Below are 54,018 nucleotides of genomic sequence, written 5' to 3' on the forward strand. Positions count from 1 at the left end.
ACTAAACGGCGTCAAACGGGCATTTTTATGGTGGTTCATCCGGGCTCTTTGGGGACTGGATAGGTGTGGTAACCACCATTTTCCAAAGATGCCCCGGATGAACAACCTACCGAGAGATCACAACTAACAGTCGACTCTACCCCGCCGCTCCGCCGCTCCGCCGGTTGGTCCGGTGGCTATGCCGGCACCAGCTCGATGCAGTCCACCGGGCACGGCGGGATGCACAGCTCGCAGCCGGTGCACAGATCGGCGATCACCGTGTGCATGTACTTGGCGCCGCCGACGATGGCGTCCACCGGGCAGGCCTGGATGCACTTGGTGCAGCCGATGCAGTCGGCTTCCACGATCAACGCCACCTGCGGCGCCTTGTGCTCGCCGCGCGAACGATCAAAAGGAATCGCCGGTACGCGCAGAACCTGGGCCAGCGCGCGTGCACCGGCATCGCCACCGGGTGGGCAGCGGTCGATGCCTGCCTCGCCGCGCGCCATCGCCTGCGCGTACGGTCGGCAACCGTCGTAGCCGCATTGCCCGCATTGGGTCTGCGGCAGCAGGCGGTCGAGGCGTTCGGTCAGGGGCGGGATCAGGCTCATGCGTGGCGAAGGCTGCGCGTCGGGTTACTTCAGGGGTTTGCCGCGGAACCAGCGCTCGTGGGCCAGCGCCAGCATCGGCTTGTCTTCGGAACTGTCACCGTAGGCATGGATGCGCACGTAACGCGACAGATCGAACTGGCGACGGATGTGCTCGACCTTGCGCGGGCCACAGTCGCCACCGGCGTAACGGCCGGTCAGGCGTCCGTCCTGACATTCCAGCCGGTTGCAGATCAACTGCAGGCCCAGCTGCTCGCACCACGGCCGCAGGTACAGGTCCAGCGAGCCGGACACGATCACCACGGTGTGCTGCTGTTCCTTGTGCCAGCGGATCTGCTCCAGCATTTCCGGGCGCACCACGTCGGGCAGGAACTCACGCGAGAAGCCGGCGGCCAGGGTGGCGATGTCGTCACTGTGGCGGTCGCTGAAGGTCAGGCGGGTGACGCGCGCGCGGATGCGTTCGGCCGAGATCAGCTTCAGCTTGTACGCGAGCAGCCACGGGCCGACCTTCCACCACGCCTGCGCCAGCTGTTCGGCGGTGGCCACGCGGCGCAGGAAACGGCCATAGGTATCGCAGGTGGTCACGGTGTGGTCGAAGTCGAACAGCGCCAGTTCCATTCCGTTGCCTCCCATCGCGTTGCCTCCGCTGGCCAATGCTGCCGGCGGGCGCGGCCGAGGCCACGCCCGCTACGGGCATCAGCGGACCGGCATGCCCGGCTGCGCGCCGCTGTCGGCGTCCAGCAACGCCAGCGCACCGCCGTCGAAACCGGCCGACAGGATCATGCCTTCGCTCAGGCCGAAGCGCATCTTGCGCGGGGCCAGGTTGGCGATGAACACCACGCTGCGGCCGACCAGCTTCTCCGGCTCGCCGTAGCTGCCACGGATACCGGAGAAGATCTGGCGCTTGCCCAGTTCACCTGCATCCAGCTCGAAGCGCAGCAGCTTGTCCGATCCTTCCACGAACTCGCAGACCAGCACCTTGCCGATGCGCAGGTCGAGCTTGGCGAAATCGTCGATGCCGATGTAGGCCGGCGCGTCGGCGCTCTTTGCTTCGTCCTTGGCCGGGGCCGGGGCCGGGGCGGCCGGCTTGGCGGCGGGGGCAGCGGCAGCCGCCGGCTGCAGGGTGTCCTTGGAGGCGTCGATCATGGCGTCAATCTTCTTCGGGTCGATACGGGTGAACAGCGGGGTGTAGTCGGTGATGCGGTGGCCCAGCAGCGGCTGTGCCAGTTCGGTCCAGTCGTTCACCGGCGCGGCCAGGAAGGCTTCGGCCTGCGCGGCGGTGGCCGGCAGCACCGGCTTTAGGGCGGTGACCAGTACGCGGAACAGGTTCAGGCCCTGGCTGCACACGGCCTGCAGCTGCGCGTCGGCGCCTTCCTGCTTGGCGATGACCCACGGCTTGACGTCGTCGATGTAGCGGTTGGCTTCGTCGGCCAGGGCCATGGTCAGGCGGATCGCCGCGGCCGGGTCGTTGCGCTCGTAGGCTTCACGGATCGGCGCCAGGCCGTCGACGAAGCGCTGGTACTGCGCCGCATCGGGCAGCTGCGCGGCCAGCTGGCCGTCGAAACGCTTGCTGATGAAGCCGGCGCAGCGGCTGGCCAGGTTGACGAACTTGCCGACCAGGTCGGCGTTGACGCGGGCGATGAAGTCACCCAGGTTCAGGTCGAGATCGTCGACGCCACCGCCGGACTTGGCGGCGTAGTAGTAGCGCAGCGCTTCCGGTTCCAGGCCGGCATCGAGGAAGGTACGCGCCATCACGAAGGTGCCGCGCGACTTGCTCATCTTGGCGCCGTCCACGGTCAGGTAGCCGTTGACGTGCAGGCGGGTCGGCGCGCGGTGACCAGTGCCGTGCAGCACCGCCGGCCAGAACAGGCCGTGGAAGTTGACGATGTCCTTGCCGATGAAGTGGTGCAGCTCGGTGCTGGTACCGGCGCGCAGGTGCGCTTCGAAGTCCTCGCCGATCCTGCCGCACAGGGTCTGGAAGCTGGACAGGTAGCCGATCGGCGCGTCCAGCCAGACATAGAAGTACTTGCCCGGCTGGCCGGGAATCTGGAAGCCGAAGTACGGCGCATCGCGCGAGATGTCCCACGCGCGCAGGCCACCTTCGGCATTGAGCCACTCACCCAGCTTGGCCTTCACGCCCGGCAGGGCGACGTCGCCGGCCAGCCATTCGCGCAGGAACGCGTCGAAGTGACCCACCTCGAAGAAGAAGTGCTCCGAATCGCGCATTTCCGGCGTGGCACCGGAGATGACCGAACGCGGTTCCTTCAGGTCGGTCGGCGCATAGGTAGCGCCGCACACTTCGCAGTTGTCGCCGTACTGGTCGGGGCTGCCGCAGTTCGGGCAGATGCCCTTGACGTAGCGGTCGGGCAGGAACATGCCCTTGGCCGGGTCGTAGAACTGCGCCACCGAACGGCGGCTGATGTGGCCGGCCGCTTCCAGCTTCAGGTAGAACTGCTCGGTCAGCGCCTTGTTGGCTGCCGAATTGGTCGAGTCGTAGTGGTCGAAGGCCACGCCGAAGGCGGCGAAGTCACGTTCGTGGCTGGCCTGGATGTTGGCGATGAAGGTTTCCGGGGTGACCCCGGCCTTTTCCGCGGCCAGCATGATCGGCGTGCCATGGGTATCGTCGGCGCAGACAAACCAGGCCTTGCCGCCACTCATTCGCCGCGCACGCACCCAGATGTCGGCCTGGATGTAGCCGACCAGGTGGCCCAGGTGCAGCGGGCCGTTGGCGTAGGGCAGGGCGGTGGTGACGAGCGCGGTACGGGTCATGGTCGCGGGGTGAAGCCGAGGGGAACCGCAGAGTATCGCATGCCCGCAACGAGGTGACCCGGCCGGGGCCGGGTCACGGGGATGAAGCGGGGCCGTGGCGCTTATTCGCGCTGCCAGGTCTGCGCGCGGCAGATGAAGGCGATGCAGCCGGACACGTCCAGCCTGGTGCCGCCGGGCTGCAGTTCCATCTTCGACTTGTAGGTCTTGCCATTGGCCGGATCGAGGATGGTGCCACCGGACCACTTGTTGGCGCCGTCGGCCTTCAGGTTCCAGAGGATGGTCATGCCCTTCACCGGCTTGTTCCTGTTGGCGCCTTCACAGCCGTCACAGACCGGGTTGGGGCCCTTGTCCGAGTGCAGGATGTCGACCACCTTGCCGGTCAGGGTGCCGTTGGCGGCCTGGGTGATCTCGACGATCGACTTCACCTTGCCGGTCTTGTCGTCGATGGTCTTCCAGCGGCCGGCGGCGCCGTCGGCGGCCTGCGCCGAGAGCGCGGCCAGGCACAGCGGCAGTGCCAGCAGCAGGGTCTTGAAGGTCTTGCGCATGGTCCCCTCCCAGGGTTCATTCCGGCACGATGCCGGTACGGGTCGACTGTATACCCATTCGGCGGGGTATGGGGAAGGGGGGGGCTTTGCAGGGCTGCGCCCTGCACCTGCGGTAGTGCCGGCCGCTGGCCGGCAACCTCAAAAGCAAAGACGGCTATCCGTGGGATGGCGGGGTGGGTCCGGTTGCGGGGGGCGCTGCAAGTCCCCCTCCGGGGCCCGGCCCAGCCGCTGGCGGCTGTGCGTTCGGGCGCTTGCGAAGCAGTGCTTCGCAAGCAAAGCGCCCTCACCCATGTAAGCTCGGTCGCCGCTTGCTCGTGGGCGCAGTCCTGCGCACACGGCAAGACCGGGGTTGGGCGTCCTGCCCAACCCGCCCGAGGCATGCCTCGGGCCCATGCGGCTCACGCCCCCGCCACCGGACCCACCCCGCCTTCGACAGGTCTCCGCGATCTGTTGGAATGCCACGGCCTGCTCTTGGTGGGTGTCGACCTTGGTCGACACGTAGATCCATGCCATGCATGGATGAATCACGATTGAAAAACGCTCAACCGACTTCGTACAGCTCCAGCGGCAGGTCGTCGGGGTCGGCGAAGAAGGTGAAGCGTCGGCCGGTGTATTCGTCCACGCGGATCGGTTCGCAGGCGACACCATGCGCGGCCAGGCGCTGGATGAAGGGTTCCAGTGCAGCGACCCGGAACGCGAGGTGGCGCAGACCCTGGGCCTCCGGGCGGCTGGGACGGGGCGGCGGCGAGGGGAAGGAGAACAGTTCCAGCTGGCCGCCGTCGGGCAGGGCCAGATCGAGCTTCCAGGAATCGCGTGCGGCGCGGTGGTTCTCGGCCAGCACGCGCAGGCCGAGGATGCGCACGTAGAAGTCCTTCGAGCGGGCGTAGTCGCTGCAGATCAGTGCGGCGTGGTGGATGCCCAGCAGGGCGTCGGAACCGGGGGTCATTGCAGGGTGTCCAGCCAGCGCTGGGCGATCTTCTGCGCCAGCGGATAGGGTTCGGGGTCGTTGCGGTTGGTCAGCACGATCACGGTCAGGTGCTTCTCCGGGTGGCGCACGATCACGTTGCGGAAGCCGATGCTCTCGCCGCTGTGCCATTGCACCGGGCCGTTCAGGCGCCAGCCGAAGCCGTAGTGCGGCACATCCGGTTCGGGCGTCGGTGTGGCGGGGCTGAACATCGCCCGGCGCGAAGCCTTCGACAGCAGGCGGTCGTCGTACAGCGCCGCATCCCAGCGGGCCAGGTCGTCCAGCGAGGAGTAGATCCCGCCGTCTCCCAGTACAGCGCTGGTAGTGCTCTGGTCGGTGCGCTGCCAGCGGCCATCGATCCTGCTGTAGCCATAGGCGCGTGTGGCGACCGTGTCCACGCCGTCCTGGTGGGCCACGGTATGCGCCATGCCCAGCGGGCGGAAGATGCGTTGTTGCAGGAAGGCGGCGAAATCCTGGCCGGATGCGCGGCCCACGATCAGTGCCAGCAGTGCATAGCCGCTGTTGCTGTAGCGGTACTGCGTGCCCGGCGCGAAGTTCAGCCGGTCCTGGCGCGACAGCAGGGCCAGCACATCGGCATCGTGTACCTGCCGCGTGTCTGCCGGGTCCATCAGGTCTTCGTAGTCGAGCAGGCCGCTGGTATGCGAGAGCAGGTGGCGGAGGGTGATGCCCGCTGCAGCCGGTGGCAGCTCGGGCAGCCACTGCCGGGCCGGCTGGTCCAGCCCGAGCCGGCCGTCTTCCACCAGCAGCAGCACCGCCGCGGCGGTGAACTGCTTGCTGACCGAGGCCAGCCGGAAGTTGCTGGCGGCTGTGACCGGGGTGCCGTCTTCGACCACCGCAAGGCCGTAGCCACGGCGGAACACCGGCTGCCCGTCATGCAGCACCAGCACTGCGGCGCCGGGCACCTGGCCATCGTAGGCCTGCATCAGGCCGTCGATACCGGCATCCAGTGGGGTCAGCACCGGTGCGGCGGCGCCCGCCAGAGGCAGCAGGCCCAGCACGGCGGCGAACAGGGCGACGGCAGGGCGCATGGTGGCTCCGGAAGCGTCAGGGCGAAAGTGTGGGCGCAGCGCTGGCCGGCTGTGCCATCCAGCGCTCCATCTTGCGGTCCAGCACGTCCAGAGGCATCGAGCCGTCTTTCAGCAGTTCTGCATGGAAGCGGCGCAGATCGAAGGCTGCGCCCTGGCGTGCCTTGGCCTTGTCGCGCAGGGCAACGATGGTCGTCATGCCGGCGACGTTCGACAGTGCCTGGCCGGGCTGGGCCATGATCCGCTCGACTTCGGCGTTGGCGTCATCGCTGCTCATGTCCACCGTCTTCTGCAGGTAGGCCACGGCCTGCTGCTTGCTCCAGCCCTGTGCATTGACGCCGGTGTCGGCGACCACGCGCGCGGCGCGCAGCAGGCGCGAGTACAGGTAGCCGATGCGGTCGTAGGGATCGGTGTAGGCGCCGAGATCTTCGCCCAGCGTTTCGGCGTACAGGCCCCAGCCTTCGACGAAGGCGAGATCGCCACCGAGGCGGCGGAAGCGTGGCAGCTTGGCCAGCTCCTGCTGCAGGCCCAGTTGCACGTGATGGCCGGGAATCGCTTCATGCAGGTACTGCACCGGCACGCTCCAGCGCTTGCGGCTGGGCAGGTCGCGGGTGTTGATGTACAGCACGCCGGGCTGCCCGGGCGGCGACGGCTGGTAGGCGGCAGCGGCGGCGGTCAGCGCCCGTTCCGGTTCCACTGCGCGTACCTCCAGCGCGGACTTCGGCAGCGTATCGAGCACCTGCGGCAGGCGCGCGTTGACCTGCTGCTGCACCTGGCGGTAGCGGCTGATCAGTGCATTGGCATCGCTGTACTGGAACTGGCGATCGTTGCGCATGCTGCGCAGCAGCTTTGCCGGCGTGCCACGCAGCTTGGCGTCCTTCATCACCGTGGCGATCTGTGCCTGCAGTTCCTGCACGCGTTGCTCGCCCAGCGCGTGCAGCTGCGCGGCGGTCTGGTCGCTGGCGGTGGTCTGCACGATCAGGTTGGCGTACCAGGCCTGGCCGTCGGGCAGCGCGCCCATGCCGCTGCTGGCGCGCGTGGCCGGCAGGTACTCGGTGGCGATGAAGCCGCGCAGGGCGCGGTAGGCGGGCATGATGCGCAGTTCGATCATGCGCTTGTACTCGGCACTGATGCGCGCCTTGTCTTCGGCCGCAATCGTGTTCGGCATGGTGCGGATCGGCGACCAGAAGATGCTCTCTTCAGCGGTCGGCTTGATCACTGCATCCAGCTGCGGCAGCACCTTCTCCATCAGGTCGCGCGGCTGCACCACGCCGGCCTTCATGCCCTGGCGCATGTTGTCGATGGCCTGGTCGAACAGTTCGGGAATGCCGAGCGAGCGGCGCGACCAGGTGTCATAGTCCTGCACGGTGTTGAACGGCTGCGCGCCCGCGCCGGAGCCGAGGATCGCCATGATGCTGCCGATGTTGTAGTACTGGCTGATCGGCATCATCCAGCTCGGGTAGCGCTCGGCAGCCAGCGAGGCGCGCGCGTCACGTACGAAGATCTCGTAACTGAGCAGGTCCTGGCCCTGCAGGCCATCGCTGCCGAGTTTTTCGACCTTGCCCAGCCACTGCGTGGTGAAGTCGTGCGACTGCTGGCGCCAGGCGGCGGACAGGATGTTGGGTAGCTGGTCGTTGTAGCGCGGTTCGCCCTGGAACGTGGCCTGCAGCGGGTTCAACCGCATCGAGGCATCCCAGTACTCGTCGTACAGCCGTTCCAGCTGCACCTGCTTGGGCACGGCACGGGCCGGTGCGACCGGACGCGGCGCAGCGCGGCGCGCCGAACTGCCACGGGCCGGTGCGGTGGCACGGGCGGGCCTGGCCTTGGGCTTGGCGGCCTGGCGGGTCTGCGCAGCGGCAGGGCGGCTGGCCTTCTTCTTCGCTGCTTCGGCCGACGGCACGGCACTGAACAGGAACAACGCGGCAATGGCAGCGGCCAGGACGCGGGGGGAATACGGCATCAAGAAGCTTCCGTGGAACACAGATCGTGGAGCTTGCACGATCCGCGCGCGTACGGCCAGCGTGAAGACGCAGTCAGCTTGGCGGCGCTGGGGCTTCAGTCAGCCGCAGCGGCGGCGCGCAGTGCCGCCGCGCGATCGGCGCCCAGATAGCGGGTGATGGCACGCCGCATCAGGTACAGCAACGGAATCAGGGCGACCGCAAAGCCCATCTTGTACACGTAGTTGACGCTGGCGACCGCAAGGAACAGCGAGGTCGGCCAGTGTTGCGGGCCCAGCACGAAGGCGATCCAGATCACCACGAAGCTGTCCACCACCTGCGAGATCGCGGTCGATCCGGTCGCACGCAGCCACACGTGGCGTTCGCCGGTGGCCTGGCGGATGCGGTGGAACACCGCCACGTCGATCAGCTGGCCGAGCAGGAAGGCCACCAGCGAACCGGCAATGGTCCACATGCCCTGGCCGAACACGGCTGCGAACGCGGCCTGGTAGTCGGGCACACCGTGGCCATCCATCGACGTGACCCACCAGCTGGCCGGCGCCAGCGAAATGGCCGCGAAGGCGAACAGGAAGCCGTAGCCGATCAGCACCACCGCCAGCCACGAGATGAAGCGCACGCCGCGCTTGCCGAAAAACTCGTTGATGGTGTCGGTCATGATGAACACCACCGGCCACAGCAGGGTACCGGCGGTGAAGCTGAGCGAGCCGGTCTGGCCGAACAGGTTCCAGTTCAGCGGGGCGATGCCCAGGGTGTCTTCCAGCGCGAAGATCTTCACCCCGATCAGCTCGGCCAGCACCGCATTGCCGCAGAAGAACGCGGCCAGCACGATGAACAGCAGGACCGCGCGGTCCTGCAGCGGGCGCTCGATCGGCGCCGGGGTCATTCGGTGCGTTCGCCGGTGCGTTCGCCGGCGCGGGTGAACGGCACGCTGGACGGTGCGACGGCGCCGCCGGAAATGATGAAGCTCATGGCCTGGTCGACGGTCCAGTCAGTCGGGGTCAGCAGTTCCACCGGCACGATTTCCAGGTAGCCCGAGGTCGGGTTCGGCGTGGTCGGTACATACACCGCGGCCAGCTCACGGTCGGTGCCGTGTTCCTTGATCACGCGGGTGACCAGTCCGACCGATTTCATGTCGCGGTGCGGGAAGTCGATCAGCACCACGCGCTGGGTGCTGCCCGGTTCGGTCTGCAGCATGTCCAGCAGCTTCTTTGCGCTGTCGTAGATGATGCTGGCCAGCGGAATGCGCTTGATGACCGCGCCCACCCAGCGCAGCAGGCGCTGGCCGAGCACGCGGCGGCTGGCCACGCCCACCGCCAGGATCACCAGCAGGGTGGCCAGCAGGGCGATGGTGTCCTGGATCCATTCGGCGCGGACCCAGCCGAGGTAGTGCGGGAAGCTTGTCGCGATCTGCTCGGACAGCGGTACCACCAGCGGGCTGGAAATGCCCGACAGCAATACGAACACGAACTTGACCACGACCCAGGTCAGCCAGATCGGCAGCAGGGTCAGCAGGCCGGTCAGGAACAGGCGCTGCAGGGAGGGGCGGGGGACCAAGGCGGGGGCTTCGAGCGACATGTGCGCATTGTAGCGGTCACTGCCGGTCGATTACGCTGGTGGATCGACTGCGGCAACGAGCCATGGAAGGGAAGCTGTGTTGAAGATTCTGCGCGGACTGGGCTGGACCCTGGCGGGCCTGCTGCTGTTGACCATCGTGGTGTGGTGCGCCTCACGCATGTGGCCGGTGCCGGAATCGCGGTTGCAGGCGCAGAAACGGCTGGAAGCGCGGCTGCCGGCGAGCGGGCGCAACGGTTATGCCCTGTTGTGGACGCTGCCGTTCGACGATCTGGATGCCCGCCAGCGCGAGCAGGCGTTGGCCGAGGACGTGCGCCGTTGGGAGGCCGACCTGCGGGGCAGCAGCGGCGGCCAGACACACCTGGTGGCCAACCATGCCGAGCTGCGCTCGCGGCCCGGTGCCAGTTGCGGGCCGGCCGCCCGCGGCTGCCTCGCCCAGGTCCGCGCGGACCCGCAACGCTTCGTGGAGGCCCATGCCGGGCACCAGCAGTTGCACGCGCGGCTGGATCAGCTCGCCGAAGCAGACTACTTCGTATCGCCGTTCCAGCCGAAGGGCGAGGGCATCCTGGTGCCGATGCCGACCTACGGGCTGGTGGTCGATGCCACCAGCGCACGCGCGCTGGCGTTCGTACAGGGTGACATCGACGGTGCCCTGCGCGGCAGCTGCCGGGGAGTGCAGCTGGGCCGGCGGCTGGTGCCCGGTGGCAGCTATCTGGTCGAAAGCATCATCGGCGCCAGCCTGGTGCAGGCCAACGCGCAGCTGCTGGCCGACATGCTGGTCGAACTGCCTGCCGATCGCCCGCTGCCGGCCGAATGCGAACAGGCCATGCAGCCGATGCGGGCCGACGAGCAGAGCCTGTGCCGTGCGATGCAGGGCGAGTATGCGATGAACCGGGTGGCGATCGAGACCTCGGCGCGGGAATTCGGCGGCGCGCTGGTACTGGACCGCAGCAGCACCCTGGCCCGTGCGGCCGGCAATCTCGGTTGGGCCTGTGGCGCGACGGCGACCGCTGCGCTGGAGGCGGACCGTCCGTTGCCGGTGCCGGCGCCGCCGCAGCGTGACTTTGGTTGCCTGTCGAACGTCATGGGTTGCCTGTTGACCGACATTGCGGGTCCGGTCTATCCGGCCTATTCGTCGCGCACCCAGGACGCTGCGGCGATGCTGCGCCTACTGGGTGCACAGCGCTGGCTGCGGCAGCAGCCGGGGGATCCGGTGGATGCCCTGCAGCGGTTGCCGGCGCAGTTCGCCTCGCCGGTGCGGGTGCCGCGCTTGTCGGCGGATGGCCGCCATCTACAGGTGCCGCGGCGCTCTCCAGCGCGCAGCGCTGATGAGAACCCGTGGCTGTCGGTACCGCTGCAGGCGGAGCCAGCTTCGACTGCATTGGCGCGCGATTGAGGCGCGCTCAGCGTGCGTGTGGCTTCAACCGCAGGTACACCTGCTTGCGGACCTGTGCGACCACCTCGCCGCTTTCATCGATCACGTCGTTGCTGAACCAGCGCAGCACCTTCTCGCCACTGGCCGCTTCGGCGCGCAGTTCATCCAGCAGCGCGTCGTCGATGCGGAACGACGTCCGCACGATGCCACGGCCCGGCTTGAGGAAGTCGATGGTGCCGGCGCGGTCCCACACGTAGTAGTCGCGGCCGAGGGTGTGCAGCAGGCCGAGCATCCAGAATGGATCGGTCATCGCGAACAGGCTGCCGCCGAAGTGGGTGCCGACGTAGTTGCGGTTCCATGGCCGCAGGCGCAGCTCGACATCGATCTGCCGGTAGTCGGGGGTGATGCGGGTGACGTGGATGCCGGTGAACAGGAAGGGCGGCCAGAGGTTGATGCCGAAGCGGAACAGACAGGCGTTCATGCGGATCCGGGGGCGCTGGGCGAGGTGTCCAGTCTAACCATTCGCATGCGTATGTTGCACCCTGGTGGTGCCGGTCACGCGCCGCCGTCGATCACATACCCGTCGCGCCCGTTGGCTTTGGCCTGGTACAGCGCGGTGTCGGCCCCTTCGACGAAATGATGCGGATGCAGCCCGCCTTCCGGTACCCGGGTGAACACGCCGATGGTAAGCGTCACCCGGTCGTCGCTGCCGTCACCGTGTACCGGCAATGCACGTACGCAGTCGATCAGGTCCTGGATGACAAGCCGCGCGCCTTCGGCCGGGGTATCGGGCAGTACCAGTGCGAATTCATCGCCACCGTAACGCGCGGCCATGTCGCGCGGCCGCCGCGCATGCGCGCCGATCAACCGGGCGACGTCCCGCAGCACGCGGTCGCCGACCTGGTGGCCATGGCGGTCGTTGTGGCGCTTGAAGTGGTCGACGTCGATCAGCGCCAGGCTCAGTGGCTTGCCGTTGCGTCGTGCGGCGTCGCATTCCTGCTGCAACGCCTGTTCGAAACGCAGGCGATTGCCAAGGCCGGTCAGTGCGTCGCGGTTGGCCTGCCGGTGCCAGGCCGAAATCCGCCAGATCGCCCAGGCCAGCAGGACCAGCAGGACGCCCAGCAGGGCGGTGGCTGGCGCCCACCAGAGGTTGATGGTGCGCAACAGCAACCAGCTCAGCAGAGGGGCAAGCGGCAGCGAACTCAGCGCCGCCAGCCACGGCAGGCGCAGGCCGAGCAGGATCACGCACAGCGCCACCAGCACCGCGCTGATGGTGTGCTGCCAGAAGCGGGGCAGCACCTCGATCTGCTTGTGCTGCAGCAGCATCGAGGCGATGTTGGCCTGGTACTCGCTGCCGCTCATCCAGAACTCGCGGGTGGTCGGGGTCAGCAGGCGCGGTGCGATGCCGCTGGCGGTCATGCCGACGATGATGCGGCGGCCATGCAGCATCGCCATGTCCACGTGGCCATCGAGTACGTCTGCGTAGGAAACCTGCGGCAACTGCTCGGGAGGTCCGGCATAGCGCACCCGCACGTAGTCGTTGCGCCGCCATTGATAAGGCGAGCCCACCTCGGGATCAGGGTCGGGCAGTCCGCGCACCGCGCCCGCGGGCAGGCCGGTCAGGGCCAGCCCGAGCGCCGGCCAATGCGCCTTGCCGATGCCCGCATGCAGGTAGATGCCGCGGGCGACGCCGTCGCTGTCCACCTCAACGTCGGTGTGGCCGATGGCGGCGGCACTGGCCGCGATCTGCGGAACCGGCAGCATTTCCTCGGCCATGCGATCACCGGCTGCCGGTGCGGCCAGCACCGGCAGCACCACCCGGCCATTGCGACGGATGGCCGCGGCCAGCGCCTCGTCCTGGCGGCTGTCGCGGCGGTCCGGCTCGGACAGCATCAGATCCAGCGCGACCCGTTCGGCACCGGCATCGGTCAGGCGATCCAGCAACCGGGCGTGGACCGAGCGCGGCCACGGCCATTGGCCGATGCGTTGCAGGCTGCCTTCGTCGATGGCCACGATCAGCACGCTAGGGTCGGGTCGATAGTCCCAGTTGCCGACCATCGCGTCGTAGGTGGCCTCGTCCTGCCGCCACAGCCATTGGCCCTGGCTGGCGACGAGGGTCAGTATCCCGGCCAGCATGGCCAGCAGGATCCGCTTCGACCACGGCAGCGGCGAGCGCCTCACAACAGCAGCCACAGCAGCAGGGCACCGCCGCCGGTGCCATAGCAGAGGCGACACGGCAGGGCGATCTTCTGGGCAGGCGAGAACTCGCCGGCATGGCCGTCATCGTCGATGTACTGCACGCGCACATGCAGGGTGCCGCGCCACGGACGCTTGAAGCTGACCTGCGGTTCGGCCACGGTTTCGTCGACCAGGGGTGCCTTGAAGTCGCCGCGGCGGTCGACCTGCACGCGATAGCGCTGGCCTTCGCTGCCGGCCTGCCAACGCAGGGTCAGTTCACCGTGCGCGGCCTCGGGCGGTTGCAGGGCAGGATCCACCGGCTCGTTGCTCAGCTGCAGTGGCAGGGCCTGGCCATAGCGCCCCTGGTGCCCATCGGCACTGCGGGAGGCGATCCGCCAGAAGTAGTGACCCGGCGGCAATGGCTGCGTCAGGCGCAGGTCGGTGCCGGTGCTGGTCTGTTCCTGCAGTGGCTGTACGAAGGTGGAATCAGCCGCGATCTGCAGCACGCTGCTGCGCGCACCGGGGGCCTGGCTCCAGCGGAACCGCGGGCGGTCGCTGTTGATTGTCTGTCCATGCAGCGGGGCCAGGGTCAGCGGCGGTGGGGGCTGGTCGCTGAGTTCGAAGTCGGCACTGGCGTCGATGCCTTCCACACCCTGCGCATCGACCGCGCGCAGCAGGATGCGCAGCTGGCCCGGCGGCAGATCGCCGATGGCCAGGCGGGTATCGGGGGTGGTGGCAGCGAACAGCAGGATCTCCGGCGTGGCTGCCTCTACCACTTCAACGCGGTAATGCGCGGCGCCGGTGACCGGAGTCCATGCGAGCAGCGTCGGCAACGGGGCCAGGCGCAGTTCATCGTTGCGCAGCTGCGGTGCCGGCAGCAGTTCGGAGACTGCGTCCGGTGCCGCGTCTGCGCTGGCGCTGCGGGTGGCCTGTCCGGGCTGGACCATGCGCTGGCCATGGGCGTTGCCGACCTGCACCTTGCCCTGCAGGACCTCGGTGGCCGCGGCATCACGACCGTCGCCGGCACTGACCCGGAAGACGGTGCCGCGCACGCTGCTGGTGGCGGTGGGCGCATCGATGATGTAACGCGATGCCGGGCCGCGCGCGGGCGTCACCCGATTGCTGGCGCGGCCTTGCTGCAGGCGCAGGCGGGTGTCGACCATGCCGGTGTGGCCGTAGCGGCTGAGCTGGTCCAGGCGCAGGCGCGAGTACTCACGCAGCTGCAGGCGCGACGCATCGGCAAATTCCAGCGTGACGCTGGATTCGCCCTCGGTCTGTACGGTGTCTCCGATATGCAGCTGCTCGCCGGCCTGGATGGCGCGGCTGGCGCTGCCGTCTCCACTGGACAGTTCGACCTTGCCGCGGACCGAGAGCACCCGCGCCGGTGCCGGTTCGATGCGCAGCCAGCTGATGGGGAAACGCAGCAGCTGGCCGGGCGGCAGCCGGTAGGGGTTGTCGATTCGGTTGTGCTGCTGGAGCTGTTGCCAGCGCACCGAGGGTTTCAGATACACGCCACCCAGATCCCACAGGGTGTCGCCGGGGCGGACCCGGTAGTTCCAGTCCTGCGCGGCGGCGATGGCCGGCAGCAGAAGCAGGGCACAGAGCAGGGCACAGAGCAGGGCGCCCTGGAAGCGCATGGCAAATAACAGCGAGCGGACGAAGGTCACAGTTTTGCAATCCCGGCAATGCGGGGGTGCAGCTGCAAGACCCCATGGCCCCGACCTCATCCCCCCGAACGGATCGTGGCGGCCCTACGGCCGCCATCGTGCGCATTATTGCCCGCGTCCAGTGCAGGGATTCTGAACGAACCCGGCTTCCGTTCAGAACAGCAGGGAGGCCATCCTGCGGCGGTACTGGCCGACCAGGTCCTCGTCGGAGATCACATTGAAGGCATCGATCAGCGCCTTGCGCGGCAGGCCTTCCTCGAAACTCCGGTCGATCCGCAGCATTTCCAGGAACTGCGCCAGCGCGGCTTCGTCATGGCCGCCGAGCAGCAGCTGCACGCCGCGCAGGTGGCGGGCCTTGAGGTCATTGCCGTTGGCGGCGATTCGCGCGTCCAGCACCTCGGCGGCCGGGGCGTCCTTCAGGGCAGCGGCAAAGGACAACCGGGCGCGGGCGCGCACGGCGCGGTCGTCGGTGGCCAGGTTGGCGGGCAGGCCGTCGATCAGCGTACCGGCTTCGTCCACGCCGCCGATCTGCAGCAGGGCCAGGGCCAGGTCGAGCTTCAGCTCGTCCTTGTCCGGCTCGGCGGCGATCTGCGCACGCAGTACGTCCACCTGTGCCTGCGGATCCAACGGCGCTTCGTCCTCGGCGGCAGTGTCGCCGACGTCGGCCGGCACGATGCCGTGCTGGGCGAGGAACTCACGCAGCTGGCCTTCCGGGATGGCGCCGGGGAAGCCGTCCACCAGCTGGCCGCCCTTGACCAGGAACACGGTCGGCACCGAGCGGATCTGGAAGGCGGCGGCGATCTGCTGTTCCTTGTCGACATCGACCTTGGCCAGCTCGAAGGCACCGTTGTATTCGGCGGCCAGTTTTTCCAGCATCGGGCCCAGGGTCTTGCAGGGGCCGCACCACGTGGCCCAGAAGTCGACCAGCACCGGCGTCTGCAGCGACTTCTGCAGGACTTCGGCCTCGAAGGTCGCAGTGGTGGCGTCGAATACGTAGGTCGTCTCGGTCATGGGGGAGGCATCGATTGGCATCTGGAGACCGATTCTATGGTGACGATCGATGCCAGTCTCAACCCGGACTGCGGCAAATGCCCGACAATGCGTCGTTCCCGCCGCCGTTGCTCCTGGAGCCCGCATGACCTCCCCGTCTTCCCTGTTGCGTCTGTCCGGCCCCGCCGCCGCACTGCTGTTCGTGCTGGCGGTGCTGGGCTTCGGCGCCGGCCTGGACGGCTATGCACAGGCCATTCACCCGGTGGCCCTGCTGGGCGCACACGGCGTGCCGCACGCGTTGGCCTTCAATCTGCTGGGCTTCGTACTGCCGGGCCTGTTGGCGGTGGTCGTGGCCGAGTGCCTGCGCCGACAGCTGCCGGCCAGTGCTGGCTGGGCGCCGCGGGTGGGCAGCCAGATGCTGTTGCTGGGCGGACTGGCCTTCACCGCGATGGGCTTGATGCCGCTGGATGTGGACGATCTGCACGGGCCGGCCAGCCAGCTGCACGCCAGTGCCTGGATGATCTGGGTGCTGGGCTTCGTCGCCGGCACCCTGTTGCTGGGCATCTCGCAGCTGCGCCAGACGCACGGCCGCGCCCTGGGCGGGGTGGCGCTCGCCTGTGGCGTGCTGGCGGCGCTGGCTGCCTTTGCGCTGCAGGGCGTGCTGCCGGCGCCGCTGGCACAACGGCTTGCATTCGCCTGCTGGGCGGTCTGGCTGGCGCTGGCCCTGCCTCTGTCGCGACCGCGCTGAGATCGGCTCCGGGCGCTGGCGACGCCGGCGGTCGGCGGGCAGGATTGGAGACGTTTGCCGCACTGCGGTACGCTGTACCGCTTTGCCGCCGCATCCGCGTGTTCCATGACCAGCGCTGAAACCAACGCCTACGACCCGCAGCAGGTTGAATCCGCCGCCCAGAAGTACTGGGACGCCACCCGTGCCTTCGAAGTCGACGAGACTTCGGACAAGCCGAAGTACTACTGCCTGTCGATGCTTCCGTACCCGTCCGGTGCGCTGCACATGGGCCACGTGCGCAATTACACCATCGGCGACGTGATCAGCCGCTACAAGCGCATGACCGGCCACAACGTGCTGCAGCCGATGGGCTGGGACGCGTTCGGTCTGCCTGCGGAGAACGCGGCAATCAAGAACAAGACCGCACCGGCGGCCTGGACCTACAAGAACATCGAGCACATGCGTGGCCAGTTCAAGGCCATGGGCTATGCGGTGGACTGGTCGCGCGAATTCGCCACCTGCCGCCCGGACTACTATGTCCACGAACAGCGCATGTTCACGCGCCTGATGCGCAAGGGCCTGGCCTACCGCCGCAATGCGGTGGTGAACTGGGATCCGGTCGACCAGACCGTGCTGGCCAACGAGCAGGTCATCGATGGCCGTGGTTGGCGTTCCGGTGCGCTGGTCGAGAAGCGCGAGATCCCGCAGTGGTTCCTGCGCATCACCGATTACGCCCAGGAACTGCTGGACGGCCTGGATGAACTGGACGGCTGGCCGGATTCGGTCAAGACCATGCAGCGCAACTGGATCGGCCGCTCCGAAGGCCTGGAAATCCAGTTCGACGTGCGTGATGTCGACGGCAGTGCGCTGGATCCGCTGCGCGTGTTCACCACCCGTCCGGATACCGTGATGGGCGTGACCTTCGTGTCGATCGCCGCCGAACATCCGCTGGCCCTGCATGCGGCGAAGAACAACCCGGAATTGGCTGCGCTGCTGTCGGAAATGAAGCAGGGTGGCGTGTCCGAGGCCGAGCTGGAAACCCAGGAAAAGCGCGGCATGGACACCGGCCTGCGTGCCATCCATCCGGTCACCGGCGAAAAGGTGCCGGTGTGGGTCGCCAACTTCGTGCTGATGGGCTACGGCACCGGTGCGGTGATGGCTGTTCCGGGCCACGACCAGCGCGACAATGAAGTGGCAAACAAGTACGGCCTGCCGATCAAGCAGGTGATCGCGCTGAAGGATCCGCGCAACGACGACGAGCGCACCTGGGATGGTGCCCGCTGGCAGGACTGGTACAGCGACAAGAACCGTGCCTTCGAACTGGTCAACTCGGCCGAATTCGATGGGCTGGATTTCCAGGGCGCCTTCGAAGCCCTGGCCGAACGCTTCGAGCGCAAGGCCCAGGGCCAGCGCCGCGTCAACTATCGCCTGCGCGACTGGGGCGTGAGCCGCCAGCGCTACTGGGGTTGCCCGATTCCGGTGATCTACTGCGACAAGTGCGGTGCGGTGCCGGTGCCGGAAGAGCAGCTGCCGGTGGTGCTGCCGGAGGACGTGGCGTTCTCGGGGACTGGTTCGCCGATCAAGACCGATCCGGAATGGCGCAAGACCACCTGCCCGGAATGCGGCGGCGCGGCCGAGCGCGAGACCGACACCTTCGACACCTTCATGGAGTCGAGCTGGTACTACGCCCGCTACACCTCGCCGGGTGCCCGTGATGCGGTCGACAAGCGCGGCAATTACTGGTTGCCGGTCGACCAGTACATCGGCGGCATCGAGCACGCGATCCTGCACCTGATGTATTTCCGCTTCTACCACAAGCTGCTGCGCGACGCGCGGATGGTGGACAGCAACGAACCGGCACGCAACCTGCTGTGCCAGGGCATGGTGATCGCCGAGACCTACTACCGCCCGAACCCGGACGGCTCGAAGGACTGGATCAATCCGGCCGATGTGGAAGTGCAGCGCGACGAGCGCGGCCGCATCACTGGCGCCACGCTGATCGCCGACGGCCAGCCGGTGGTGGTCGGTGGCACTGAAAAGATGTCCAAGTCGAAGAACAACGGCGTGGACCCGCAGGCGATGGTCGACAAGTACGGTGCCGACACCGTGCGCCTGTTCTCGATGTTCGCCGCCCCGCCGGAACAGTCGCTGGAGTGGAACGAAGCCGGCGTGGACGGCATGGCGCGCTTCCTGCGCCGCCTGTGGGCCCAGGTGCAGAAGCACGCCGCCGACGGTGCCGCCCCGGCGCTGGACGTGGCCGCGCTGGACGCCAACCAGAAGGCACTGCGCCGCAAGACCCACGAGACCATCGGCAAGGTCGGTGACGACTATGGCCGTCGCCACAGCTTCAATACCGCCATCGCGGCGGTGATGGAACTGATGAACGCGCTGGCCAAGTTCGAGGACGGCAGCGAGCAGGGCCGTGCGGTGCGCCAGGAAGCGCTGCAGGCCATCGTACTGCTGCTGAACCCGATCACCCCGCATGCCAGCCACGCCCTGTGGCAGGTGCTGGGCCATGGCGAGACGCTGCTGGAAGACCAGCCGTTCCCGCAGGCCGACGCCGGTGCGCTGGTGCGCGACGCGCTGACCCTGGCCGTGCAGGTCAACGGCAAGCTGCGTGGCACCATCGAGGTGGCCGCCGATGCTGCACGCGAGCAGGTCGAAGCACTGGCTCTGGCCGAGCCGAATGCGGCCAAGTTCATGGAAGGCCTGACCGTGCGCAAGATCATCATCGTGCCGGGCAAGATCGTGAACATCGTCGCTGCCTGATGCATCCTGGGCCGGTCACCCACGCGGTGGCCGGTACCTTCCCGGTGCGGGGCCATGCACTTGATGGCCCTGCATTCACGCGGCTTCGGGCAGGCTGTGTGTTGCCGTGATCGCCCGGCTCCGCCAGACTGTCTCCATGACCCGAATCCTGCTTGCCCTCGTTCTTGTCCTCGGCCTTGCCGGCTGCGGTTTCCATCTGCGCAACAAGCTGATGCTGCCGACCGACACGGCGCCGGTGAAGGTGGTCTCCACCGCGCCTTACAGCGAACTGGTCAAGCTGCTCAATCGCAGCCTGCTGGCATCCGGAGCCAAGCTGGCCGACGAGGACAGCAAGGGGCCCAGTACCCAGCTCCAGGTGCTCTCCGAACGCTGGGGCGACCTGCCGATCGCCATCGACTCGCAGGGCCGTGCGCAGGAGTACAGCCTGCGCTATGCGGTGATCTTCATCTTCCGTCGCGAGGATGGCAGCGAGCTGGTGCCGCAGCAGGTGATCGAACTGTCGCGCGACTACGTGTCGCCGCCGACCGACGCCACCGGTACCACCACCGAACGCGAAATCCTGGCCGATGAGCTGCGACGGGAAATGTCCGCGTCGATCATCCGCCGCATCGACAGCGTGGTGCGCGCCGAGATCGAGAAGGGCGGCAGCCTGACGGCGCCGAAGGCCAAGCCGATCGAAGGGGCGGAGCCGGCCGAGCCGGTTCCCGCAGCCAAGCACTGAGTCGCGACGATGGAACTGCGTCCGGAGCAGCTGGCCAGCCAGGGCGCTGACACCCCGCTGGCGCCGGTCTACCTGATTGCCGGCCCGGAAACCCTGCGCGTGCTTGAGGCGGCCGACGCCATCCGTGCACGCGCACGCGCCGCCGGCATTGCCGAGCGGGAAGTGTTCGACGCCGATGGGCGTGATTTCGACTGGAACCAGCTCGACGCCAGCTTCAACGCGCCCAGCCTGTTCAGTGCCCGCCGCCTGGTCGAGGCGCGCCTGCCCAGCGGCAAGCCGGGCAAGGACGGGGCCGAGGTGATCAGCCAGTTCTGCGCCAACCCGGCGCCGGACGTGGTGCTGATGATTACCGCCAACGAATGGAGCAAGGCCCACCAGGGCAAGTGGGCCGAGTCAGTCAATCGCATCGGCGTGCTGTCGGTGGCGTGGGCGATCAAGCCGCACGAACTGCCGGACTGGATCGAGCGCCGCCTGCGTGGCAAGGGCCTGCGTGCCGATCCGGCCGCCGTGCAGCGCCTGGCCGAGCGGGTCGAGGGCAACCTGCTGGCCGCTGCGCAGGAAATCGACAAGCTGGCGTTGCTGGCCGACGGCCAGCCGCTGGACGTGGAACGGATGGAATCGCTGGTGGCCGACGCCGCCCGCTATGACGTTTTCCGGCTGCTGGAAGCCACGTTCTCCGGCCAGCCGCCGGCGGTGCTGCGCATGCTGGCGGGCCTGCGTGGCGAAGGCGAGGCGGTGGCCGCACTGATGCCAATGGTGATCCGCGAGCTGTTGGCTGGTGCCGGCCTGGCCCGGGTACAGGCGCGTGGCGGCAATCTGGCCGCCGAAATGAAATCGCGCGGCATCTGGGAATCGCGGCAGGCGCCCTACAAGCGTGCTCTGCAGCGGCACCCCGAGGGCAAGCGCTGGGAGCGTTTCGTGGCCGAGGCCGGACTGGTCGACCGCATCGCCAAGGGGCGCGCCGACGGTGATGCCTGGCTGGCGCTGGAGCGCCTGCTGGTGGCCGTGGCCGAACCGCGTGCCGTGCGCCTGCTGGCGCGGGCCTGAGTGATGAGCCTGCGGATCTATTACGGGGGCACCTTCGATCCGGTGCACCTCGGGCACCTCGCCATCGCGCGTGCTGCCCGTGACGAACTGCAGGTCGCTGTACGCATGCTGCCGGCGGCTGATCCGCCGCATCGCGCGGTGCCGGGCGCAACCGCTGACCAGCGCTTCACCATGCTCTCGCTGGCCATCGGCGATGAGCCTGGCCTGCTGCTGGACCATCGTGAACTGGACCGCGCCATACGCTTTCCCGGCCGCCCGTCCTACACCGTCGACACCTTGCGCGAACTGCGCGGCGAGCTGGGCCCCAGCCGGCCATTGGCCTGGCTGGTCGGGGCCGACAGCCTGCTGGGCCTGACCCGCTGGCATGAATGGGAGGCACTGTTCGGGCTGGCCCATTTCGTGGTGGCCGAGCGCCCGGGCAGCCCCCTTCAGGCCTCGGTGGATGGCGAACTTGGCCGCGCCCTGGAAGGCCGCTGGGCCGACAACGAGCAGGCCCTGTTCGCCAGTCCGGCCGGGCGCATCCTGCGCCTGCATCATCCGCTGCGCGAGGAATCGGCCAGTGCCGTGCGTGCGCAGATCGCCGCCGGCGGCCCCTGGCGGGCGTTGCTGCCGCCGGCCGTGGCCGACTATGTGGCCGCCCATGGCCTGTACCGCTCCCCTACGCCGTGAATGCCGCCGCCCCGGCTTGCCCGTATAATCGCCCCCACGTTTATCGAGTCGATCCACTTTGAGCAACCAGACCCAGCCCCAGACCATCAAGGTCGATCTGCCCAGCCCGCCGCCGTCCGTGCCGGAACTGCTGGCCAGCGTCCGCCAAGCCACCGAAGACCTGAAGGCCAAGGACCTGGTCGAGATCGATGTGCGCGGCCGGTCCAGCGTTGCCGACTACATGATCGTCGTTTCGGGCACCTCGACCCGCCACGTCAAGTCGATCGCCGATGAAGTCGTGCGCTTTGCTAAGAATCTCGACGTGATGCCTCTGGGTGTTGAAGGCGAGCGCGAAGCCGAGTGGGTACTGGTCGACCTGGGCGACGTGATCGTGCATGTGATGCTGCCGCGCGTGCGTGAGTTCTATGCCCTGGAGCGCCTGTGGACCGTTGGCGACCAGCCGCCGTCCAGCGACGACGAAGTGGCCTGAGCCGCACGTTGATGCATCCCTTCGACGGCGCCGATGGCGCCGTCGACGTTTTGGAGGACCGTTGATGAAAGCCCGCCTGATTGCTACCGGCGAACGCGCACCCAGCTGGGTGGCGCAGGGCTTCGCCGAGTACCAGAAGCGGCTGTCGCACTGGCTGCCGTTCGATCTGGTGGAAATCGAGCCCGGCCTGCGCGGCAAGGGCCGCGATGCGCGCCGCGCCACCGAAGACGAAGGCAGGCGCGTGATCGCCGCACTGCCGAAGAATGCCTATGTGGTGGCGCTGGATGTGCCGGGCCGCCAGCTCAGTTCCGAACAGCTGGCGCAGCGGCTGGAGCATTGGCGTGGGCAGGGCAGGGACCTTGCCTTCCTGATCGGTGGCCCGGAAGGGCATTCGCCGGAAGTTTCCGCGCTGGCCGACGAAAAGTGGTCGATTGGACCATTGACGCTGCCGCACATGCTGGTGCGCCTGGTGGTGGCCGAGCAGTTGTACCGGGCCGCCGCAATGATTGCGAATCACCCCTACCATCGCGCGTGAAGAGTGGTTATACTAGTCGTCTGCCCGAATAGCTCAGCCGGTTAGAGCACTTGACTGTTAATCAGGGGGTCGTTGGTTCGAGTCCAACTTCGGGCGCCAGATACTGCAAAAGCCGCGAGAAATCGCGGCTTTTGTCGTTTTGGCCCGTCAGCAGGGAAGGGTGCGGTCGACACGCTCGCTGCGGATGCGGCCGCCGTTGTTGATGACCAACCTGCCATGCAGCCGGTCTCCTGCGCAGATGCGCAGCGTCAGATTGGCACCGGGACTGCGCCCGTCAGGCTGGAAGAACAGCAGCGGCCGTCCACCGCTGGCCTGGGCGACGATGGCGATGTCGGTCCGGCCTTGATGGTGGATCAGGATGTCCTGGGCGGATGCTGGTGTCCCCCGGTGCCTGCCGCTGCGATAGATGATCCACCCTGCGCTCCAGTCGCGGGAGCACTGCTCACCGTCGTCGCTGGCGCACAGCCCGATCAGTTCGCGGCGCTTCAGGGCCTCGCTTCTGGCGCTGGAAAGACTGGCATGCAGGGTCAGCTGCAGGGCGTCAGCGCGTTGCCGCAACAGCACCGGGCGCAGGGCCGGCCAGCCCACGGCCAGCAGAACGGAAAGGATGGCGATCACCACCAGCATCTCGACCAGATGCACGCCGCGTGATGCTGAACGACAGTGGGCGGGAGTGCGATGCATGGCATCAAGCCTCGCGCCGCAGCGGGACGCCCGCCATCAGGCACTGCCGCGCCCGCCTGCCCGGAAAGCCCTCAGCCGGCCGTCACCCCTTGCCCCGTATACTTGTCCTTCCCGGGAACTGGCAACACCATGAGCGACCGTTTCGAACTCGTCTCGCCGTATTCGCCGGCGGGCGACCAGCCTGATGCCATCGCGAAGCTGACCAGCAACTTCGAGGCGGGCATCGCCAAGCAGACCCTGCTGGGCGTCACCGGCTCGGGCAAGACCTACACCATCGCCAACGTCATCCAGAACGTGCAGAAACCGACGCTGATCATGGCGCCGAACAAGACGCTGGCGGCGCAGCTGTATGGTGAGTTCAAGGCGTTCTTCCCGCACAACGCGGTCGAGTATTTCGTCAGCTACTACGACTACTACCAGCCGGAGGCCTACGTGCCTTCGTCGGACACCTTCATCGAGAAGGACAGTTCGATCAACGAGCACATCGAGCAGATGCGGCTGGCCGCGACCAAGACCCTGCTGTCGCGCCCGGATGCGATCGTGGTGGCCACGGTGTCGGCGATCTATGGCCTGGGTGCGCCGGAGGACTACCTGTCGCTGCGCCTGATCCTGTCCAAGGGCGAGCGCATCGACCAGCGCGACCTGATCAATCACCTGACCCAGCTGCAGTACACGCGCAATGAGTACGAGCTTCAGCGCGGCACGTTCCGCGTGCGTGGCGAAGTGATCGACGTGTTCCCGGCCGAGTCGGACAGCGAAGCGCTGCGCATCGAGCTGTTCGACGGCGAGGTCGAGAAGATCACCCTGTTCGACCCGCTCACCGGTGAGACGATGCGCAACATGCAGCGTTTCACCGTCTACCCCAAGACCCACTACGCCACCACCCGCGAGCGCGTGCTGGCCGCGGTGGAAACGATCAAGGTGGAGTTGAAGGAGCGGCTTGAGCAGCTGTACGCGGAAAACAAGCTGGTGGAGGCGCAGCGCCTGGCACAGCGCACGCAGTTCGACATCGAGATGATGGCCGAGGTCGGGTTCTGCAACGGTATCGAGAACTACTCGCGGCACCTGACCGGCAAGAACGCCGGCGAGCCGCCACCGACCCTGTTCGACTACCTGCCGCCGGACGCGCTGCTGGTCATCGACGAATCGCATGTGACCATTCCGCAGATCGGCGCCATGTTCAAGGGTGACCGCTCGCGCAAGGAAACCCTGGTTGAGTTCGGTTTCCGCCTGCCGTCGGCGCTGGACAACCGCCCGCTGCGCTTCGAGGAATGGGAGGAGCGCTGCCCGCGCAGCATCTACGTGTCGGCCACGCCCGGGCCCTATGAACTGCGTGAAGCCGGTGACGAGATCACCGAACTGGTGGTGCGCCCAACCGGCCTGATCGACCCGGTGGTGGAGATCCGGCCGGTCGGTACCCAGGTCGACGATCTGATGAGCGAGGCCAACGCGCGCATCAAGGCGGGCGACCGCGTGCTGGTCACCACGCTGACCAAGCGCATGGCTGAAAACCTCACCGAGTACCTCACCGAACACGGTATCCGCGTGCGCTACCTGCACTCGGACGTGGATACGGTCGAGCGCGTGGAGATCATCCGCGACCTGCGCCTGGGCAAGTTCGACGTGCTGGTCGGCATCAACCTGCTGCGCGAAGGCCTGGACATGCCCGAGGTGTCGCTGGTGGCGATCCTCGACGCCGACAAGGAAGGCTTCCTGCGCTCCACCGGTTCGCTGATCCAGACCATCGGCCGCGCCGCCCGCAATGTGCGCGGCAAGGCGATCCTGTATGCGGACAAGGTGACCCGCTCGATGCAGGCAGCGATCGACGAGACCGACCGCCGCCGCGCCAAGCAGGTCGAGTACAACGAAGAACACGGCATCGTGCCGCGCTCGGTGGCGCGCCCGATCGTCGACGTCCTCGAAGGTGCGCGTTCGGATGCGGCGGAGAAGGAAGCCAAGAAGGGCAAGGGCAAGGGCAGGGCGGGTGTTGCCGAGGACGGAGCCGATTACCGTTCGCTCGGTCCGGCCCAGCTGGCGGCGCGTCTCAAGGCGCTCGAACAGCAGATGTACCAGCACGCCAAGGACCTGGAATTCGAGGATGCCGCACGGGTGCGTGACCAGATCCGGCAGCTGAAGGAAGCGAGTCTGGGCTGAACGCGGCGGTGCAGCATCTTCTTCACAAAAGTGTTGCGCTTCACGGCCGGCATCCGTAATATACGCGGCCTGCACCGACGCAATCGCGGACGTTCAGAAGCAAAAACGGGCGGTTAGCTCAGCGGTAGAGCACTACCTTGACATGGTAGGGGTCACAGGTTCGAACCCTGTACCGCCCACCACGAAGTCTCCGGAAGGAGGCTGTCGTGAACTGAAGAGCCCGGCCCTGGCGCCGGGTTTTTACGTAGCAAGGCCAGCTTTCGGGCGGCAGGAACAAGATGGGCGGTTAGCTCAGCGGTAGAGCACTACCTTGACATGGTAGGGGTCACAGGTTCGAACCCTGTACCGCCCACCACCTGGCTCCCGGCATTGCCGGTGCAGCGGTGGATCACGATGAAAGCCGGCCCTGGGCCGGCTTTCTCGTTTACGACGGTTGCCGGTGCCGAGCGTCAGCGCTGGGCAACCCATTCGTCGATGCTGATCATGCGCTGCAGCCGCCAGTGGCCGTCCACGCGTTCCCAGACCTGCGCGAAGCGCGCCGAGCCGGCTTGCCGCTGCGGGGCGTCGGCCTGCAGCGGCTGATTGCCCACGCGCAATACGCGATCCTGGCGTAGCCGGTACAGCTGCAGGGTGGCCGGGGCCGCTTTCCGATCCGGCACCGAGGATGTTTCTGCCTGACCGGCGTCGGCCTGCAGGATCTGGCTGCGCAGGGAGGCATCCCCGGCGTCGGCATCGCGGCCGAACAGGCCAGCGCACAACAGCAGCAGGGCAAGCATCGGCATGGCACGGTGCTCCGGAGAAGGGAGTCCAGCGTGGCACTGCCCCCTGCGCTGTGAAACCGGTATGCGACGAAAGCCGGAAAAGCGCCCGCCAAGTCGCTGCGGGAAGGATGAATCCGGGCCAGGAAGTGCCGGGCCGCGCTTCAAGGCGGCCCGGCGTGGTGGGCCACTGCGGGGTGGCCCGGTCATGGCCGCGGCGCTGGCTCAGCTCCGCGGCGGGTGTGGCAGGTCAGCGATGCCGACCCCATGCACGGATCCGGTTACAACGGATCGCAGCACAGCAGCTGGCCGTGCTTGCCCGCGTTGCCGAACGGGCACTGCGGGTGTGGTTCGCAGCCCGGTGCATATCCGGTCTTGGGCGAGACGGCGAAGGCCTGGCTGGCGCCGAAGGCCATGGCCGCGACAACGACGATACCGGCGACGGACGAAAGCACTTTCTTTCCGATCATGTGTATCTCCTTGGTTGGCGTTGTGGAGTTGCAGTTGCCGAAGGCACGGGAGTGCCGGTTGTGGCGCGAATGCGGTAACAGGGGGCCGCGACGCGATGCGCGGCACGCGGGATCAGGGCAGCGCCGGCCTCGGTGCGAGCGAGGCGACGGCAGCCTGCACGACCTGGGCGTCGAGCTGGCCGACATGCTTGTAGGCAACGCGGCCATCGGCAGCCAGCACCATCAGCATCGGCGTGACGGTGGCGCGATAGCGCGTGGACGCGGCGGCTTCGTTGTCGATGGCGATCGGGAAGCGCAGTGCATGTTTGCCGGCGTAGTCCCCCAGCTGGTCGTATGGCGGCATGCCGACACCGACCAGTTCGCTGTTGCCGCGGGCCGCGGCGATCTGTTGCAGCTGCGGTACCGAGGCCAGGCAGTAGCGGCATGCGGTGGAGAAGAAATAGAGGATCTGCGGAACCTCGCGCGCGCCGCCGATATCGACGAAGGTCTGCTGCGTGGTGCGCAGCGCCAGCGCATCCGGGCGACTGCCCAGTTCGAGGCCATGTGCTGCAAGACGCATGTCCTGCAGCTGCGTGGCCATCTGCTCATTGATCTGCCGCAGCTGGCGGTTCTGCCATCCGAGCGCGATGACCAGCACGGACAGCAGCAGGGCGACAACGGGGAACAGGACGCGCTTGAGCATCGATCATCCTTGAACACAGCGTTGGGTCGAACATACCCGAACTGGCGCGCAGGTTGTTAAGCGGATGTTCCCGGCGCATCCTCCGACGGAGCACATGTACTAGAGTTGTGCCCGCGCAGGCTTGCGTGCATGCCCTCCACCCATCCCCAGGATCTTTCAACGATGAGCGATCATGTGCCGGTTTCCAGGCCCAATCCGTTCTTTGAAGTGCTGTTCGGCGGCAACATGCTGGAAGGTACGTTCAAGGCAGTGATCTGGGTCGCCCTGTTGTCCGCTGTGCTGGCCTGGACCACGTTCCGCTGAGCGGCTGCGCGGCACTGCGGCAGCGTTGCGGCTGGCCGGTGCTCAGGCGCTGAAGGCCTGGCGCAGGCTGCGCAGGGTGGCCTGCCGGTGCTCTTTCGCGCTGGCCTCGCCCATCTCCAGTTCCTGCAGGCGCAGCCCGACCAGGGTCATCGAAAGCGCGTATCCCCGGGCCGCGTCGGCAACGCGCGACTGGCCGAGCGCGCGACGTGCAAGCGCGCTTACGTGCTCAAGGTCGGGCATCAGGCCAAGGTAGACGCGTTCGGCGCTGTCCAGATCGGGGGCTCGCAGGATCGCGTGTGCTTCGGAAGTGGGGGAGACGGAGGCCATGGGGAGTCCTTGTCCGTAGCGGGTGCTCGTTCAGAACGAGCGCATCAGGGAAATGAAGGCCGACGACTGTGTGCCGCGTCGTGCCATCGGGCTGTCCTTCACCGCATCGCCAAACCACTGGTTGGCGACGACGCCGGTCGCGCGCCACTTCGTGCCCAGCGGCGTGCTGACGGCGATCTGCAGGCTTGGCGATGTCGTGCTGCCCGGCCGGTAGGCGGCCAGTCCGGAGCGCAGCGCTTCCTCATCGCTGATGCCGTAGTAGTAATCCAGCAAGCGTGCGCTGGAGCGCACCACGCCCACCTTGGGGACCCAGGTGAAGCGGCCGGCCTGGATCGGATAGCTGTAGTGCAGGCGCGATTCGAAACCGCCGCCGTGGCCGGTGATCTCACGCATCACCCCAGCTTCGATGATGCCCCAGTCGGCGCTGTATTCGCCGTTGATGCCGGCCATGGCCGACATCTGCCGGCTGTGCAGGCGGCGCAGCTGCGGATCATTCACGTCATCGGTCTTGAAGCGCAGCGTGTAGGGCGTGAGCGCCGTCGAAAGGCGCAGGCCCTGGCCCTTGTACAGGTACATCCCCAGCGAGCCGGGGCTGGCGAAGAAGCGCTGGCCCTGCCAGGCAATGGACGGAACCACCAGTGGTTTGACGTCGTAGTGCGCATACGCGCCCGAGGTTGCGCCAGCGCTGATGCCGGCCTGCACGCCCGGGTTGCGGTCGGCGGCCTGCGCGAACACCGGCAGGCCGAATGCAGCGGAGAACAGCAGCGGGCGCAGCAGGGTCGAGGACAGTGACGGCATCGATCAGCGACTTTGCGGGGGATGGCTGCGCATGATGGCGGGGCAACATTGTCAGAACATTGCGTCGGCGCATCCGCCAGGCCGAAGCGGAAAAAGTGGGCGCCAGGCACTATGATCGGCACCGTTTCCGGTAGCCGAGCCCCCGATGCGCATCCTCCTGGTCGAAGACGATCCTGATCTGTCCCGAGCCCTGCAATCGGGACTGGAGCGGCAGGGCGTGGTCGCCGATGTGGTTGGTTGCCTGGCCGAAGCGGCCATCGCGCTGCGCGAACCCGTGCACCAGCTGATGCTGCTCGACCGCCAGTTGCCTGATGGCGACGGCGCTGGCTTCGTTGCCGTTGCGCGGGCCCTGCGCCCGAACCTGGCGGTGATCATGCTGACTGCCAAGGGCACGCTGTCGGACAAGGTCGAGGGCCTGGATGTCGGCGCCGATGACTATCTGGTCAAGCCGGTGGCGATCGAGGAGCTGATGGCGCGCATCCGTGCGGTGTCGCGGCGGCCGTCTGCGATGGTGACACCCAGCCTGCGACTGGGCCGGCTGGAATTCGATTTCGAATCGCTGCAGGCGCAGGTCGATGGCCAGCTGCTGGCGCTGCCGCGCCGGCAGGTGCTGGTGCTGCAGGCGCTGGCGATGCGGCAGGGACGCACCGTCACCCGCAGTGCCTTGGAGGCGGCAGTGTACGGCTTCGATGACGAGATCCAGTCCAATGCACTGGACGCGCATATCTCCAAGCTGCGCAAGGCGCTGCAACAGGCGGGGGCCGGCGTGGAGATCCATGTGATCCGCGGTGTCGGCTACCTGCTGGCGGAGGCCTGAGATGGCACGTCCGATCCGTTCCATCACCCTGGGCCTGGCCTGGCGCCTGTTCCTTGCACAGGCCTTCACCGTGCTGTTCGCGGTGGTCGCGTTGATCCTGACCTGGGGTGACAAGGACACCTGGGGCATGGACATGTTCATGGCCGAGGCAGTGGCCAAGGCAGTGCACAGCGAGGGTGGCCGACTGGTGCTGGACCAGGCGCGCTGGGAAAAGCTCGATGCCAGTGCAGGCGGCAACCTCTGGTTCGCGGCAGTCGACGACAAGGGTGTCTGGTTGGAGCGCGGCACGATTCCGGCGATCCACGCGCCGCTGCTGGCGCGGTTGCCGACGCTGGGCGCGACCGAACTTGGTTCGCTGGTGCCGCCGTACCTGGATGTGGCGCGGGTGATGATCCGCAACGAAGAGGGGCGCCGCATCACGGTGATGGTCGGTGGCGCTCCAAAGGGCGGGTTGCTGGATGGCGCGCTGATGGTGCTGCGCCTGATCGGCCTGTGGTTCTTCCTGCCGTTGATCGTGGTCACGCTGCTGGTGATGCCGACGGTGATCCATCGCGCGATGCGCGGCGTGCGCCGCTCCGCGCAGCAGGCCAAGGAACTGGACATCGGCCAGCCGGGCGCGCGCCTGGATGCGCAGCTGGTGTCCACCGAGGTCGCACCACTGGTGGAAGCGTTCAACGATGCGATCGACAAGGTGCAGCAGGGCTATGCAGCGCGCGACAAGTTCCTCGCCGATGCCGCGCATGAGCTGCGCGTACCGATCGCGGTGGTGCAGGCGCGCCTGTCGCAGCTGCCGCAGGGTGAACTGAAATCGCAGTTGCTGACCGACGTCGCCCGCCTCGGCAACGTGGCTGAGCACCTGCTCGACCTGCAGCGTCTCGATCGCAATGTCGGCGCGCTGCAGCGGCTGGACCTGGCGTTGCTGGTGCGCGAGGCGGCCGCCGATCTGGCGCCGCTGGTGGTCGGCGCCGGTTATGGCTTCGAGGTGGATGCGCCGGAGTCGCCCGTGTGGATCCATGGCGACAGCCTGGCGCTGGGGCGGGTGATCGCCAACCTGGTGCACAACGCCATCGTCCATGGCGGCGGGCGCGGCACGATCTGCGTGCGCCTCGATGCACGCGGCCTGCTAGAGGTCAGCGACCAGGGCGCCGGCATTCCGGTCGGCGACCGCGAAGCGATCTTCGAGCCCTTCCACCGCCTGCGTGCAGCCGGCAGCGGCAGTGGCCTGGGCCTGCACCTGGTGAAGGAAATCGTGCAGCACCACGGTGGCTCGGTCAGCGTTGGCGAAGCGGCTGGCGGCGGCGCCAGCTTCAGAGTCAATTTCCACCGCGGTACCGTACGGCGCTGACAGGCGCACGGGGAAAGGCCCGATAGGCAGCCTGCGACCTCCAGCGGCAGGCTGGGGAAATGGTTCCCGATCGATCCGCCCCGGCCCTGTTTGGCTTTGGCTGCGCTGCAGGCCTGGTGCTGGGGGCGCTGGCCTGCGTGCAGATGCCGATGTTGCTGCCGCTGTGGCTGAGTGTGCCGATGGTGATCGCCGGCGCCGGCGGCTGGCTGTTGCCCTGGCGCGGCCGTGCCTGGGCCGCGGCCCTGCTCGGCCTGGCCTGGGCAACGGTGCACGGGCACTGGGTCCTGCATGGCCAGCTGCCACCCGGCGCGCCAGCGCAGGATGTGCAGGTGCGGGGCCGGGTTGCCGACCTTCCCCAGCAGGGGCCCGGCTACACGCGTTTCGTGCTGCATGTCGAAGATGCCGGCGCGCTGCCATCGCTGCGTGGCAAGCGCCTGCAGGTGACCTGGAACGATCCGTGGCGCGGATCGCCAGCGCACGAGGCGGAGGGCGGGCGCCATGCGGTTCGCGCAGGATCGCATTGGCAGTTGTCGTTGCGCGTGCGCGCGCCACGCTCGCGGATCAATCCCGGCGGCTTCGATGGCGAGCGCCACGCCGTGCTGCGGGGCATCTCCGGTAATGCCTCGGTGCGTGATCCGGCCCGTGCGCGGGAGTGGCTGCCGGCGCAGGGCCTGCAGGCCTGGCGGGAACGCAGCAGTGAGGCGATCGCCATGCAGGTGGCACATCCTGCCGCGCGGTTCGTGCAGGCGCTGGCACTGGGCGATACCCGCGGCCTGTCCGATGCCGACTGGGAACACCTGCGCGCGCTGGGCCTGACCCATCTGGTCGCCATCTCCGGTTTCCACGTGGGCGTGGTGGCTGGCTTCGGTGTACTGCTGTGCCGCTTGTGGTGGTGGCTGTGCCCGCTGCTGGGACGGTACTGGCCACGGCCGCAGGCCGCCGCATGGGGAGCGGCGCTGGCCGCAGCCACCTATGCCGTGGCGGCGGGTGGTGCGCTGCCGACGGTGCGCGCGGCGCTGATGATCGGGCTGGTCGCACTGGCCAGGGCCGGGCGTCGCCCGGTGGGCGCAGGGCAGGGGCTGGCGTTGGCCGCGATGGTGATGCTGTTGCCTGCGCCGCTGTCGGTGCTCTCGGCTGGATTCTGGCTGAGCTTCGGTGGCGTGCTGTGGCTGCTCTGGTGCCTGCCGAGGACGGGGCCGGAGGGAATCGGTGGCGGGCTGCGCGGGTTCCTTGCCGCGCAGGGTGTTGCCAGCCTTGGGCTGCTGCCGCTGTGCATCGCCTTGTTCGGCGGGACCGCGCGGCTGGGGCCGCTGGTCAACCTGCCGATCATCCCGTGGTGGACAATGCTGGTTGTTCCGCTGTCGCTGCTCGGTACCGGCCTGCACGTGCTGCATGACGGCGCGGGGCGTTGGGCCTGGCGTGCCGCGGCCTGGCTGTTCGAGCTCAGCTGGGGGGCCCTGCAGCCGTTGGCGCTGCATCCGCAGGCGATGTGGTGGCTGGCCGAGGCGCCGCGCTGGGCGCTACCCGTGGCCTTGCTGGGCGTGTTCTGGTGGCTGCTGCCGCGCGGCGCCGGCGGTGGCCTGGCGGGCCTGCTGCTGTGCCTGCCGCTGCTGTGGCCGGCCCGGCATGCACCGGCCGCGGGGGAGCTGGAGCTGCTGGTGCACGATGTCGGCCAGGGCACGGCGGTGCTGGTGCGCACGGCGCGGCACGCGCTCTGGTACGACGTGGGGCCGCCGACTGGCGGCGAGGGCAACGAACGCATCCTGGTCCCGGCCCTGCGCGCGCTCGGCCAGGGGCCGCCCCGGCAGGTGATGCTCAGCCATGACCACCTGGATCACACCGGCAGCCTGCCCAGCCTGCGACGGCAGTTGCCCGGGCTGCAGCTGCTGGCGCCACCGGGCAGCACCATCGGCGGCGCCACGCCCTGCCAGCAGGGGATGCGCTGGGAGTGGGGCGGGGTTGATTTCCAGGTCCTGCACCCGGCGCCGGGCAGCCGGCAAGCCGAAAACGAGGACAGCTGCGTGCTGCGCATCGCCAGCCGTCACGGCGTGGTCCTGCTGCCGGGTGACATCGGTCGACCGGCCGAGGGGGCGCTGCTGCAGGCGTACCCGCACGCGCTGAGGGCGGACGTGGTACTGGTGCCGCACCATGGCAGCGGCGGCAGCTCCAGTGCGCCGTGGGTTGCGGCGGTGGCGCCGCGGTTGGCGGTGGTCTCGGCCGGGCACCGGAACCGCTTCGGCCACCCGCGCCAGGATGTGGTCCAGCGCTGGCAGGCGCAAGGCGCGGAGGTGCTGGCCACGGCCGACTCCGGGGCGATCCGCGTATGGCTTGGCGCACAAGGCCTGCAGCTGCGTGAACAGCGCATCCATGCATCCCGGTGGTGGGATGCCGCTGGGCGGGCGCGGTCGGCTGCTATCCTATCGCCGATCGAACAAGCGGCCGTTGGGCCGGAGGGTTGAAACGTGTGGGAACTGGTCAAGGCCGGTGGCTGGCCGATGGTGCCGCTGCTGCTGCTGGGCGTACTGGCTTTGGCGATCATCCTGGAGCGTTTCTGGTCCCTTCGGCGGACTGAAGTGCTGCCGCCCGGCCTCGGCAAGGAAGTGCGCAACTGGGCCGCCCGCGGCAAGCTCGACCCGGCCCACCTGCAGACCCTGCGGGCGAACTCGCCGCTGGGCGCGCTGCTGGCTGCCGCACTGGAAGCCCGCAACCGCCCGCGCGACCAGATCCGCGAGCGCATCGAAGACACCGGCCGCCACCTGGTGCACCGCATGGAGCGATTCCTGAACGCACTGGGCACCATTGCCTCGGCCGGCCCGCTGCTGGGCCTGCTCGGCACGGTGATCGGCATGATCCAGATGTTCCTGGGCATCCTCGACCACGGCGTGGGCGACGTGAACCAGCTGGCCGGCGGCATCGGCAAGGCGCTGGTGTGCACCGCCACCGGCATGATCGTGGCGATTCCGGCGCTGATGTTCCATCGCTACTTCAAGGGCCGCATCCACGGCTACGTGGTGGAGATGGAGCAGGAAGCCAGCGCCCTGCTGGATACGCTCGACGGCCGCCCCGGGGTGATGAACCCGGCCCCGGCCGCGCGCCAGTCCGGCGCCGCCACGGCGAAGGCCTGATCGATGCGTATCGGCAACGACCGATCCCAGGATGAGCCGCATATCGACCTGGTGCCGCTGATCGACGTCATCCTGGTGCTGATCATCTTCTTCGTGGTCACCACCACCTTCGACGCGCGTTCGACGCTGCAGGTGCAGTTGCCGACCGCCAGCCAGCAGCAGACCAACGAGCCGCCGCGCTCGCTCAGCGTGCTGATCAACGCCGAAGGCCGTTACTTCATCAACGACCAGGAAGTGCTGCGCAGCGACGTGGAGTCGGTCAAGCAGACCATCGCCGCCGTGGCCGGCAGCGATCGCGAGCAGATCGTGCTGCTGCGTGCAGACGCACGCACTCCCTACCAGGCCGTGGTGACCGCGCAGGACGCGCTGGGTCAGCTCGGCTTCCGCCGTATTGCCATTGCAACAGCACCCGAGGTGCGTCCATGAGTTCCAAACACGCGCCGGTGTGGCCGATCTACAAACGTCTGCTGGGATACACCCGTGCCTACTGGGGCATGATGGTCGCCGCCGTCATCGCCATGGCGGTGGAGTCGGTGGCCGGCTACCACTTCACCAAGCTGATGGAGCCGCTCGTCAACCGTGGCTTCGTTAATCCCGAACCGAAAATGGCGGTGATCCTGCCGCTGACCATCCTCGGCCTGTTCCTGATGCGCAGCGCTGCCACCTGGGTGAGCGACTACGCGCTGGCCAAGACCGGCCGCAGCGTGGTGCGCGACCTGCGTGAGCAGGTGCTGGCCAAGTACCTGCACCTGCCGTCCTCGCATTTTGATACCGAATCGACGCCGGTGATGGTCAGCCGCCTCAACTTCGATACCGAGCAGGTCACCCAGGCCAGTGCCGATGCGCTCAAGACCGTGGTTGCCGACACCCTGACCATCATCGCCATGCTGGCGGTGATGCTGCAGATGAGTGTCAAGGTGACCGTGGCGATGCTGGTGGTGGTGCCGATGATCGGCGTGATCGTGTCCTATGTTGGCAAGCGCTACCGCCGTATCAGCCGCGGCATCCAGGACGGCATGGGCACGATGGCGCAGACCGCCGAACAGTCGCTGGCGGCCCAGCAGGAAGTGAAGGTGCACGGCACCCAGCAACACGAAATGTCGCGCTATTCGCGCCTGGCCAACCGCATGCTGGCGCTGAACATGAAGGTGGAAATCACCCGTGCCGGTGCATCCAGCGTGGTCCAGTTCCTGGCCGCGCTGGCGCTGGCGGTGATCGTCTGGGTATCGACCCGTGAAGCACTGGCAGGCCGCCTCAATGCCGGCCAGTTCATGGGCCTGATGATCTCCATGACAGCGATCATCCCGTCGCTGCGCCGCCTGACCAGCGTGCAGTCCTCGATCTCCCGCGGTGTGTCCGCCGCCGAACGCCTGTTCGGCATCCTCGACATGCAGGTCGAGCGTGACGAGGGCCGCAACAACGTGCAGCGCGTACGCGGCGAACTGGCCTTCGACCACGTCATGCTGCGCTACCGCGAGGACAGCGGCATTGCCCTGGACGACATCAGTTTCGTTGCCAAGCCCGGCACGGTCACCGCCATCGTGGGTCGTTCCGGCAGTGGCAAGACCAGCCTGATCCGGCTGGTGCCGCGCTTCTACGAGCCCAGCGGTGGTGTGATCACCCTCGATGGCGTCGCGCTGGATGACTATCCGTTGGCCGACCTGCGTCGGCAGGTGGCGATGGTCGGACAGAAGGTCATGCTGTTCGATGACACCATCGCGGCCAACATCGCCTATGGCATGGAAGCGAGCGAGGAGCAGATCCGTGCGGCGGCCGAAGCAGCCAATGCGTGGGAGTTCATCGCGCGCATGCCGCAGCAGCTGCAGACCCCTGTCGGCGAGAACGGCGCGCTGCTGTCCGGTGGCCAGCGCCAGCGACTGGCGATCGCCCGCGCGATCCTGCGTGACGCCCCGATCCTGATCCTCGACGAAGCCACTGCCGCGCTGGACAACGAATCCGAGCGACTGGTGCAGGATGCGCTGCAGCGCCTGATGCCCGAACGCACCACGCTGGTCATCGCGCACCGCCTGTCGACCATCGAGCATGCCGATCAGGTGCTGGTGATGGACCACGGCCGCATCGTTGAACGGGGTACCCACAGGGAGCTGCTTGCCATGGGTGGCCTGTACCAGCATCTGCACAGCATGCAGTTCCGCGAAAGGCAGGACTGATGGCTGGCAAGGGTACCCAGACCCCGCCGTACTGGTACGACGGCAGCCCGGTTCCGTGGGCGATGCGCCTGCTGGCGCCGCTGTATGCCGGCGTCACCGCGCTGCGCCGCCGTGCCTACCGGCGTGGATGGCGCAAGCGCTACGCGCTGCCGGTGCCGGTCATCGTGGTTGGCAACATCACCGCCGGCGGCACCGGCAAGACGCCGCTGACCATCGCCCTGGTCGAGCGCTTGCGTGCGGCCGGCTGGAAGCCGGGCGTCGCCAGCCGTGGCTATGGCCGTGAAGACGCTGACAAGCCGCTGTGGGTGCAGGCCGACACGCCGACCGCCAAGGGCGGTGACGAACCGGTGCTGATCGCCTGGAAGACCGGCGTACCGGTGCGCGTGGACGCTGACCGCGTGGCCGCAGGCAGGGCACTGGTCCAGGCCGGCTGCGATGTGATCGTCTGCGATGACGGCCTGCAGCACTACCGGCTGGCGCGCGACATCGAGATCGAAGTGGTCGATGCCCAGCGGCGCTACGGCAACGGCCGGATGATTCCCGCCGGACCGCTGCGCGAGCCGGTTAGCCGTGCCGGCGAATGCGATTTCCGCGTGGTCAACCTTGGCCAGGCCGATGAGGAAAGCGCGGCACAGGCCTGCGGTTTCGGCCAGTGGCCGATGGCCCTGCACATCGACAGTGCACAGCCGCTGGCCGGTGGCCGCGCGCGCCCGTTGTCGTACTTCAAGGGTCAGCGTGTTCATGCGGTGGCCGGCATCGCCCATCCGCAGCGCTTCTTCGACATGCTGCGCGCGCGTGGCATCGGCGTGGTGCCGCACGCCTTTGCCGACCACCAGGCCTACCAGCCGCAGGACCTGTCGTTCGGCAGCCAGCTGCCGGTGCTGATGACCGAGAAGGATGCGGTGAAATGCCGCGCGTTCGGCAACGATTGGCATTACGCGGTGCCGTTGCGTGCCGAGCTGCCTGCCGCGTTCTGGGTGGCGCTGACCGACCGCCTGGACAAGCTGCGACCGAACTGAGCGGCGCGGCGGCGCTTGCATTCACGTGCCGCCGGCCGCATCCCCGTTGTAACGAGCCTGCCGAGTATTGCCCCATGACCGAATTCGTCGTCGCCATTCCGGCCCGCTATGCCGCCTCGCGGCTGCCGGGCAAGCCGCTGCGCCTGCTGGGCGGTGAGCCGCTGGTGCTGCACGTGGCGCGCCGCGCGCTGCGGGCCGGCGCTGGCGAGGTCTGGGTCGCTACCGACGATCAACGCATTGCCGACGCGCTGTCCGGGCTGGCCGAGGTGAAGGTGGCCATGACCGCCACCTCGCATGCCTCCGGTACCGACCGCCTGGCCGAGTGCGCGCGCATCGCCGGCTGGGCCGACGACACCGTAGTGGTCAACCTGCAGGGTGATGAACCGTTCGCGCCGGCTGCGGGAATCCGTGCGGTGGCCCAGGCGCTGGTTGAAGGCAATGCGCCGATGTCGACGCTGGCGACCGCCGTGGAGGATGCAGAAACCCTGTTCGATCCGAACGTGGTCAAGCTGGTGCGCAACGTGCGCAACGAGGCGATGTACTTCAGCCGCGCGCCGATTGCCTGGCACCGCGATGGCTTCGCGCGCAGCCGCGACGTGCTGCCGGAAGGGCATGCCTGGCTGCGCCACATCGGCATCTACGGCTACCGCGCCGGTTTCCTGCAGCAGTTCGCGGCGATGCCCCCGGGCCGGCTGGAGCAGGTCGAATCGCTGGAGCAGCTGCGCGTGCTCGAGGCCGGCTACCCGATCAGCGTGGCGATCTCGCCTGAACCGTTCCCGGCGGGCATCGACACGCCCGAGGACCTGGAGCGCGCCGAAGCACTGCTGCAGACGCTGGCTGCCCGATGAAGCTGCTGGTCGTCTGCCTCGGCAACATCTGCCGTTCGCCGATGGCCGAAGGCGCGCTCCGCGCACGCCTGGACGCTTCGCCACTGGCGGGGCGCGTGCAGGTGGATTCGGCCGGCACCGGTGACTGGCATGTGGGCGAGCCGCCGGACCGGCGTGCGATCGCCTGCGCGGCCGGGCACGGCGTGGACATCGGCGGCCTGCGTGCGCGCCAGCTGCACGCCGCTGATTTCGACCGCTTCGACTGGATCCTGTGCGCCGACGAGGCGAACCTGCGGGACGCGGGACGCTTGGTGGCACCCGCCCAGCGTGAGCGGCTGGCGCTGTACCTGCCCTGGTCGGGCGGGGAGGGGCAGGCGGCCATCCCGGATCCCTACACCGGCGGCAGCGATCACTTTGAACAGGTCTGGACGCTGGTCGACAATGCTGCAAAACGTGCAGTGGCACGACTGTTGCATGACGCCGACTCCGGCATAATCGGGCCATGAACGTCCAGCCCGTCCCGGACCTGCCCGAGTTCGCCACCTGGCTCAATGCCGCTCCCTGTACCCTGACCGAACTGCGCGGTCGGCCGGTGGCCCTGTTGTTCGTCAACGCCGCTTCTGCCTGGAGCGCGCAGCGCCTGGCCGAATTCAGTCAATGGCTGTCGCGTCACCCTGGCATGCTGCAGCCGCTGGTCCTGCAGGTACCCCGCTTCGATTTCGAGCGTGACGCCGGCGCCGCACTCAAACTGCTGCGCCGCCAAGGGCTGTCAATGCCGGTCCTGCTCGATGCCGACTGGGATGGCTGGCGTCGCTTCGGCATCACATCGTGGCCGACCGTGGTGCTGCTGGACGCGCAGGGTCGCGAGCAGCAGCGGCTGGTCGGGCTGGGGGCTCCGGGAGAGCTTGAGCGTGCGTTGAATGCGCTGTGCCACGGTGCGCCGTCGGCACCGCCGCGCGGCGGTACCGAGCTGCATCCGGAGCCGCGGCAGGCCCTGCGTTTTCCGCTGGGCCTGGCGGTCAGCACCGAACGCCTGTACGTCGCCGACAGTGGCCATCACCGCATCCTCGAATGCAGCCACGGCGGCCGCATCCTGCGCCAGTTCGGGTTGGGGACGGCCGATTTCATGGACGGCAACCTCGCCGAAGCGGCGTTCCATCGCCCGCAGGCGCTGGTGCTTGAGCGCGACGCGCTGTACGTGGCCGACACCGGCAACCATGCCGTGCGCCGCATCAACCTGCTGACCGGCATCGTCGACACGCTGTGCGGCAATGGCCGCCCCGGTGCGCCGGTGGAGGGCCCGGTAGCACAGGCGCGGCAGGTCTCGCTGGACCACCCGGTCGGCCTCGCCATCGCCGATAACCAGCTGCACATCGCCATGGCCGGCGACAACCGCATCTGGAGCTACCACCTGGGTCAGCGCAGCCTGCAGTGGCGCGCCGGCAGCGGTGCCATCGACGAGCGTGACGGCAGCGGCCATCTGGCTGCCTTTGCCCAACCGACCGCGCTGGCCGTGGTGCAGCAGGTGCTGTACGTGGCCGATGCGCTGGGCTCCTCGATCCGTGCACTGCAGCTGCGCGGGGATCTGGTGCAGACGCTGGTCGGGCAGGGCCCCTGGCGTTTCGGTGACGAAGATGGCCCGCGCGCGCAGGCCAGCCTGCAGTTCCCACAGGCGATCGCGCTGAGTCCGGATGCGCCGCTGCTATGGATTGCCGATACCGGCAATGGCCGCCTGCGCACGCTGCGCCTGGGCGGTGGCGAACTGACCACCCAGCCGCTGCCGCGCCGCCTGCACGGCCCGGCCGGGTTGGCCGTGGGTGCCGGTGCGGTGTGGATCGCCGAGACCGACGCCCACGCCATACTGCGATTCGACCCCGAAAGCGGCGTGCTCAGCGAAGTGCCGATCAGCGAATGACCGACGTTCCCGCCCCGGCCTTCGACGGCAAGGCCTTCGCGGCCCAGCTCAGTACCGCCCCCGGTGTGTACCGCATGTACGCGGCCGACGACACCCTGCTGTATGTCGGCAAGGCGCGTGCGCTGCGCAACCGAGTCGGCAGCTATTTCAACGGCAGTCCGAAGAATGCGCGGATCATGTCGATGATCTCGCAGATCGTGCGCATGGACGTGACGGTGACGCGCTCGGAAGCCGAGGCGCTGCTGCTGGAAAACCAGCTGATCAAGTCGCTGTCGCCGCGTTACAACGTCTCACTGCGCGACGACAAGACCTATCCGCATGTGCTGCTGACCCGCGAGGACTGGCCGCGCATCGCCCTGCACCGCGGCCCGCGCGCCATTCCCGGCCGCTACTTCGGGCCGTATCCCGGCGTCACTGCGGTGCGCGAAACGCTGAACCTGATGCACAAGCTGTTCAAGCTGCGCAGCTGCGAGGACAGCGTGTTCCGCAACCGTTCGCGACCGTGCCTGCAGTACCAGATCGGGCGTTGCAGCGCGCCCTGCGTGGAGCTGGTGGCGCCTGCCGAGTACGCCGAATCGGTGCGTCGCGCTGCATTGTTCCTGGAAGGCAAGAGCGACGAACTGACCCGCGAGCTGGGCGAGCAGATGCAGGCCGCCAGCGAGGCACTGGAATTCGAGCAGGCCGCGCGCCTGCGTGACCTGATTTCCTCGCTGCGCAGCATGCAGACCCGCCAGTACGTGGATGGCCGTGCTGCCGACCTGGACGTGCTGGCGGTGGCCATGCAGGGCTCGCAGGCCTGCGTACTGCTGCTGGCCTTCCGTGATGGCCGCAACCTCGGCACCCGCCCGTTCTTTCCGCGCACCAATGGTGAAGAAAGCCCGGAGGAAGTGCTGGCCGCGTTTGTCTCGCAGTACTACATCGAATTCGAGCCACCGCGCGAGATCCTGCTGGACCGCGAGATCCCCGATGCCGACCTGCTGGTCGCCGCGTTGTCGGCCTCGGCCGAGCGCAAGGTGCAGCTGAAGTGGAACGTGCGCGGCGAGCGCGCCGGCTACGTGGAACTGGCCAGCCGCAACGCGCAGCTGACCCTGACCACCGAACTCAACAGCCGCAATGCGCAGCACGCGCGCAGCGATGCACTGCGCGAGATGCTGGGCCTGGCCGAGCCGGTCAAGCGGGTCGAGTGCTTCGATATCAGCCATACGCTTGGCGAGGCTACCGTGGCCTCGTGCGTGGTGTTCGACGCCGCCGGTCCGGTACGCGCGCAGTACCGCCGCTTCAACATCAGCGGCATCGAGCCGGGCGACGACTACGCTGCGATGCGCCAGGCCATCGATCGGCGCTTCCGCCGTGCGGTGGATGAGCAGGGCGTGCTGCCGGACGTACTGCTGATCGACGGTGGTGCCGGTCAGCTGGCGCAGGCGCAGGCCGCGCTGGCCGACCTGGGCGTGGAAGGCGTGCTGCTGGTGGGCGTGGCCAAAGGCGTGGAGCGCCGCGCCGGCCACGAAGCGCTGGTGATGCCCGATGGCCGCGAGCTGCGCCCGGGCGCGGCCAACCCGGCGCTGCAGTTCATCCAGCAGGTGCGCGACGAGGCGCATCGCTTTGCCATCACCGGCCACAGGGGGCGCCGCCAGAAGGCGCGGATGACCAGCAAGCTGGAGGATATCCCCGGCATCGGGCCGCGCCGCCGCGCCAGCCTGCTCAAGCATTTCGGCGGCCTGGTGGGCCTGAAAGCCGCTGGCGAAGCGGAAATCGCCAAGGTGGAAGGCATCAATGACGCCCTCGCGGCACGTATCTACGCTAACCTGCACGGGTTGGCCACGCCTGATGCGGCCGAGTAGAGAGAGAAGCACGCAAGCATGAAGTTGACCCTGCCCACCTGGCTGACGTTGTTGCGGATCGTGATGATCCCGGTGCTGGTGCTGGTGTTCTACCTGCCCTACACCTGGACCAACTTCGCTTCGGCGGCGATCTTCGGCCTGGCCGCGATCACCGACTGGCTCGATGGCTGGATCGCACGCCGTTACCAGCTGGAGTCGGCCTTCGGTGCCTTCCTCGACCCGGTCGCGGACAAGCTGATGGTGGCAGTGGCACTGTTCCTGATCGTGCAGGGCCATCCGACGCCGTGGATGGCGTTCTGGGCGGCGGTCATCGTCGGCCGTGAGATCGCGGTATCGGCGCTGCGCGAATGGATGGCCGAGCTGGGCCAGCGTGCGAAGGTGCGCGTGGCGATGATCGGCAAGATCAAGACCACCGCGCAGATGGTCGCGTTGCTGTGCCTGCTGTACTCGGTGGCCCCGAACGTGCCGGTGGAAGACATCTGGATGGGCTGGCCGGTGTTCCATATCGGCGACTGGACCCTGGCCATTGCCGCGGTGCTGACCCTGTGGTCGGGCCTGCAGTACCTGCACGCCGCCTGGCCGAGCCTGCGCGATGACGAGCGCGCTGCGCGCGAGCGTGCGCGGCAGAAGAAGCTGGGCAACTGAGCCCGGGGTCGGATCCCTTTCCGCAGGAAAGGGCTCTGACCCCACGGTTGCTGCCATCCACGCATGGCGTGGATCTACTGGAAATGCCGCATCCAAGGAGGGGGCGGATCCATCAGTTTGCGGAGACGCTGCAGTAGATCCACGCCATGCGTGGATACGCGGTGCCAGGTGCCTCGGCAGACCCTGAAAAAAGCGCTTGACGCCATCCTTGGAATAGGTAAAATTTCGCCTCCCAAGCGGGAATAGCTCAGTTGGTAGAGCGCAACCTTGCCAAGGTTGAGGTCGCGAGTTCGAGTCTCGTTTCCCGCTCCAGATTCAAGAAAAACGCTCCCGCAAGGGGGCGTTTTTCGTTTGCGTGTTCCACGCTTCATCCTCACTTCACCGCCACTCCTTCGCCTCACCACGCGGCAGTTCGAAGCTGCATCTCCGACGCTCCACGGCGATGCCGCAATGCCTCACACTTCCCCCGCCTACGACCACGACGTGGTCATCGTCGGCGCCAGTTTCGCCGGTGCCGCCTGCGCATTGGCTGCCGCCCAGTACGGTCTGCGCGTCTGCGTGCTGGAACGCAAGGCCGACCCCGGCGAGCGCCTGCACACCACCGGCATCGTGGTGAAAGAAGCGATGGAGCAGACCTGGTTGGGGCGCATGCCCGAGCATCTGGTGCAGCGCGTCGCCAACGTGCGCCTGTATGCGCCGAACCTGCGCAACGTGTTGCTGGCCGCGCCGGGCTATTACTTCCTCACCACCGATACGCCGAACCTGATGCGCTGGCTGGCCAGCGAGCTGCGCGCGAATAGTGTCGACCTGCGCCTGCAACGGTCTTTCACCGATGCCCATCGCAGTGGTGACGGCTGGCAGGTGGATGGGGCAGGGCGATGCGCCTATCTGGTTGGTGCTGATGGCGCACGCTCACGCGTGGCACATCGCACCGGACTTGGCCAGGTGCGTGACAACCTCTACGGCGTCGAGCGTGAGTTCGCCGGCCTGCATTTGCCGCAGGGCGACGCGCTGCATTGCTTCGTCAGCAAGCACTACGCACCGGGCTACATCGGCTGGGTCGCACAGAATCCGACCGGGCTGCAGGTGGGATTGGCGCTGCGTCATGACCCGCAACAGGTGCGGCCGCCGGATATCGATGGCTTCCTCGACCACGTGCGCGATGTGGTCGACATTCCGCCTTCGGCGCGTTCCTCGGCCACCCGCGCCGGCTTGGTCCCCTGCGGCCGGCCGGATGGGCCGATCACCGGCCAGCGGCTGATCCTGACCGGCGACGCGGCGGGCATCGTCTCGCCGCTGTCCGCCGGGGGCATCCACTCCTCGTGGCGGCACGGCTGGGCGGTCGGCGAGGCGATTGCCCGCCATCTGCGTGGGCAAGGGCCGGAAGCGGAACGGGTGGCGCGGCGGGTGGCGCCGGCATTCCATGGCAAGCGCCTGCTGCGCTGGGCGATGGACCATCTGCAGGCGGACTGGCCGCTCAATGCACTGCTGCACACGGCGGCCACGCGGCGCATCGCCGAGCAGGTCTACTTCCACCGCCGTGGCCTGCGAACCTGAGGTATCGGTCCTGGGGGCCTGAACGCCTCCCCGCAATGCAGGCGAAAATTCCTGTTGACGCTGTGCAGCAATATCGACACAATAGCGCTCCTTCGACGCAGGTCGAACGAAATCTGCGGGAATAGCTCAGTTGGTAGAGCGCAACCTTGCCAAGGTTGAGGTCGCGAGTTCGAGTCTCGTTTCCCGCTCCAGATTCAAGAAGAACGCTCCCGAAAGGGGGCGTTTTTCGTTTGTCATGACGTTGGCGGCACGGGGCGCTACAGTCGCGCCATGGCATCGTCATGGCGGGCGTGATATCGACGGCCTGGCGGGACGATTCCAGCGTTAGTGTTGCAATCGGAATGGCGGGGCGTATCGGTCGTGGGGATGACCGCAGGGGCGGGGCTCGGGGAAGTTGGCAAGAAGACGCAATGGCCCGGATGTCGCACCAGCGTTCCGTGCGTCGCATGCAGTGAAAGGCTGGCGAAAGGCCAACGCCATCGTTGCCTGAACCGCACGCGTGCTGTGACCTTTTTCGGACCATTTCTCCATGTTCGCTCCACAATCGCACGGTAGCCTTCATGCTCCTTCTACACGTTGGCGGGCTGGTGGTCAGGCGTATCACTTCAGTGGCAGTGCCCAGGACAGGGCGCGGACTCTCCCTGCAGGCAGTGCTGCGCCCCGGTGCGTTTTTGGCAACCCTGGCCTTGGCCGGCTGCATGTCGGTGCCCGTCCCGGACCTGCCTGATCGCACACCCAGCGCCTGGACCCAGGTACCGCAGGGCCAGGGCGTGGCGGTGGACGCCAGGCAGTGGTGGAAGGTGCTGGCCGACCCGGCGCTGGATGGCCTGGTCGATCAGGCGGTCGCCGGCAATCTCGACCTGCAGCAGGCCACCTTGCGCCTGCAGGCCGTTCGGATCGTCGCTGGCACGTCCGACTCGCGTTTCCTGCCGGAAATCTCCGCCAGCGCCAAGCAGGTGCAGGACGCCGCCGCTGTCGATACCTACTTCCATGCCGGCATTGAAGCGATCTGGGACCTGGGCCTGTTCGGCGCCGCCGAGAGTGCGCAGCTGAGCGCGCAGGCCTCGGCCGGCAATGCCGAGGCGCTACGCAATGCCGCGCAGGTAGCGGTGATTGCCGACGTGGTGCGCAGCTATCTGGACCTGACCGTGGCGCAGGCCCAGCAGGATCTGCTGATGCGCCAGCAGGCCGTGGACGACCGCGGCGAACAACTGGCGCGGGTCCGCCAGCGACTTCGCCTGGATGAGCCGGGCGAACTGGATCGCCTGCGTGCACGCCAGGCCGCCACCCGCGCCGCCACGGCACAGGCCCGGGAAAACGCCGACAACGCGGCCCGCGCCCTGGCATTGCTGCTGGGTCGCGATGGCCCGGATCCGACCTGGCGTGCGTACCGAACGCCGCCGACGCTGGGCACGTTCTCGTTGCAGCAGGTCCCAGCGGACCTGTTGCGCCATCGTCCGCAGATCCTGCTGGCCGAATCGGAGGTGATGCAGGCCGCCGCCAGCAAGGGCTCGGCGCGCGCCGCGATGTACCCGCGGATCAGCCTCGGCGGCTCCATTCTGTATGCCTACAACCTCACCCAGAACGCGCGCTCCAATTCCGACTCCAGTCCGTCGATCGGTCCATACGTCGATATTCCGCTGTGGGACTGGGGCCAACGCCGTGCGCGTTTCCATGCCGATGAGAAGCAACTGGACGCCGCGCTGCTCGGGTATCGCAAGGCCGTGCTGGAAGGCGTGAGCGAAGTGGAAGGCGCGCTGGGCAGCCTGGCGCGCCAGGACAGCAGCATCCAATCGCTGCGTGCGGCCAATGATGCCGCCAACCAGCAGGTCAAGCGCCAGGTGCGGCAGGTGCAGCTGGGCCTGTCCAGCGAGTTCGATGGGCTGGACACGCAACGTGCCGCGCTCGCTTCGCAGGCGGATCTGATCGCTGCGCAGGGCGCGCGCGTGCTGGCTTTTGCGTCGCTGTACCGCGCCCTTGGTGGCGCACCGCTGCCGGTCGAGGCTGAGGGCGAACCGCAATGATCGCGCTGGCCCGCAAGACCCTGGCCTATGAGTGGCGCCGGTTCCTGCCGGTGGTGCTGGCGATGTGCTTCGCCGGCGTGCTGCTGATCGTGCAGGCGGCGCTGGTGCTGGGCATCTTCGGTACCGCCGCGATCTATGTGAAGGCATCTTCGGCCGATATCTGGGCCGGTTTCCCCGGCACCCAGAGCGTCAACTACGGCCACGCGATCAGCGCCGATGTGGAAAGCCACCTGCGCATGGATCCGGATGTCACCCGCGTCGAACCTTACGAGTGGGTGGATGGCGAATGGCGCTCCAGCGCGCAGGGTACCGGCAACGTGTCGGTGTATCTGTCCGGCATCTCCACCCGCGACGATGCAATGATGTTCGCGCGCATCCTGCCTGCCGACCTGCGTGCACAGCTGCGCGAACCGGGTGCGGTGATCGTCGACAGCGCCGACCTGGATACGCTGGGCGTGGACCTGCAGAACAACCGCGCCTGGATCAATGGCAAGGCCGTGCGCGTGGTTGCCGCGCAGCCGGGCCTGCGTGGCCTTGGTGGTGTCAACGTACTGGCTTCGCTGGATACCGCGCGCGCCATCGCCGGTACCGACCCACACGAGGGCAGTACCTACTTCGTGGCGGGCCTGCGCTCGCCGGACCTGGCCGATCGTGTGCGTGACCGCTTGTCCGCGTCGATGGGCCGGGCCACGCCGGTCGAGTTCTGGACCGCGCCGGAGTTCGCCAGCCGCTCGCAGCAGTATTGGCTGTTCGATACCGGCGCCGGCATCGCGGTGTTGTTCATGGCCGTCATCGTCTGCTTCGTCGGCGCGGTGATCACCAACCAGTCGTTCGCGTCGGTGGTGGCTGGCTCGGTTCGCGAGTACGCCACGCTCAATGCACTCGGTGCAGGCCGCTATGCGCTGGCACGGGTGGTGTTCGAGCAGGCGTTGCTGATCGGTGGCGTGGGCATGTTGCTGGCGGCGGCCTTCAGCACCGTGGTGCTGTTGATCGCGCAGACCCAGCGCGTGCCGGTGCAGCTGACACCGATGGTGATCCTCGGCTGCGTGGCGCTGGTTGCGGTGATGGCCATGCTCTCCAGCATCATGGCGGTGCGCAGTGTCGTCCGCTCCGATCCATCGTTGCTGCTGCGTTGAGGACCGGCCGATGACTTCCACACGCGCCGTCGCCCCGACCCTGCGGGCCGATGCACTTGAAAAGGGCTTCCTGTCCGGCGACGTGCAGGTGCCGGTGCTACGTGGCCTGTCGCTGGACATCTATCCTGGCGAGCTGACCCTGGTATCGGGCCCGTCGGGTTGCGGCAAGAGCACGCTGTTGTCGCTGCTGTCCGGCCTGTCCGCGCCCGATGGTGGCCGCGTGCACGCACTTGGCCAGGACGTGGGGCACATGACCCGAAGCGAGGTGGAGCGCTTCCGCCTGCACCATGTCGGTTTCGTGTTCCAGGGCTTCAATCTGTTCCCGGCACTGACTGCGCTGGAGCAGGTGCAGCTGCCGCTGGGCTACCGCGGCATGCGCAATCGCGAAAGCGAACCGCTGGCGCGCAAGGCGCTGGAAGAAGTGGGCCTCAGCCACCGCAGCCACATGCGCCCGGCGCAGCTGTCCGGCGGCGAGAAGCAGCGTGTGGCCGTTGCCCGCGCCTTCGCCAAGTCGCCGACGCTGATCTTCGCAGACGAACCCACCAGCGCGCTGGACGCCGAGAACGGCCAGCGCGTGATCGACATCCTGCATCGCTACGCACGTGCGCATGGCGCCACCGTGCTGTGCGTGAGCCACGATCCGCGCCTGATCCGGCATGCCGATCGGGTGATCGCCATGGAAGACGGCATGGTCCGTGATGACCGCCGCCAGAACGAAACTGTAGAGTCCGCCCCATGACCAAGACGTCGCACCTGCTCCCCCTCAGCCTGGCCCTGTCCGCGGCACTGCTGCTCGGCGCCTGTTCCAGGGACGCGCCTGCGCCTGCACAGTCGCCTTCGGGCAAGGCCGGTGCAACCGCCGCCGGCAAGGTTGCGGTGGCACGCGGCATCATCGATGTCGAGGGTGGCCTGATCGCGCTGGCACCGCCGGTGGACGGCTCGATCACTGCCGCGCCGGTGAAGGAAGGCGCCACGGTGAAGAAGGGGCAGCTGCTGCTGTCGCTGGATGGTGCCTTGCTGCAGCAGGAGGTGGCGATGGCCAGCGCCGATCTCGCCCTGGCCAATGATCGCCTGAAGGGCAGCCAGGCGCAGCTGCGCGAACTGGAGCGCAACGTTACCCGCCTGTCCACGGGCGCCAGCGAGGGCGTGTCGTCCAATCAGCAGGCCGATGCGGCCAAGCAGCAGCTGGCGGGTGTGCGCGCCGATGTCGACGTGGCCAGTGCGCAGGTCGACCTGGCCCAGCACAAGCTGGAACACGCCAGGCTGAAACTGCAGCAGATGTCGCTGAGCGCGCCGGAAGCTGGCACCGTGGTCGGCCAGGTGCCGGGCGTTGGCGCATTCGTGCAGGCCGGCAAGCCGGCAATCTCCCTGCTGCCCGCGCGCCCGCTGCAGGTACGTGCCGAACTCAGCGCGGCCTACGCCGATGCCGTGCAGGTCGGCATGAAGGCTACCGTCGTTCCGGACAGCGATGGCGCCGAAAACACCAGCACGCTGCCGCCCGCACGCGTGGTACGCATCAGCCCGGTGTTCGCACAGGCACGCCTGCCTGAAGACGCTGGGCGTGGCGTGGCCAAGGTGGTGGAGTGCGTGCTGGAGTTCGATGGCGAGGCCAAGGCGCGCTTCGGCCAGCATGTGCGGGTGGAGTTCCGGAAGTAAGCCTAGTGCTGCGGCGGGGGCGCATCCGCGCGCCCTCGACGCCTGAGCGCCCGCCATGCGCTCACCGCCGACACCATGCACAGCGCCAGCAGCAGTCCCACGTCCAGCAGCAACAACCACAGCAGATGCATGCCGTGTACCGGCGGCTGGTGCATGGCTGACAGCATCCACGGCACCGACCATGCCAGCAGCAGGGCGAAGGCGATCAGCAGGCGCAGCCACAGTCGTTTCAGTCGCCACGGCCGCACGATCAAGGCGGCCACCACCAGTTCGACGGTGCCCAGCAACGCGAACACGATGACAGTGCTGGTCGGGTAGGGCGACTCGGCGCCTTCCAGGTGATGCAGCAGCCAGTAGTCTGGGGTGAAGCCGGCATTGACCAGTGCGGCGATCAGCGCCAGCCAGGTCAACGCAACCAGCAACCAGAATAGGCGGACGTAGCGTCTAGGCATCGGCGGTGTCCGTGGCGGCAGGCAGGCGGTTGCGTGATGCATACCACGCGGAAATGGCGATCGCGGCCAGTGCCAGCAGGCCGGGCCCGAGGGTGAAGTACAGCAGGCGCAGCGGATGGTTGTGCATCAGTGTCCAACTCGCGAACGCCAGGGGAATCGCCAGCACCAGCAGCTTGGCAAACAGTGGCCGCAGCACCGCGATCAGCGGCTGGGCGCCAATGAACATCCAGAACAGATAGAACTGGGCGATGCCCAGGCCGATGTCACGATGTGAAGCAAAGCCGAAATGGTCGCGATACCAGTTCATTCCCATCGGCATCAGCGCCCAGTACAGCAGGGCCACCAGCAGATGCAGCAGCAGGGCGATCAACAGAGGCGTGCCGCGAAGGAGCATGGGCGAACGGGGCCGGGCGGGGCAGCGTACCCCACTGCGGACGTCCGTGACCGCATGATGTGAAGACTGTTGACGGCGTGAAGGAATTTGGACACAATAGCGCTCCTTCGACGCAGGTCGAACGGAATCTGCGGGAATAGCTCAGTTGGTAGAGCGCAACCTTGCCAAGGTTGAGGTCGCGAGTTCGAGTCTCGTTTCCCGCTCCAGATTCTACAGGGCCCCGGCAGGGGCCTTGTTTTTCTCCCGCCACGGCAAGGCGGGGCACGTTGGGCCACAAGGCTTTGCGCGCAGTCAGAAAGGTGAAATCGCTGGTGTGTTTTCCGGATTTCCGGTAGCATGTCGGCTTACGCGGGAATAGCTCAGTTGGTAGAGCGCAACCTTGCCAAGGTTGAGGTCGCGAGTTCGAGTCTCGTTTCCCGCTCCATGTTCCGACAGGCCCCATCATGGGGTTTTGTCTTGTCAGGGCCCAGTTCCTGGCGCGCAGTACGTTGGCCTCATGGCAGAGTGGCTATGCACCGGATTGCAAATCCGTTTACAGCGGTTCGATTCCGCTTGAGGCCTCCAATTGAAAAGCCCTGACTTCGGTCAGGGCTTTTTTGTTTGGCTGGATGCCGGCCCGCGCCCGGATCGATACCCGCTACAACCGGGCCAGCGCCTGCACCGTGGCCTGGGTCAGCGGCTGGGGCAGAGCATCCCGCGCGAACCAGCCCAGCCCGGTCTGCACGCCCGGCTCCTGGATGGAAGCCTCGGCACCCGCAAGTGCCCGTGCCTCGTAGATGGGCGCGACCCAGTGCTGCACAAGCGCCGGCTCGAAATGATCGGCCACGCACAGCAGGCGCAGCAGCTGCACTTCCAAGGCGGTCTCCTCGCGGACTTCGCGGACCACGGCAGCCTCCACCGTTTCCATCCAGTCGACTTTGCCGCCAGGCAGGCCCCAATACCCGCGCTCCGGATCGCGTCCGCGCTGGATCAGCAGGATGCGGCCGTCGGCATCACGGACGACGGCGCCGCATCCAACGCGGGGAATCTGCAGTTCAGTCATGGCGGTGAATGAAGGAGGGACGGTTTTCATTCTTGCATGCACGCCGCATCAGGCGAACCCGCGCTAGGCTGGGCACCTGTGCATCAACAACCTCGCGGGTGTGTCGCATGGTCATCCGGCAACTTGGTGCTGACGACGCCGACATTCTCTGGCAGGCGCGGGTGCAGGCGCTTCGCGAGTCGCCCGCTGCGTTCCTGTCCACGCTGGCCGAGGCGCAGAATGAGACAGCAGACGTGATGCGCGCCCAGCTTGCTGATCCCGGGACGCGTTACTTCGGCGCTTTCATCGACGGCAAGCTTGCGGGCTTCCTGCGCTACGTACGCCCGATGCGGATGGCGCGACGGCATACGGCGGAAGTGCACAGTGTCCATGTGGGCACCGGCCACCGTGGCCAGGGTATCGCCCGCCAGCTTCTTCTTGCTGCGTTTGCATCTGCGCGCGCTGAGGGCATTGAATCGCTCACCCTCACGGTGCTGGAGGACAATGCTGCTGCGCGCGGGCTGTATGAATCGCTGGGTTTCAGCGTACTCGGCAGGGAGCCGCGCGCAGTCAAGCGCGAGGGCATCTACACGGATATCGTCTCGTACTGGATCACATTGCACTGACAGTGAAACGTTACTGCGAGCCCGGTCATGTTTCCGTGGCACGATGGGCCTGGACACACATTCATTCGACGAAGATGGGGCAATGCACGTTCAGGTATGCCGCTGGCAAAGCGTAGCGCCGCAACACCGTCAGCAGGCGGTGGATCTGCTTCGCCAGGCTTTCCCGGACATGCAGGGCGAGGGCTACGCCATCCCGGGGCCGGTCGCTCTGGTCCTGGCGATGGGAGGTGATCACGTTGTCGCACATCTCGCGCTGTACGAACGCAACGTACTGCTGGACGGCGAGCCGGAACGCATGGGCTTGATTGGCGGCGTGGTGGTGCGTGCCGACGTTCGCCGGCAGGGCGTTGCCTCGCGGTTGATCGAAGCGGCCCATGCAGAGCTGTGCCGGCACGGTATCGATTTCGCCGTGCTGTTCGCCCTGGATCATCGGCACTATGCCTCTGTGGGCTATGTGCCGATGCAGAACGAGACCTGCTTCATTGAAGACGGCCACGTACGCAGGTTCGTCTACCGCGGCGGCATGGTGGCCACGCTGGGAGCGCGCCGCTGGACCACGGCCTTGCTCGATCTGCAGGGCGAAACGGTCTGAACGGCGCCAGCGTGCAGTCACCACCAAACCACCGTATCGTGGCGGTTGTCCAATGAACCAGGGAGCGGTGCAGGATGAAGGGGAAGGTAGTGATGGCGATGATGCTGCTGGGGTGTTTCCCGCTGGCATCGGCCCAGGTCTACAAGTGCAAGGGCGCTTCCGGTGAAACGGTATACAGCCAGAATCCCTGTGCTGCCGGCGCTGAACCCATGAAGCTGCGTTCCAGCCGTTCCTCCACGGAAACGGCGGGGGAGGCATCGAACCGCGCGGCGGTGTACCAGAACACCGAACTGGCCGACGCCGGTATCGCCGAGCGCAACTGCGTGCAGGGCGAGCGCTCGCGCATCTACGGTCCGCTGGAGTCGCGCAGCCAGCAGATCGGTCGGCAGATCGCCGAGTTGAACCGGCAGATGGCCGCGTCGAGCAACAACCTGGCCGGCGCAACCCGTGACTCGGGCATCCGTACGCAGATTGCCAGCCTGCAGCAATCGTTGAGTGCCGAGCGGATGGCGGCGGATACACAGATGGCGAGTGCGCGCGAACGGTGCGCCTCGACCCGGCGTGAACGCGAGCGCTCGGTGCGCGACAAGTTCAGCAACGTACCCGCGGGTACGCCATGAGTCGTTCCCGCTAGGCGGGAAGGCGCATGGGTGTCTCCGCACGGAAGTTCCGCCCAACCGGCGCGCTCACGCCCAGGTAGTGCCGGAACAGGTAGATCAGCGGTTTCCAGCGCGTCACATCGATGTGCTGGGTGCCGTGCACGGTGATGTCTTCGTGCGCATGCACGCAGCGGATGCGGCCTTCGACGATCACGAAGCCCTGGCCATCATCCTCGCCGGGTGGATGCATCGCCATGACGGTGGCCTCCACCTGCAGCGGGCACTCGGCAATGGCCATCGGAGCAACATGCGTCGACACGGCGGCAGTGAATCCGCCCAGTGCGAACTTGTCGCGCACGTGCACGTAGCCCATCGCCTGCTTGGCGGTCGGCACCGGGTTACAGCCGGTTGCCCGCGCGATCGCCTCGACCTGTGCGGCCTGCGCGGATGAGGGGAAGTTCAGCACGCACTCGTTGCGCAGTTGCAGGTTGCGATAGCCCTGGCCCTGCGTACCGAGACCCAGCACTACCCGGTTGCCCAGCGCCCAGAACGAAGAAAGCGGGCTGATGTTGCTGCTGCCATCGTCATTCAACGTGGTCATCAGCAGCACGGGCGTACCTGGGTACAGGACCGAAGGGGTGATGCGGCGGCGATGGATCGAAGCGGTCTTCACGGCAGGTCTCGCGGTTGCGGGCGAGCACTGTGCCGCGCAGTCGGCTGCTGACGCTTCGGCCTGCATCGAACTGTTGGCAGATGACGGCATGCCACAATGGGGCATGGTCCACACCTCCGGTTCCCTTGTCAGTGTCGGTGCCCTGGTCGGGGACCAGGCGCGTGCCGCCATGCTGCTGCAGTTGATGGATGGACGGGCTTACACCGCGATGGAGCTGGCGCGCGTGGCCGGGGTAACGCCGCAGACGGCGAGCACGCACCTGCGCAGGCTGGTCGAGGGTGACCTGCTGGTGGCGGTGGCGCAGGGGCGTCATCGCTACCACCGGCTGGCATCAAGCGAGGTGGCAGAGATGCTCGAAGGCATCCTGCGCGTGGCCGACCGTACCCCTTCCTGTACCGCTGCGGCCGCGCGCAGCATGCCTGCACTGCGCGAGGCGCGTTCCTGCTATCGGCACCTGGCCGGCGTGCACGCGGTCGCCATCACCGATCGCCTGCTGCAGGCGGGGCATGTACTGCCATGCGAAGGGCATTGGCAGATCAGCGCTGGAGGCGCCGCATTCCTTGCCGGACTGGGCCTGCCGTTGCGCGAGCTCCTGCAGCAGCCGGTGGCGGCCAAGCCGGCGCGCTACTGCCGTGGCTGCCTGGACTGCACCGAACGGCGGCCACACCTGGCAGGGCTGGTCGGTGAGGCGATGCTGGACAGTTTCGTGAACAACGATTGGCTGCGGCGCGTCGAGGGCCGGCGCGAACTGCGGCTGACGCCACCCGGGCGCGAGGCGTTGTGGCGGCTCTTCAACCTGGCGACCTGAGCGGCGCGGCC

The 54,018-nt window shown here is 67.5% G+C and carries 54 protein-coding genes and 8 tRNA genes; 39 read left to right on the forward strand and 23 right to left on the reverse strand.

Annotated elements, in window-relative coordinates:
• Nucleotides 1-176 precede the first annotated feature (176 nt).
• From rnfB to AC5P68_RS06600, 9 genes are all read right to left on the reverse strand, one after another.
• A complete protein-coding gene (rnfB, locus tag AC5P68_RS06560; RefSeq protein ID WP_049454082.1) occupies nt 177-590 on the reverse strand; it encodes an Rnf electron transport complex subunit RnfB in 414 nt (137 codons plus the stop codon).
• Between the two features lie 24 nt (nt 591-614).
• On the reverse strand, nt 615-1,205 hold the full coding sequence (locus AC5P68_RS06565) for an HAD family hydrolase (RefSeq protein ID WP_005414141.1): 591 nt from the start codon (nt 1,203-1,205) through the stop codon (nt 615-617).
• 78 nt (nt 1,206-1,283) lie between these two features.
• Nucleotides 1,284-3,356, reverse strand: coding sequence for a methionine--tRNA ligase (metG, locus tag AC5P68_RS06570; RefSeq protein WP_164135213.1), 2,073 nt, complete (start codon nt 3,354-3,356; stop codon nt 1,284-1,286).
• A gap of 101 nt (nt 3,357-3,457) precedes the next feature.
• Entirely contained in the window at nt 3,458-3,901 is a 444-nt protein-coding gene (locus AC5P68_RS06575; RefSeq protein ID WP_005410552.1) for a DUF2147 domain-containing protein, read from the reverse strand.
• A 541-nt stretch (nt 3,902-4,442) separates the two neighbouring features.
• On the reverse strand, nt 4,443-4,847 hold the full coding sequence (gloA2, locus tag AC5P68_RS06580; RefSeq protein ID WP_005414138.1) for an SMU1112c/YaeR family gloxylase I-like metalloprotein: 405 nt from the start codon (nt 4,845-4,847) through the stop codon (nt 4,443-4,445).
• Nucleotides 4,844-5,914 carry a serine hydrolase domain-containing protein gene (locus tag AC5P68_RS06585; protein ID WP_231522379.1) on the reverse strand — a complete coding sequence of 357 codons (1,071 nt, stop codon included), beginning with the start codon at nt 5,912-5,914 and terminating at the stop codon, nt 4,844-4,846. The genes gloA2 and AC5P68_RS06585 overlap by 4 nt, the downstream gene beginning before the upstream one ends.
• A 16-nt stretch (nt 5,915-5,930) precedes the next feature.
• On the reverse strand, nt 5,931-7,871 hold the full coding sequence (locus AC5P68_RS06590; RefSeq protein WP_049403489.1) for a DUF885 domain-containing protein: 1,941 nt from the start codon (nt 7,869-7,871) through the stop codon (nt 5,931-5,933).
• A 95-nt stretch (nt 7,872-7,966) separates the two neighbouring features.
• A complete protein-coding gene (locus tag AC5P68_RS06595; RefSeq protein ID WP_012480937.1) occupies nt 7,967-8,752 on the reverse strand; it encodes a queuosine precursor transporter in 786 nt (261 codons plus the stop codon).
• The gene (locus AC5P68_RS06600; protein ID WP_005414135.1) at nt 8,749-9,444 is read right to left on the reverse strand and encodes a DUF502 domain-containing protein; all 696 of its coding nucleotides are present in this window, start codon (nt 9,442-9,444) and stop codon (nt 8,749-8,751) included. The genes AC5P68_RS06595 and AC5P68_RS06600 overlap by 4 nt, the downstream gene beginning before the upstream one ends.
• A 76-nt stretch (nt 9,445-9,520) precedes the next feature.
• Between AC5P68_RS06600 and AC5P68_RS06605 the strand changes: the two genes are divergently transcribed.
• On the forward strand, nt 9,521-10,837 hold the full coding sequence (locus tag AC5P68_RS06605; protein ID WP_049403488.1) for a hypothetical protein: 1,317 nt from the start codon (nt 9,521-9,523) through the stop codon (nt 10,835-10,837).
• Nucleotides 10,838-10,844: 7 nt separating this feature from the next.
• Here AC5P68_RS06605 and AC5P68_RS06610 read toward each other — a convergent pair whose 3' ends face one another.
• The 4 genes from AC5P68_RS06610 to trxA all read right to left on the reverse strand — a co-directional run bounded on the left by AC5P68_RS06610 (nt 10,845) and on the right by trxA (nt 15,672).
• On the reverse strand, nt 10,845-11,297 hold the full coding sequence (locus AC5P68_RS06610) for a DUF4442 domain-containing protein (RefSeq protein ID WP_049453107.1): 453 nt from the start codon (nt 11,295-11,297) through the stop codon (nt 10,845-10,847).
• 74 nt (nt 11,298-11,371) lie between these two features.
• Entirely contained in the window at nt 11,372-12,997 is a 1,626-nt protein-coding gene (locus AC5P68_RS06615) for a CHASE2 domain-containing protein (protein WP_033835328.1), read from the reverse strand.
• Nucleotides 12,994-14,661 (reverse strand): FecR family protein, encoded by a 1,668-nt coding sequence (locus AC5P68_RS06620; protein ID WP_231522378.1) that lies wholly within the window; start codon nt 14,659-14,661, stop codon nt 12,994-12,996. Before AC5P68_RS06620 ends, AC5P68_RS06615 begins: the two co-directional genes overlap by 4 nt.
• Before the next feature lie 153 nt (nt 14,662-14,814).
• On the reverse strand, nt 14,815-15,672 hold the full coding sequence (gene trxA, locus AC5P68_RS06625) for a thioredoxin (RefSeq protein WP_005410542.1): 858 nt from the start codon (nt 15,670-15,672) through the stop codon (nt 14,815-14,817).
• Nucleotides 15,673-15,796: 124 nt separating this feature from the next.
• Here trxA and AC5P68_RS06630 point away from each other — a divergent pair, with 124 nt between their 5' ends.
• The 8 genes from AC5P68_RS06630 to AC5P68_RS06665 all read left to right on the forward strand — a co-directional run bounded on the left by AC5P68_RS06630 (nt 15,797) and on the right by AC5P68_RS06665 (nt 22,687).
• On the forward strand, nt 15,797-16,399 hold the full coding sequence (locus AC5P68_RS06630; RefSeq protein WP_231522377.1) for a DUF998 domain-containing protein: 603 nt from the start codon (nt 15,797-15,799) through the stop codon (nt 16,397-16,399).
• A 105-nt stretch (nt 16,400-16,504) separates the two neighbouring features.
• Complete coding sequence (gene leuS, locus AC5P68_RS06635; RefSeq protein ID WP_005410540.1) at nt 16,505-19,147, forward strand: leucine--tRNA ligase; 2,643 nt, start codon at nt 16,505-16,507, stop codon at nt 19,145-19,147.
• Nucleotides 19,148-19,283: 136 nt separating this feature from the next.
• Nucleotides 19,284-19,868, forward strand: a complete 585-nt coding sequence (locus AC5P68_RS06640) for an LPS-assembly lipoprotein LptE (protein ID WP_005410539.1) — start codon at nt 19,284-19,286, stop codon at nt 19,866-19,868.
• Nucleotides 19,869-19,877: 9 nt separating this feature from the next.
• Nucleotides 19,878-20,915: a DNA polymerase III subunit delta gene (gene holA / locus AC5P68_RS06645; RefSeq protein ID WP_231522376.1), complete on the forward strand. Its 1,038-nt coding sequence runs from the start codon at nt 19,878-19,880 to the stop codon at nt 20,913-20,915.
• Nucleotides 20,916-21,584, forward strand: a complete 669-nt coding sequence (gene nadD / locus AC5P68_RS06650; protein WP_005410537.1) for a nicotinate-nucleotide adenylyltransferase — start codon at nt 20,916-20,918, stop codon at nt 21,582-21,584.
• Nucleotides 21,585-21,642: 58 nt separating this feature from the next.
• Complete coding sequence (gene rsfS, locus AC5P68_RS06655; RefSeq protein WP_005410536.1) at nt 21,643-22,053, forward strand: ribosome silencing factor; 411 nt, start codon at nt 21,643-21,645, stop codon at nt 22,051-22,053.
• A gap of 64 nt (nt 22,054-22,117) precedes the next feature.
• Nucleotides 22,118-22,588 carry a 23S rRNA (pseudouridine(1915)-N(3))-methyltransferase RlmH gene (gene rlmH, locus AC5P68_RS06660; protein WP_005414126.1) on the forward strand — a complete coding sequence of 157 codons (471 nt, stop codon included), beginning with the start codon at nt 22,118-22,120 and terminating at the stop codon, nt 22,586-22,588.
• A gap of 22 nt (nt 22,589-22,610) precedes the next feature.
• A tRNA-Asn gene (locus tag AC5P68_RS06665) sits at nt 22,611-22,687 on the forward strand.
• A 48-nt stretch (nt 22,688-22,735) separates the two neighbouring features.
• On the opposite strand, the gene AC5P68_RS06670 is transcribed toward AC5P68_RS06665, so the two are convergent.
• A complete protein-coding gene (locus AC5P68_RS06670; RefSeq protein ID WP_005408862.1) occupies nt 22,736-23,272 on the reverse strand; it encodes a GspH/FimT family pseudopilin in 537 nt (178 codons plus the stop codon).
• Nucleotides 23,273-23,401: 129 nt separating this feature from the next.
• On the opposite strand from AC5P68_RS06670, the gene uvrB reads away from it, so the two are divergent.
• The 3 genes from uvrB to AC5P68_RS06685 all read left to right on the forward strand — a co-directional run bounded on the left by uvrB (nt 23,402) and on the right by AC5P68_RS06685 (nt 25,781).
• The gene (gene uvrB / locus AC5P68_RS06675) at nt 23,402-25,426 is read left to right on the forward strand and encodes an excinuclease ABC subunit UvrB (protein ID WP_033833863.1); all 2,025 of its coding nucleotides are present in this window, start codon (nt 23,402-23,404) and stop codon (nt 25,424-25,426) included.
• A 107-nt stretch (nt 25,427-25,533) separates the two neighbouring features.
• Nucleotides 25,534-25,608, forward strand: a tRNA-Val gene (locus tag AC5P68_RS06680).
• 98 nt (nt 25,609-25,706) lie between these two features.
• Nucleotides 25,707-25,781 (forward strand) — tRNA-Val (locus AC5P68_RS06685).
• A gap of 94 nt (nt 25,782-25,875) precedes the next feature.
• On the opposite strand, the gene AC5P68_RS06690 is transcribed toward AC5P68_RS06685, so the two are convergent.
• The 3 genes from AC5P68_RS06690 to AC5P68_RS06700 all read right to left on the reverse strand — a co-directional run bounded on the left by AC5P68_RS06690 (nt 25,876) and on the right by AC5P68_RS06700 (nt 27,336).
• On the reverse strand, nt 25,876-26,208 hold the full coding sequence (locus AC5P68_RS06690) for a hypothetical protein (protein ID WP_049403688.1): 333 nt from the start codon (nt 26,206-26,208) through the stop codon (nt 25,876-25,878).
• Nucleotides 26,209-26,465: 257 nt separating this feature from the next.
• Nucleotides 26,466-26,654, reverse strand: a complete 189-nt coding sequence (locus AC5P68_RS06695; RefSeq protein WP_005408865.1) for a hypothetical protein — start codon at nt 26,652-26,654, stop codon at nt 26,466-26,468.
• 112 nt (nt 26,655-26,766) lie between these two features.
• Nucleotides 26,767-27,336: a TlpA family protein disulfide reductase gene (locus tag AC5P68_RS06700; RefSeq protein ID WP_049403689.1), complete on the reverse strand. Its 570-nt coding sequence runs from the start codon at nt 27,334-27,336 to the stop codon at nt 26,767-26,769.
• Between the two features lie 162 nt (nt 27,337-27,498).
• On the opposite strand from AC5P68_RS06700, the gene AC5P68_RS06705 reads away from it, so the two are divergent.
• Complete coding sequence (locus tag AC5P68_RS06705) at nt 27,499-27,639, forward strand: hypothetical protein (RefSeq protein ID WP_164281623.1); 141 nt, start codon at nt 27,499-27,501, stop codon at nt 27,637-27,639.
• 42 nt (nt 27,640-27,681) lie between these two features.
• Here the strand turns inward: AC5P68_RS06705 and AC5P68_RS06710 are convergent, their stop codons facing one another.
• On the reverse strand, nt 27,682-27,966 hold the full coding sequence (locus tag AC5P68_RS06710; protein ID WP_005408868.1) for a hypothetical protein: 285 nt from the start codon (nt 27,964-27,966) through the stop codon (nt 27,682-27,684).
• A 30-nt stretch (nt 27,967-27,996) separates the two neighbouring features.
• Entirely contained in the window at nt 27,997-28,764 is a 768-nt protein-coding gene (locus AC5P68_RS06715; RefSeq protein ID WP_033833866.1) for a MipA/OmpV family protein, read from the reverse strand.
• Between the two features lie 145 nt (nt 28,765-28,909).
• Between AC5P68_RS06715 and AC5P68_RS06720 the strand changes: the two genes are divergently transcribed.
• The 19 genes from AC5P68_RS06720 (at nt 28,910) to AC5P68_RS06810 (ending at nt 48,842) form a co-directional block, all read left to right on the forward strand.
• Nucleotides 28,910-29,581 (forward strand): response regulator transcription factor, encoded by a 672-nt coding sequence (locus tag AC5P68_RS06720; protein ID WP_033833867.1) that lies wholly within the window; start codon nt 28,910-28,912, stop codon nt 29,579-29,581.
• Nucleotide 29,582: 1 nt separating this feature from the next.
• Nucleotides 29,583-30,926, forward strand: a complete 1,344-nt coding sequence (locus tag AC5P68_RS06725; protein ID WP_033833868.1) for a sensor histidine kinase — start codon at nt 29,583-29,585, stop codon at nt 30,924-30,926.
• Between the two features lie 59 nt (nt 30,927-30,985).
• Nucleotides 30,986-33,385 carry a DNA internalization-related competence protein ComEC/Rec2 gene (locus AC5P68_RS06730; protein ID WP_414497674.1) on the forward strand — a complete coding sequence of 800 codons (2,400 nt, stop codon included), beginning with the start codon at nt 30,986-30,988 and terminating at the stop codon, nt 33,383-33,385.
• A 3-nt stretch (nt 33,386-33,388) separates the two neighbouring features.
• Nucleotides 33,389-34,051, forward strand: a complete 663-nt coding sequence (locus AC5P68_RS06735; protein WP_049454305.1) for a MotA/TolQ/ExbB proton channel family protein — start codon at nt 33,389-33,391, stop codon at nt 34,049-34,051.
• Between the two features lie 3 nt (nt 34,052-34,054).
• Complete coding sequence (locus AC5P68_RS06740; RefSeq protein ID WP_049454303.1) at nt 34,055-34,477, forward strand: ExbD/TolR family protein; 423 nt, start codon at nt 34,055-34,057, stop codon at nt 34,475-34,477.
• The gene (msbA, locus tag AC5P68_RS06745) at nt 34,474-36,222 is read left to right on the forward strand and encodes a lipid A export permease/ATP-binding protein MsbA (RefSeq protein WP_049451352.1); all 1,749 of its coding nucleotides are present in this window, start codon (nt 34,474-34,476) and stop codon (nt 36,220-36,222) included. The genes AC5P68_RS06740 and msbA overlap by 4 nt, the downstream gene beginning before the upstream one ends.
• Nucleotides 36,222-37,241, forward strand: a complete 1,020-nt coding sequence (gene lpxK, locus AC5P68_RS06750) for a tetraacyldisaccharide 4'-kinase (protein WP_005412821.1) — start codon at nt 36,222-36,224, stop codon at nt 37,239-37,241. Before msbA ends, lpxK begins: the two co-directional genes overlap by 1 nt.
• Nucleotides 37,242-37,315: 74 nt before the next feature.
• On the forward strand, nt 37,316-38,089 hold the full coding sequence (gene kdsB, locus AC5P68_RS06755; protein ID WP_414497675.1) for a 3-deoxy-manno-octulosonate cytidylyltransferase: 774 nt from the start codon (nt 37,316-37,318) through the stop codon (nt 38,087-38,089).
• A complete protein-coding gene (locus AC5P68_RS06760; RefSeq protein ID WP_005408877.1) occupies nt 38,086-38,574 on the forward strand; it encodes a low molecular weight protein-tyrosine-phosphatase in 489 nt (162 codons plus the stop codon). Before kdsB ends, AC5P68_RS06760 begins: the two co-directional genes overlap by 4 nt.
• Entirely contained in the window at nt 38,571-39,983 is a 1,413-nt protein-coding gene (locus tag AC5P68_RS06765) for a nhl repeat protein (protein ID WP_049430352.1), read from the forward strand. The genes AC5P68_RS06760 and AC5P68_RS06765 overlap by 4 nt, the downstream gene beginning before the upstream one ends.
• Nucleotides 39,980-41,824 carry an excinuclease ABC subunit UvrC gene (gene uvrC / locus AC5P68_RS06770; RefSeq protein WP_231522167.1) on the forward strand — a complete coding sequence of 615 codons (1,845 nt, stop codon included), beginning with the start codon at nt 39,980-39,982 and terminating at the stop codon, nt 41,822-41,824. Before AC5P68_RS06765 ends, uvrC begins: the two co-directional genes overlap by 4 nt.
• An 18-nt stretch (nt 41,825-41,842) precedes the next feature.
• Nucleotides 41,843-42,469 carry a CDP-diacylglycerol--glycerol-3-phosphate 3-phosphatidyltransferase gene (gene pgsA / locus AC5P68_RS06775; protein ID WP_005412825.1) on the forward strand — a complete coding sequence of 209 codons (627 nt, stop codon included), beginning with the start codon at nt 41,843-41,845 and terminating at the stop codon, nt 42,467-42,469.
• 236 nt (nt 42,470-42,705) lie between these two features.
• Nucleotides 42,706-42,781: transfer RNA gene (locus tag AC5P68_RS06780), tRNA-Gly, on the forward strand.
• Nucleotides 42,782-42,919: 138 nt separating this feature from the next.
• Nucleotides 42,920-44,026 carry an NAD(P)/FAD-dependent oxidoreductase gene (locus AC5P68_RS06785; protein WP_049432174.1) on the forward strand — a complete coding sequence of 369 codons (1,107 nt, stop codon included), beginning with the start codon at nt 42,920-42,922 and terminating at the stop codon, nt 44,024-44,026.
• A 115-nt stretch (nt 44,027-44,141) separates the two neighbouring features.
• Nucleotides 44,142-44,217, forward strand: a tRNA-Gly gene (locus AC5P68_RS06790).
• Between the two features lie 369 nt (nt 44,218-44,586).
• Nucleotides 44,587-46,050, forward strand: coding sequence for a TolC family protein (locus AC5P68_RS06795; protein WP_414497676.1), 1,464 nt, complete (start codon nt 44,587-44,589; stop codon nt 46,048-46,050).
• Nucleotides 46,047-47,186 (forward strand): ABC transporter permease, encoded by a 1,140-nt coding sequence (locus AC5P68_RS06800; protein WP_033835993.1) that lies wholly within the window; start codon nt 46,047-46,049, stop codon nt 47,184-47,186. Before AC5P68_RS06795 ends, AC5P68_RS06800 begins: the two co-directional genes overlap by 4 nt.
• A 10-nt stretch (nt 47,187-47,196) precedes the next feature.
• Complete coding sequence (locus tag AC5P68_RS06805) at nt 47,197-47,925, forward strand: ABC transporter ATP-binding protein (protein ID WP_005408900.1); 729 nt, start codon at nt 47,197-47,199, stop codon at nt 47,923-47,925.
• Nucleotides 47,922-48,842, forward strand: a complete 921-nt coding sequence (locus AC5P68_RS06810; protein ID WP_049452179.1) for an HlyD family secretion protein — start codon at nt 47,922-47,924, stop codon at nt 48,840-48,842. The genes AC5P68_RS06805 and AC5P68_RS06810 overlap by 4 nt, the downstream gene beginning before the upstream one ends.
• Nucleotides 48,843-48,844: 2 nt before the next feature.
• Here AC5P68_RS06810 and AC5P68_RS06815 read toward each other — a convergent pair whose 3' ends face one another.
• Together AC5P68_RS06815 and AC5P68_RS06820 are read right to left on the reverse strand one after the other, a co-directional pair.
• Nucleotides 48,845-49,294: a hypothetical protein gene (locus AC5P68_RS06815; protein WP_033833853.1), complete on the reverse strand. Its 450-nt coding sequence runs from the start codon at nt 49,292-49,294 to the stop codon at nt 48,845-48,847.
• Complete coding sequence (locus tag AC5P68_RS06820; protein WP_012479693.1) at nt 49,287-49,688, reverse strand: hypothetical protein; 402 nt, start codon at nt 49,686-49,688, stop codon at nt 49,287-49,289. The genes AC5P68_RS06815 and AC5P68_RS06820 overlap by 8 nt, the downstream gene beginning before the upstream one ends.
• 130 nt (nt 49,689-49,818) lie before the next feature.
• Here AC5P68_RS06820 and AC5P68_RS06825 point away from each other — a divergent pair.
• The 3 genes from AC5P68_RS06825 (at nt 49,819) to AC5P68_RS06835 (ending at nt 50,252) form a co-directional block, all read left to right on the forward strand.
• Nucleotides 49,819-49,894, forward strand: a tRNA-Gly gene (locus AC5P68_RS06825).
• Nucleotides 49,895-50,036: 142 nt separating this feature from the next.
• A tRNA-Gly gene (locus tag AC5P68_RS06830) sits at nt 50,037-50,112 on the forward strand.
• Between the two features lie 66 nt (nt 50,113-50,178).
• A tRNA-Cys gene (locus AC5P68_RS06835) sits at nt 50,179-50,252 on the forward strand.
• Between the two features lie 73 nt (nt 50,253-50,325).
• Here the strand turns inward: AC5P68_RS06835 and AC5P68_RS06840 are convergent.
• Nucleotides 50,326-50,730 (reverse strand): NUDIX hydrolase, encoded by a 405-nt coding sequence (locus AC5P68_RS06840; protein WP_053451721.1) that lies wholly within the window; start codon nt 50,728-50,730, stop codon nt 50,326-50,328.
• Nucleotides 50,731-50,837: 107 nt separating this feature from the next.
• On the opposite strand from AC5P68_RS06840, the gene AC5P68_RS06845 reads away from it, so the two are divergent.
• The 3 genes from AC5P68_RS06845 (at nt 50,838) to AC5P68_RS06855 (ending at nt 52,547) form a co-directional block, all read left to right on the forward strand.
• Nucleotides 50,838-51,335, forward strand: coding sequence for a GNAT family N-acetyltransferase (locus AC5P68_RS06845; RefSeq protein WP_414497677.1), 498 nt, complete (start codon nt 50,838-50,840; stop codon nt 51,333-51,335).
• Between the two features lie 43 nt (nt 51,336-51,378).
• A complete protein-coding gene (locus tag AC5P68_RS06850; protein WP_049452811.1) occupies nt 51,379-51,927 on the forward strand; it encodes a GNAT family N-acetyltransferase in 549 nt (182 codons plus the stop codon).
• A 74-nt stretch (nt 51,928-52,001) separates the two neighbouring features.
• Nucleotides 52,002-52,547 (forward strand): DUF4124 domain-containing protein, encoded by a 546-nt coding sequence (locus AC5P68_RS06855; protein ID WP_033834659.1) that lies wholly within the window; start codon nt 52,002-52,004, stop codon nt 52,545-52,547.
• 10 nt (nt 52,548-52,557) lie between these two features.
• Here AC5P68_RS06855 and AC5P68_RS06860 read toward each other — a convergent pair whose 3' ends face one another.
• Complete coding sequence (locus AC5P68_RS06860; protein ID WP_033834660.1) at nt 52,558-53,199, reverse strand: flavin reductase family protein; 642 nt, start codon at nt 53,197-53,199, stop codon at nt 52,558-52,560.
• 103 nt (nt 53,200-53,302) lie between these two features.
• Here AC5P68_RS06860 and AC5P68_RS06865 point away from each other — a divergent pair, with 103 nt between their 5' ends.
• Nucleotides 53,303-54,007, forward strand: coding sequence for an ArsR/SmtB family transcription factor (locus AC5P68_RS06865; protein ID WP_033834661.1), 705 nt, complete (start codon nt 53,303-53,305; stop codon nt 54,005-54,007).
• The last annotated feature ends 11 nt before the right edge of the window (nt 54,008-54,018 follow it).

The organism is Stenotrophomonas sp. YJH_SMC_58 (assembly GCF_059369635.1).

What these genes read in the sequence shown, in the direction of transcription:
- rnfB (WP_049454082.1), bottom strand. Translation starts at nt 590, where the DNA reads ATGAGCCTGATCCCGCCCCTGACCGAACGCCTCGACCGCCTGCTGCCG.
- AC5P68_RS06565 (WP_005414141.1), bottom strand. Translation starts at nt 1,205, where the DNA reads ATGGAACTGGCGCTGTTCGACTTCGACCACACCGTGACCACCTGCGAT.
- metG (WP_164135213.1), bottom strand. Translation starts at nt 3,356, where the DNA reads ATGACCCGTACCGCGCTCGTCACCACCGCCCTGCCCTACGCCAACGGC.
- AC5P68_RS06575 (WP_005410552.1), bottom strand. Translation starts at nt 3,901, where the DNA reads ATGCGCAAGACCTTCAAGACCCTGCTGCTGGCACTGCCGCTGTGCCTG.
- gloA2 (WP_005414138.1), bottom strand. Translation starts at nt 4,847, where the DNA reads ATGACCCCCGGTTCCGACGCCCTGCTGGGCATCCACCACGCCGCACTG.
- AC5P68_RS06585 (WP_231522379.1), bottom strand. Translation starts at nt 5,914, where the DNA reads ATGCGCCCTGCCGTCGCCCTGTTCGCCGCCGTGCTGGGCCTGCTGCCT.
- AC5P68_RS06590 (WP_049403489.1), bottom strand. Translation starts at nt 7,871, where the DNA reads ATGCCGTATTCCCCCCGCGTCCTGGCCGCTGCCATTGCCGCGTTGTTC.
- AC5P68_RS06595 (WP_012480937.1), bottom strand. Translation starts at nt 8,752, where the DNA reads ATGACCCCGGCGCCGATCGAGCGCCCGCTGCAGGACCGCGCGGTCCTG.
- AC5P68_RS06600 (WP_005414135.1), bottom strand. Translation starts at nt 9,444, where the DNA reads ATGTCGCTCGAAGCCCCCGCCTTGGTCCCCCGCCCCTCCCTGCAGCGC.
- AC5P68_RS06610 (WP_049453107.1), bottom strand. Translation starts at nt 11,297, where the DNA reads ATGAACGCCTGTCTGTTCCGCTTCGGCATCAACCTCTGGCCGCCCTTC.
- trxA (WP_005410542.1), bottom strand. Translation starts at nt 15,672, where the DNA reads ATGACCGAGACGACCTACGTATTCGACGCCACCACTGCGACCTTCGAG.
- AC5P68_RS06630 (WP_231522377.1), top strand. Translation starts at nt 15,797, where the DNA reads ATGACCTCCCCGTCTTCCCTGTTGCGTCTGTCCGGCCCCGCCGCCGCA.
- leuS (WP_005410540.1), top strand. Translation starts at nt 16,505, where the DNA reads ATGACCAGCGCTGAAACCAACGCCTACGACCCGCAGCAGGTTGAATCC.
- AC5P68_RS06640 (WP_005410539.1), top strand. Translation starts at nt 19,284, where the DNA reads ATGACCCGAATCCTGCTTGCCCTCGTTCTTGTCCTCGGCCTTGCCGGC.
- holA (WP_231522376.1), top strand. Translation starts at nt 19,878, where the DNA reads ATGGAACTGCGTCCGGAGCAGCTGGCCAGCCAGGGCGCTGACACCCCG.
- rlmH (WP_005414126.1), top strand. Translation starts at nt 22,118, where the DNA reads ATGAAAGCCCGCCTGATTGCTACCGGCGAACGCGCACCCAGCTGGGTG.
- AC5P68_RS06670 (WP_005408862.1), bottom strand. Translation starts at nt 23,272, where the DNA reads ATGCATCGCACTCCCGCCCACTGTCGTTCAGCATCACGCGGCGTGCAT.
- uvrB (WP_033833863.1), top strand. Translation starts at nt 23,402, where the DNA reads ATGAGCGACCGTTTCGAACTCGTCTCGCCGTATTCGCCGGCGGGCGAC.
- AC5P68_RS06690 (WP_049403688.1), bottom strand. Translation starts at nt 26,208, where the DNA reads ATGCCGATGCTTGCCCTGCTGCTGTTGTGCGCTGGCCTGTTCGGCCGC.
- AC5P68_RS06695 (WP_005408865.1), bottom strand. Translation starts at nt 26,654, where the DNA reads ATGATCGGAAAGAAAGTGCTTTCGTCCGTCGCCGGTATCGTCGTTGTC.
- AC5P68_RS06700 (WP_049403689.1), bottom strand. Translation starts at nt 27,336, where the DNA reads ATGCTCAAGCGCGTCCTGTTCCCCGTTGTCGCCCTGCTGCTGTCCGTG.
- AC5P68_RS06705 (WP_164281623.1), top strand. Translation starts at nt 27,499, where the DNA reads ATGAGCGATCATGTGCCGGTTTCCAGGCCCAATCCGTTCTTTGAAGTG.
- AC5P68_RS06710 (WP_005408868.1), bottom strand. Translation starts at nt 27,966, where the DNA reads ATGGCCTCCGTCTCCCCCACTTCCGAAGCACACGCGATCCTGCGAGCC.
- AC5P68_RS06715 (WP_033833866.1), bottom strand. Translation starts at nt 28,764, where the DNA reads ATGCCGTCACTGTCCTCGACCCTGCTGCGCCCGCTGCTGTTCTCCGCT.
- AC5P68_RS06720 (WP_033833867.1), top strand. Translation starts at nt 28,910, where the DNA reads ATGCGCATCCTCCTGGTCGAAGACGATCCTGATCTGTCCCGAGCCCTG.
- AC5P68_RS06725 (WP_033833868.1), top strand. Translation starts at nt 29,583, where the DNA reads ATGGCACGTCCGATCCGTTCCATCACCCTGGGCCTGGCCTGGCGCCTG.
- AC5P68_RS06730 (WP_414497674.1), top strand. Translation starts at nt 30,986, where the DNA reads ATGGTTCCCGATCGATCCGCCCCGGCCCTGTTTGGCTTTGGCTGCGCT.
- AC5P68_RS06740 (WP_049454303.1), top strand. Translation starts at nt 34,055, where the DNA reads ATGCGTATCGGCAACGACCGATCCCAGGATGAGCCGCATATCGACCTG.
- msbA (WP_049451352.1), top strand. Translation starts at nt 34,474, where the DNA reads ATGAGTTCCAAACACGCGCCGGTGTGGCCGATCTACAAACGTCTGCTG.
- lpxK (WP_005412821.1), top strand. Translation starts at nt 36,222, where the DNA reads ATGGCTGGCAAGGGTACCCAGACCCCGCCGTACTGGTACGACGGCAGC.
- kdsB (WP_414497675.1), top strand. Translation starts at nt 37,316, where the DNA reads ATGACCGAATTCGTCGTCGCCATTCCGGCCCGCTATGCCGCCTCGCGG.
- AC5P68_RS06760 (WP_005408877.1), top strand. Translation starts at nt 38,086, where the DNA reads ATGAAGCTGCTGGTCGTCTGCCTCGGCAACATCTGCCGTTCGCCGATG.
- AC5P68_RS06765 (WP_049430352.1), top strand. Translation starts at nt 38,571, where the DNA reads ATGAACGTCCAGCCCGTCCCGGACCTGCCCGAGTTCGCCACCTGGCTC.
- uvrC (WP_231522167.1), top strand. Translation starts at nt 39,980, where the DNA reads ATGACCGACGTTCCCGCCCCGGCCTTCGACGGCAAGGCCTTCGCGGCC.
- pgsA (WP_005412825.1), top strand. Translation starts at nt 41,843, where the DNA reads ATGAAGTTGACCCTGCCCACCTGGCTGACGTTGTTGCGGATCGTGATG.
- AC5P68_RS06785 (WP_049432174.1), top strand. Translation starts at nt 42,920, where the DNA reads ATGCCTCACACTTCCCCCGCCTACGACCACGACGTGGTCATCGTCGGC.
- AC5P68_RS06795 (WP_414497676.1), top strand. Translation starts at nt 44,587, where the DNA reads ATGCTCCTTCTACACGTTGGCGGGCTGGTGGTCAGGCGTATCACTTCA.
- AC5P68_RS06800 (WP_033835993.1), top strand. Translation starts at nt 46,047, where the DNA reads ATGATCGCGCTGGCCCGCAAGACCCTGGCCTATGAGTGGCGCCGGTTC.
- AC5P68_RS06805 (WP_005408900.1), top strand. Translation starts at nt 47,197, where the DNA reads ATGACTTCCACACGCGCCGTCGCCCCGACCCTGCGGGCCGATGCACTT.
- AC5P68_RS06810 (WP_049452179.1), top strand. Translation starts at nt 47,922, where the DNA reads ATGACCAAGACGTCGCACCTGCTCCCCCTCAGCCTGGCCCTGTCCGCG.
- AC5P68_RS06815 (WP_033833853.1), bottom strand. Translation starts at nt 49,294, where the DNA reads ATGCCTAGACGCTACGTCCGCCTATTCTGGTTGCTGGTTGCGTTGACC.
- AC5P68_RS06820 (WP_012479693.1), bottom strand. Translation starts at nt 49,688, where the DNA reads ATGCTCCTTCGCGGCACGCCTCTGTTGATCGCCCTGCTGCTGCATCTG.
- AC5P68_RS06840 (WP_053451721.1), bottom strand. Translation starts at nt 50,730, where the DNA reads ATGACTGAACTGCAGATTCCCCGCGTTGGATGCGGCGCCGTCGTCCGT.
- AC5P68_RS06845 (WP_414497677.1), top strand. Translation starts at nt 50,838, where the DNA reads ATGGTCATCCGGCAACTTGGTGCTGACGACGCCGACATTCTCTGGCAG.
- AC5P68_RS06850 (WP_049452811.1), top strand. Translation starts at nt 51,379, where the DNA reads ATGGGCCTGGACACACATTCATTCGACGAAGATGGGGCAATGCACGTT.
- AC5P68_RS06855 (WP_033834659.1), top strand. Translation starts at nt 52,002, where the DNA reads ATGAAGGGGAAGGTAGTGATGGCGATGATGCTGCTGGGGTGTTTCCCG.
- AC5P68_RS06865 (WP_033834661.1), top strand. Translation starts at nt 53,303, where the DNA reads ATGGTCCACACCTCCGGTTCCCTTGTCAGTGTCGGTGCCCTGGTCGGG.